Genomic DNA, 48,472 nt, shown 5'->3' on the forward strand with positions numbered 1-48,472 from the left:
TGGCAGAGAGGTCACACCCGTTCCCATACCGAACACGGAAGTTAAGCTCTCTAGCGCCGATGGTAGTTGGGACCTTGTCCCTGTGAGAGTAGGACGTCGCCAAGCAACTAAAAACACAAGTCAAAAGACTTGTGTTTTTTTGTGTTTTCAAACAGTATGCAAAAAGAAGTAATGGTAATACAAACACGTTGCCCAAGGATGAATCATATTATATAAGAGATTGATGTATATTTTTCTGTAAATTGTTAAGGAATAGAAGTATAAAATATGTCCATTTAAATAGGGAGGGAAAGATATGAAATCACAAAACGAAGTTTGTATTGTTTGTGAGACAGAAAGAAAAGAAGGGATATATGTTTATAATAATTTAATATGTTATGAATGTGAAAAGGACATGGTGAATACGGAAACAAATGATCCGAAGTATATATATTATTTAAAACAGCTTCGGAAATTAGAAGTATCATATTTTTAAATAGGCATATGCCTATTATTTTTTTTGTTCTGTATAATAGATAAAGAATGAAATAATAAGGAAGAGATATAGATGAATCAAAATCGCATACCTTTATATGAAGCATTAATAGAGTTTAAAGAAAGAAGGCCGTTATCCTTTCATGTCCCAGGTCATAAAAATGGTTTAAACTTCCCTCAGGAGGCGGTAGGAGAGTTTAAAGATATACTATCTATCGATGTAACTGAGTTGTCAGGATTAGATGATTTACATAGTCCGTTTGAATGTATAGATGAGGCACAACAATTATTAGCTGATGTATATGGAGTGAACAAAAGTTATTTTTTAATTAATGGCTCAACAGTCGGGAATCTAGCAATGATTTTGTCTTGTTGTGGGGAACATGATATTGTTCTTGTACAAAGAAATTGTCATAAATCCATTATTAATGGTTTAAAGTTAGCGGGAGCAAATCCTATTTTTTTAGATCCATGGATTGATGAGGCTTATAACGTACCAGTGGGAATTCATGATGAGATTATTAAGGAAGCAATTGAAAAATATCCGAATGCGAAAGCACTCATTTTAACGCATCCTAATTATTATGGTATGGGTATGGATTTAGAGGCAAGCATCGCTTATGCACATGCACATAAAATTCCTGTGTTAGTAGATGAAGCACATGGAGCTCATTTTTGTTTAGGCGGGGCATTTCCAAAGTCAGCGTTAGCATATGGTGCAGACATTGTAGTTCATTCTGCGCATAAAACATTACCCGCAATGACGATGGGATCCTATTTACATATAAATAGTCGCTTAGTGAAAGAAGAAAAAGTTTCTACTTATTTAAGTATGCTACAATCTAGTAGTCCATCGTATCCAATTATGACTTCTCTTGATATTGCACGCTTTACGATAGCGCGTATAAAAGAAAAGGGACATGATGAAATTGTCGAGTTTTTACGGGAATTTAAAGAAGAATTGAGTGCTATTCCACAAATAGCTATTTTACAATATCCATTACAAGACGAGCTAAAAGTTACCGTACAGACGCGTTGTCAATTATCAGGATACGAATTACAGTCTTTATTTGAAAAGGTTGGTATATATACAGAAATGGCAGATCCATATAATGTCTTATTTATTTTGCCTTTGCAAGTAAATAAGACATATATGAAGGCTATAGAGATGATCCGAGTGGCATTGCAATATTATGAGGTGAAAGACAAGACGGAATCTATTCGTTATACTTATAAAGGGGAAATTTCTCCTTTACCGTATACATATAAACAATTGGAAGAATACGAAACAAAAGTAGTATCTGTAGAAGAAGCAGTTGGGATGGTAGCAGCAGAAATGGTAATTCCGTATCCACCTGGTATTCCATTGATTATGTATGGGGAAAGAATTACTTCAGAACATAAAGAGCAAATTATGCATTTAGAGAAAGCTGGCGCTCGTTTTCAAGGCAGCACGAAATATATGAAAGTGTATGATATAGAAAGTAGGTTTTAGAATGAAGGGATTATTTGTAACAATTGAAGGTCCAGAAGGTTCGGGTAAAACAACGCTAATTCAAGGTTTATTGCCATACTTTGAACAAAAGGAACAAAAGGTAATGGCGACGAGAGAACCAGGTGGTATTGCAATTTCTGAGGATATTAGAACGATTTTGCATAAACAAGAATATACGATGATGGAAGCACGTACAGAGGCGTTGTTATATGCTGCTGCACGTAGACAGCATTTAGTAGAAAAAGTTATGCCGGCACTTAATGAGGATTACCTTGTATTATGTGATCGTTTTATAGATAGCTCTTTAGCATATCAAGGATATGCAAGAGGATTAGGTATGGATAAAGTATTTGAAATAAATCGTTTCGCAACAGAGGACTGTATGCCTAGTTTAACAATTTACTTAGATATTGAGCCAGAGGTTGGCTTAGCTCGAATTGCAAAAGATGCAGGACGTGAAGTGAATCGGTTAGATATGGAAGATATCTCTTTCCATAAACGTGTGCGTGAAGGGTATTTACAAGTTGTAGAACGTTTCTCGGATCGTATTGTATTGGTAAATGCTGATCAACCAATGGAAAAACTTATAGAAGAAGTTATTCAGGTTATAGAAGATAAATTGTTATAATAGAAGGAAAGAATGAAATAAGTGAGGTATGCATTATGATGAAGACGTGGGAGCAGCTTTCTGCTATACAACCCATCGGTGTAAAAATGTTGATGAATAGCATCGCAAAAGAGCGTATATCCCACGCTTACTTGTTAGAGGGAGGGAAAGGGACGGGAAAGTTTGCGACAGCAATTCAAATGGCAAAGAGTTTCCTCTGTTCTCAGCGGAATGGGGTAGAACCTTGTCATGTATGTACAAATTGTAAGCGAATTGATTCAGGTAACCACCCAAACTTACATATTGTAAAACCAGACGGATTATCTATTAAGAAGCAGCAAATTCATGATTTACAAGAAGAGTTTTCCAAAACAGGATTAGAAGCAAATAAAAAAGTATATGTTATTGAGCACGCAGACCGTATGACGGCAAACGCAGCGAATACACTGTTGAAATTTTTAGAAGAACCAAGTAGTGATACAACAGCTATTCTACTTACTGAACAAAGTCATCAAATTTTAAATACGATTTTATCTCGCTGTCAAGTTGTTACATTTAGACCGTTACCTACGGAATCTTTAATTAGAAGATTACAGGATGAAGGTATTACGGCATCTTTATCAACACTTGCTGCACAACTTACGAATAGTTTTGATGAAGCTTTAGCTTTATGTAGTGATGAATGGTTTGCACAAGCACGAGCTTTAGTGATAAAATTATGTGAAGCGCTCGAAAAAGATAAAGCCTCTATTTTTTTTGTACAAGAAAAATGGGGAAAACACTTTAGAGAGAAAGAGCAATTACAGCAAGGTTTAGATATGTTACTCCTTATTTATAAGGATTTATTATATGTTCAACTTGGAGAAGAAGATCGTCTTGTTTTTCATGAGCAGAAAGAGATGTTTGAATCTTTCTCCTACGCTCAGAAGCGCATTGTATCAGCTCTCTTTAATATATTAGAGGCAAAAAATAGAATCAACGCTAATGTAAATGCGCAGCTTGTGTTCGAACAGTTAGTGTTGCGGTTGCAGGAGGGATGACCGTTTTGTATGATGTAGTAGGTGTTCGCTTTAAGAAGGCCGGAAAGGTGTATTACTTTGATCCGAATCAGTTCGATATCTCTGAAAATGAGTTTGTAATTGTAGAAACGGTAAGAGGTATTGAATACGGAAAAGTAGTTATTACCAAAAAGCAAGTTGATGAAAACGACGTTGTATTACCACTAAAAAAGGTTATTCGCATTGCAAATGAAAACGATCGTACCATTGTTGAAGAGAACAAACATGCTGCAAAAGAAGCATATCAAGTTTGTCAGCAAAAGGTAGTAGAACATAATCTTGATATGAAACTTGTAGATGTAGAGTATACGTTCGATCGCAATAAAATTATTTTCTACTTTACTGCGGATGGTCGGATTGATTTTCGCGAACTAGTGAAGGACTTAGCAGCAATTTTTAGGACAAGAATTGAACTAAGACAAATCGGTGTTCGTGATGAAGCGAAAATGCTTGGTGGTATTGGTCCATGTGGTCGTATGCTTTGTTGTTCTACTTTTTTAGGGGATTTTGAACCTGTATCCATTAAGATGGCAAAGGATCAAAATTTATCATTAAATCCTGCAAAAATCTCTGGTTTATGTGGTCGCTTAATGTGTTGCTTAAAATATGAGAACGATGAATATGAGGCAGCAAAGGAACAACTTCCTGATTTAGATCAACGTATACAAACCCCGCATGGTACTGGCCGTGTTATCGGATTAAATATTTTAGAAAGATTAATTCAAGTGGAACTAGTAGACAAGGAACGGATAGTAGAATATACGTTAGATGAGTTAGTGAATAAAGGGGTCGTTTCGAGTCAAACCACAGATTAATGAGGTGGGTGCTTGTGGAGAAAAAAGATATTTTTGCATCGGTTTCTAGTATGGAAGAGCAAATTGGACATTTATACAAACAGTTGGGAGAATTAAAACAACATCTTGCAGAGTTACTGGAAGAAAACCAACATATAAAAATGGAAAATGAAAATTTGCGACACCGCTTTGAAGAAGTACAGATTAAAGAAAAACAAAAAACTCAAAAACGTAAAGAAGTGAAGCCGAAGACAGATATTGGTGAAGGCTACGATAATTTAGCAAGACTATATCAAGAAGGTTTTCATATTTGTAATCTGCATTATGGAAGTGTACGTAAAGAGGGAGATTGTTTATTCTGCCTGTCATTTTTAAATAAAAAGTGAAATTACCTTTCCAATAATAATTGGAAAGGTAATTTTTTATACATGAGAGTAGAATCGAATATGTTTTTTATTAGTAGAAGATGAAATAGGGTAGGTTAAGTGTAAGAAAAGGAGCAACATATGAATTTATATGAAGATGAACGTTTAGATTACTTATTAGCACAAGATTTGAAGATTATACAAAGCCCATCAGTATTTAATTTCTCGTTAGATGCTGTTTTACTTGCAGACTTTGCTTGGGTGCCAATTCAAAAAGGTAATTTACTTGATTTGTGTACAGGTAATGCAGTTGTGCCCCTTCTATTAAGTACAAGGACGAAAGGGAATATTACTGGTGTAGAAATTCAAGAACGCTTATATGATATGGGAATAAGAAGTGTCCAATACAATAAGTTGGAAGAAAGAATTCACTTAATACACGGGGATTTGAAAGATATGCCGGAGAAACTTGGGCGTCATCAATATGATGTTGTCACATGTAATCCGCCTTATTTCCAAACACCTGCAACTTCTGAAAAAAATATGAATGAACATTTAGCGATAGCTCGTCATGAAATTATGTGTACACTAGAGGATGTTGTATCTGCAAGTAGTCAGCTAGTAAAGCAAGGCGGGAAAGTAGCATTTGTACATCGTCCAGGTCGTTTATTAGATATTGTTACATTAATGCGTAAATACAAAATTGAACCGAAGCGTGTACGATTTGTTTATCCTAAGGCAGGGAAAGAAGCGAATACATTGTTAATTGAAGGAATTAAGGACGGAAACGCAGATTTGAAAATATTGCCACCTCTTTTTGTATATGAAGAAAATAATGAATATACAAAGGAGATTCGCTCGATTTTATATGGAGAAGAATAAGCATTGTTTTTATGTAGTGGAGTGCTCTGATGGAAGTTACTATGCTGGATATACAAATCATATAGAGAAGCGGATTGAGACCCATAATAGCGGAAAAGGGGCTAAGTATACGCGTGCTAGACTTCCTGTTGCTTTAAAATACGTAGAATTTCATGAAGATAAGCGTACAGCTATGCAAGCAGAGTATTATTTTAAGCAATTAAATAGAAAACAAAAAGAAGAATATATGCAAAAAGGAGAACGCTATGTGGCAACAAAAAAGCTTTCAACAAAGTGAAAAGGGAGTTTTATATTTAGTACCAACTCCTATTGGAAATTTAGAAGATATGACATTTCGTGCAATCCGAATTTTAAAAGAAGCGGATTTAATTGCTGCTGAAGATACGAGACAAACGAAAAAACTTTGTAATTATTTTGAAATTGAAACGCCTGTTATGAGTTACCACGAGCATAATAAAGAAGTAAGTGGAAAGAAAATATTAGAGAAGTTAGATGAAGGAAAGACTATAGCACTTGTTAGTGACGCTGGTATGCCGTGTATTTCCGATCCAGGCTATGATATTGTTGTCGAGGCAGTAGCTGAGCAATATCATGTAATCCCGCTTCCTGGGGCAAATGCAGCCCTTACAGCATTAATTGCATCAGGACTTGAAACAAAACAGTTTTATTTCTATGGGTTTTTACAAAGAAATAAAAAAGAAAGAAAAATGGAGTTAGAGAAGCTTCGTTACATACAAACTACAATGATGTTTTATGAAGCGCCTCACCGCCTGGATGATACTTTAATCTCGATGCAAGAAGTATTGGGAAATAGAGAAATCGTATTATGCCGAGAGTTAACGAAAAAATTCGAGGAATTTATTCGAGGAACAGTTGAAGAAGCAATTGAGTGGACGAAACAAAATGAAGTTCGTGGTGAGTTTTGTATTTTAGTAGCTGGTTCAACGGAAGAACCTGCTCCAGAAGAACAATGGTGGGAATCTATTTCAGTATATAATCATATTGAACATTATATAAACGAAAAAGGTATGAATTCAAAAGAGGCGATAAAAACAGTCGCTAAAGATCGAGATTTGTCGAAACGCGATGTATATCAAATCTATCATGTCGATAAAAAATAAGCTTCTCATAATTGAGAAGCTTATTTTGCTGTTTCGATATAATCTTGAAGCTCGTTTAAGATTTGCTCAGCGCCTTCTTTGCTTAAGATAATTTTACCTTCAGCTAAAGATAGGTTACCATCAGATACTTCACCAGTTACTTGGCAAGTCATGTTTGGCTTATATTTTTTTAAGATGATTTTCTCGTCATCAACATAGATTTCAAGAGCATCCTTTTCTGCAATACCTAAAGTACGGCGTAATTCGATCGGAATTACTACACGACCTAATTCATCAACTTTACGAACGATACCAGTAGATTTCATAATTCTTTTCCTCCTAAAGAAATAGTTTATAAGTTTCGAGTCTATTTTTAGATTCGTCATTTTTCGACAAAATACCCTATGGACATATGATACCAATCATTTACATTTCCGTCAATTCTTTAATTCTATATTTTTTAAAAAGATTTATAGATTTCTTACTTCTTATATATAATAGAGTTTGAGTAATTTCTACTATTATTTCACTTTATTTTCGGAAAAATCAAGAAATTATAGGTAATGACTGTATATTTTCTTGAAATATGAGTAATAGATGATAAATATAAAAATATGAACTTGTTTTTATCCTGCATTAACGAGTAGTAAGATTCTAAATTTTAAATTCGGCTGGGCCAAAGAAGTTAAGTGGAAGTCGGATTGCTCGTAAAAGTCCGATTGGTGTGGGTTGATAATCCGTGGGAATGAACAAGACCCTCACAGATTAAAGTTTCACTTTATATATAAGTTTTTGATATACTATTTATAAATACATATGAGGTTATCCGGGAGGTCCAAAACAATGACAAAGGAAAACAAATCCTTTTATATTACTACCCCAATTTATTATCCAAGTGGAAAATTACACATTGGACATGCTTATACAACAGTAGCAGGAGATGCGATGGCACGATATAAGCGTATGCAAGGATATAATGTTCATTATTTAACAGGAACTGATGAGCATGGACAGAAGATCCAAAAGAAAGCAGAAGAATTAAATGTTACACCACAAGCATATGTGGATAACATCGTTGCAGGAATTAAAGAACTTTGGGAGAAGATGGATATCTCCTATGATGACTTTATCCGTACAACGGAAGATCGTCATAAAGATGTTGTCGAAAAAATCTTCAAGCAACTAGTAGATCAAGGTGATATTTATCTTGATGAATATGAAGGTTGGTATTCTGTACAAGATGAGACATTCTATACAGAGCATCAATTAGTAGATCCAATTATGGAAGGTGACAAAGTAGTTGGGGGAAAAAGTCCGGACAGTGGTCATGATGTAGAACTTGTTCGTGAAGAATCATATTTCTTTAGAATGGGTAAATATGTTGACAGACTATTAAAGTTCTATGAAGAGAATCCACATTTCATTCAGCCAGAGTCTCGTAAGAATGAAATGATTAATAACTTTATTAAACCAGGATTGGAAGATTTAGCAGTTTCCCGTACTTCATTTGACTGGGGAGTTCGTGTTCCAGGTAATCCGAAACACGTTATTTACGTATGGGTTGACGCATTATCTAACTACATTACAGCATTAGGTTATGGAACAGAAAATGAAGAGATGTATAAGAAGTTCTGGCCAGCAGATGTGCATTTAGTTGGAAAAGAAATCGTTCGTTTCCATACGATTTATTGGCCAATCATTTTAATGGCATTAGATTTACCTCTTCCGAAAAAAGTCTTTGCTCACGGTTGGATTTTAATGAAGGATGGAAAGATGAGTAAGTCAAAAGGAAATGTAGTAGATCCAGTTACATTAATTGATCGTTACGGATTAGATGCATTACGTTATTACTTACTTCGTGAAGTTCCATTTGGATCTGATGGCGTATTCACACCAGAAGGATTTGTGGAGCGTATTAATTTCGATTTAGCAAATGACTTAGGTAACTTATTAAATCGTACAGTAGCTATGATTGATAAGTACTTTAACGGAGAAATCCCTGCATTTAAAGAAAATGTAACGGAATTTGATGAAACGTTAGTAACATTTGCGAAAGATACATTGAAAAAAGTTGAAGAAGCAATGGAGAATATGGAATTCTCTGTAGCTCTAAGCTCAATTTGGCAATTGGTTAGCCGTACGAATAAATATATTGACGAAACACAACCGTGGGTATTAGCGAAAGATGAGAATGATCGCGAAAAGTTAGCCTCTGTAATGGCTCACTTAGCAGAAGTACTTCGTCAAACGGGTATTATGCTTATGCCATTCTTAACAGTAGCACCAAGCAAAATGTTTGCTCAGCTTGGCCTTACTGATGAAGCACATATATCTTGGGGAAGCCTATCTACAATCGGCTGTATTCCAGCTGGAACAAAAGTAGAAAAAGGACAACCAATTTTCCCTCGTTTAGAAATGGACGTGGAAGTGGCGTACATTAAAGAACAAATGAAAGCCTCTGCTCCTAAAGTAGAAGAGAAAAAAGAAGAAGAACCGAAGGCAGAAGAAATTACAATTGATGATTTCTTTAAAGTAGAATTGCGTGTAGCTGAAGTTCTATCTGCGGAACCTGTGAAAAAAGCAGACAAGTTGTTAAAAATTCAACTAGACTTAGGTACAGAAAAGCGTCAAGTTGTTTCTGGAATTGCAAAATTCTATTCGCCAGAAGACCTAAAAGGTAAAAAGGTTATTTGTGTAACAAATTTAAAACCTGTAAAATTACGCGGTGAATTATCGCAAGGTATGATTTTAGCGGGTGAAGAGAATGGCGTATTGTCATTAGCATCTATTGACCAAAATCTACCAAATGGTACAAAAATTAAGTAATTAAGACAAGAAAAGAGATGTTTCACGTGTAACATGTGTGAAGCGTCTTTTTTCTTTTTACACTCTCAATTTTTGCATTAAGATTGTAGTATTGTTATCGTTAAGTTATAAAAGAGCTTATTTGCGTAGAATAAATTTGATTTCAATATAAAAGGAGTTATGTATTATGTTGTTTGATACACATTCACATTTGAATGCAGAGCAATTTGAAGAAGACTTACAAGAAGTTATTGCCCGAATGAAAGAAGCGGGGGTTACTTATACAGTTGTTGTTGGTTTTGATGAAGTAACGATAAAAAAGGCGATTGAATTAGCTGAAGCCTATGATTTTATTTATGCCGCGGTTGGATGGCATCCAGTTGATGCAATCGACATGACAGAAGAGCATTTAGCTTGGTTAGAAGAACTTGCTTCTCATCCTAAAGTCGTTGCACTTGGAGAAATGGGCTTAGATTATCACTGGGATAAGTCTCCAAAAGAAATACAGAAAGAAGTATTCCGTAAACAAATTGCATTAGCGAAAAAAGTAAAATTGCCGATTATTATACATAACCGCGATGCAACCCAAGATATTGTTGATATTCTAGAAGAAGAGAATGCAGCTGAAGTAGGAGGCATTATGCATTGCTTTAGCGGCAGCGTAGAGGTAGCAGAGCGATGTGTTGATATGAACTTTTTAATTTCGTTAGGTGGACCAGTTACATTTAAAAATGCTAAGAAGCCGAAAGAAGTTGCTACTGAGATTCCATTAGAAAAATTGTTAATAGAGACGGATTGTCCGTATTTAACACCACATCCATTTCGAGGAAAACGAAATGAACCAAGTTATGTAAAACTCGTAGCAGAAGAAATTGCAAACTTAAAAGGAATTTCTTATGAAGAGGTAGCGGAAGTAACAACTAAGAATGCAAAAGCTTTATTTGGTGTCGAATAAAAAGAATGGGGGAGCCCATTCTTTTTATTTTTTGAGAAACAGAATAGTAGAAGTGGTAGAGAAACCGAGGGTGAATGAGTAAGTGTTACAATAAGGAGAGAGAACAAAGTTTTGGACATTCTATTTTTTAAAATGTAACAATGGGGAAAATAATAATGGAAAAGTCGTCATTTTTTTGTTTTACTAAGTAGAGACGAAACGAGTGTGGAGGCAAGCATGAAAATTAAAGAGATTATCGTTGTAGAAGGTAAAGATGATACAGTTGCGATTAAGCGTGCTGTTGATGCGGATACAATTGAAACGAACGGTTCAGCAATCGGTGATCATGTTATTGAACAAGTAAAATTAGCGCTGCAAAAACGAGGCGTTATTATTTTCACAGATCCGGATTATCCTGGAGAGCGTATTCGAAAAATTATTTCTGATAAGGTGCCTGGATGTAAACATGCTTTTTTACCGAAGGAAGAAGCACTTGCTAAGAGGAAAAAAGGTGTCGGGATTGAACATGCTTCTAATGAATCAATTCGCCGTGCTTTAGAGAATATACATGAAGAAATGGAAGCTTACACAAGTGAAATTAGTTGGAGCGATTTAGTCGATGCAGGTTTAGTGGGCGGAGAAATGGCAAAGAGTCGCAGAGAAAGAATGGGTAAGCTATTAAAGATTGGTTATACAAACGCAAAACAGTTACATAAACGTTTACAAATGTTTCAAGTTTCAAAAGAATCATTTGCAGAAGCTTATAAGCAAGTCATACAGGAGGAAAGAAAATGAAGGATATCGCAACGCCAAATCGTACGAAAGATATTGTTGAAAAGTATGGATTTTCATTCAAAAAAAGTTTAGGACAAAATTTTTTAATTGATACGAATGTATTAAATCGTATCGTTGATCACGCTGAAATTGGTTCAGAAAGTGGTGCAATTGAAATTGGACCAGGTATCGGTGCATTAACAGAACAATTAGCGAAGCGTGCTAAAAAAGTAGTGGCTTTTGAAATTGATCAAAGGTTATTACCGATTTTAGATGAGACGTTAGCTCCATATGGCAACGTTACTGTTATCAATAAAGATGTACTAAAGGCAGATGTACATGAGGTGTTTAGTGAGCAATTTGAAGAAGGGCAAGATGTAATGGTAGTAGCTAACTTACCATACTATATTACGACGCCAATTTTATTTAAATTGCTGGAAGAGAAATTACCGGTTCGTGGATTCGTTGTTATGATGCAAAAAGAAGTTGGGGATCGTTTAGCAGCTAAGCCTGGAACGAAAGAGTATGGTTCTTTATCCATTGCTATTCAGTATTATACAGAGGTAGAAACAGTTATGACTGTACCGCGTACAGTGTTTGTGCCACAACCGAATGTTGATTCTGCAATTATTCGCCTCCTAAAGCGTCCTAAACCAGTGGTAGAGGTAACAGATGAGACATTCTTCTTTGAAGTAGTACGAGCAAGTTTTGCACAGCGTCGTAAAACTTTAATGAATAATTTATCAAATAATTTAAATGGTTTCCCGAAAGATAAAGAGCTGTTGGATCGGATTTTAACAGAAGTAGGAATTGATCCAAAACGAAGAGGCGAAACGCTATCTATCGAAGAGTTTGCGACATTAAGTAATGCATTAGTTCTTCATAAGTTATCATAAGGGTACAAAAGGGACAGTTCAATTTGAACTGTCCCTTTTGTCACCTTTCTCCTCCTAAATTCATACTTTAAAAACAGGTAAGATGGCCTAACGAGTTTGGAGGTAGGAGAATGGCTTTACATGTTGGAGAATTAGTGGAACGATATTCTCATAATAGGGATATCCTTTTTCGTATTATAGAAATAAAAGGTGAGATAGCTATATTGTTTGGAGAGGAAATTAGATTAGTGGCAGATGCGCCACTTGAAGATTTAATTAGTATAGATCAACGAGAACATAAAAAGAGAGCAAAGCGTGAGAAAGAAACAATGGAGCGGACGTATCGTTTGTTTCAACAAGATTACGTATTAATGAAACAAAGGCATGAACACACTTCAACTGGTGGATATACAAGTGAAGTGAATTATTTTCAAATGCCAGGGCGTGTCTTGCATATAGATGGAGACCCGTTATATTTGCGCAAGTGCCTAGATTTATATAATAAAATTGGTGTTCCTGTACAAGGTATTCATTGTAAAGAAACGGAGATGCATGAAAAGGTAGTAGATTTAATAGATCATTTTCGTCCGGACATTTTAGTTATTACAGGGCACGATGCGTATACAAAATCAAAAGGCGTAAAGGGAGATTTAGCAGCATATAGGCATTCAAGGCATTTTGTACAGGCTGTTCGAGAAGTGCGAAAAAAATATCCATCGTTGGATCAACTCGTTATTTTTGCTGGGGCATGTCAATCACACTTTGAAGCATTAATCCGAGCAGGTGCTAATTTTGCTAGTTCTCCATCTAGAATTAATATTCACGCACTAGATCCTGTATATGTGGTTGGCAAAATTAGTTTTACGTCATTTATGGAAAGGGTTAATGTATGGGATGTTGTACGTAATACGATTACTGGTGAAAAGGGGCTTGGCGGGATTGAGACGAGGGGGATTTTACGAACTGGATTACCTTTTCAACATTATGAAGAATAAGCAAGGTACATATGTATCTTGCTTTTTTATTTGGAGAGGATTTAAATCAGTTTGGATAAAAAGAGACAAGAACGCACAGACTACATAATGATACTTTTACAATATAGTATTTCTTCTATCTATTCGAACGCATGATGCTTTTATAATGATATTGTCTGTGAGTTGCGGTTAATAATTGGGATAGATATATCGTGTTTTAAGTGTTCAATCTAAATTACAGCGAGGTGTAACGAAGTATATGTCAAAACGTTTAGATGAAATTAAAAGCGAATTAGATCACCATCTTGGACAGAGACTGATGTTAAAGGCGAACAGTGGGAGAAGAAAAACTGTAGAACAATCGGGTGTACTTGCAGAAACGTACCGTTCTGTTTTTGTTGTACAACTGGATCAACAAGAAGATGCGTTACAACGTGTATCGTATAGTTATGCGGATGTTTTAACAGAGACAGTAGAGTTAACATTTTATGGTGAACCTCATAATGAAGTGATTTTATAATTCATGTATCGTTACATATATTCCCACAAATGAAAAGCTATATTATTTTGCATACTAATGATACCGTAGCAAAATAAGGAGGGACTCTGCATTGAGTAGACGAAGAGGTGTCATGTCGAATCAATTTAAAGAAGAGCTTGCAAAAGAGTTGGGCTTTTATGATGTTGTTCAGAAAGAAGGATGGGGCGGAATTCGTGCGAAAGATGCTGGTAACATGGTGAAACGTGCTATAGAAATTGCAGAACAGCAATTAATGAAACAAAACCAGTAGTTGTAAGATACTTTCTATGCTACGGTAGCCGAGGAGTGATTCCTCGGCTTTTTGTACTATAAAAGGTGCCATCATTTTACATAAGTAGTTTCATTCTGAATGCTTTTCGTTATAATTAGGGAAGTGTCATCGTCTTACTATAAATTTATGGTAAAATAAACGATAAAAGATTGAGTACATAGAGTGGGTGAATAGATTGAAGCTACTAGTGAAAGCACCAGCAAAGATTAATCTGTCGTTAGATGTACTGGGAAAAAGACAAGACGGATATCATGAAGTGAAAATGATTATGACAACAATTGATTTAGCGGATCGTTTAGAACTAATGGAATTAGCAGAAGACCGTATTGAAATTTTATCCCATAATCGGTATGTCCCAGACGACCAAAGAAATCTGGCTTATCAAGCAGCGAAATTATTAAAAGAGAAGTTTAATGTGAAAAAAGGTGTATCTATTACTATTGAAAAAACGATTCCAGTAGCAGCTGGATTAGCGGGTGGAAGTAGTGATGCAGCAGCGACATTACGTGGTCTTAATAAATTATGGAATTTAGGGCTTACAATTGATCAGTTAGCAGAGCTTGGCGCAGAAATTGGGTCAGACGTATCGTTTTGCGTATATGGTGGGACAGCAATTGCCACTGGAAGAGGGGAGCAGATTGAGCACATAAAAACTCCACCTTCTTGTTGGGTTATTTTAGCAAAACCCCATATTGGTGTATCTACTGCTGATGTGTATGGAAATTTAAAGTTAAATCGAGTTACACATCCAAATGTAGATAAAATGGTGGATGTCATAAATGCTGGAGACTACAAAGGGATTTGTGATACTGTCGGTAACGTTTTAGAAGATGTAACGTTTGCGATGCATCCTGAAGTTGCACGTATTAAGGCACAGATGAAGCGATTTGGAGCAGATGCCGTATTAATGAGTGGTAGTGGTCCAACTGTATTCGGTCTTGTGCACCATGATTCGCGAATGCATCGTATATATAACGGATTAAAAGGATTTTGTGAACAAGTATACGCAGTACGTTTATTAGGAGAGCGAGAAACGCTTGAATAAAGACGTATAATACGTTATGATTTGTTTAGAATATTCGTGATTTGAGGTGAGAGTATGAAAATTAGACGAAGTACAAGATTGGTCGATATGACTTATTATTTGTTACAAAACCCTCGTCAGCTAGTTTCTCTCACTTTTTTTGCTGAAAGGTATCAATCAGCTAAGTCTTCTATTAGTGAAGATTTAGTTATTATTAAGCAAACGTTTGAACAACAAGGGGTCGGCACATTGCAAACGATACCAGGAGCAGCAGGAGGAGTGAAATATATACCATATATAAGTGAAGAAGAGGCAGATCTAATTATTGGTGAGCTGTGTAGCTTATTTGAAAATCCAGATCGTATTTTGCCTGGTGGTTACTTATATATGACAGATCTTTTAAGTAATCCTCGTCATATTAATGGCGCAGGTCGTTTGTTTGCTTCTGTTTTTGCTAGGCAACCAATTGATGCAGTTATGACGGTGGCAACGAAGGGGATCCCACTTGCATATGCAGTGGCGAACTACTTAGATGTACCGGTAGTGATTGCAAGAAAAGATAATAAGGTAACAGAAGGCCCCACTGTTAGTATTAACTATGTATCAGGTTCTTCTAAGCGAATTCAAACAATGACGTTAGCGAAGCGTAGCCTTCCAGAAGGATCCAATGTTTTAATTATTGATGACTTCATGAAAGCTGGCGGAACCATTCAAGGTATGATGAGTATGTTAGAAGAGTTTAAAGCTAATGTTGTTGGTATTGGTGTATTAGTAGAGTCTACGGATATTGAAGAAAGACTAATTAATAATTTTGTATCATTAATTCGTCTATCGGAAGTTGATGTGAAAGAAAAAGCGATTCAAGTGGAAAAGGGAAATTATTCACTGGCACCATTTGATGAAGGGCTTGTAGAGGCTGAGTAAAAAGGTAAAGCAAATAGCTTTATCTTTTTTTATTCTATTTATAAGTTATAAAATAGATGGACAAACTGCTTTTCGTGCACTATTTTTAAAGAGTAAAAATAAATAATAAAAGGGTGAAAAGTATGAAAGTTGTTCAAACAAACAATGCACCACAAGCGATTGGACCATATTCACAAGGGATTATTGTAAATAATATGTTTTACAGTTCAGGACAAATTCCGTTGACTGCAAGTGGAGAGCTTGTAGCAGGAGACGTAACAGTACAAACAGAGCAAGTATTTCAAAATTTACAAGCAGTATTAGAAGAAGCAGGTGCTTCATTTGATACGGTAGTAAAAACAACAGTATTCTTAAAAGACATGGATGATTTTAATGCTGTTAATGAAGTATATGGATCTTATTTCTCTGCTCATAAGCCAGCTCGTTCTTGCGTACAAGTAGCAAAATTACCGAAAGATGTTTCAGTTGAAATTGAAGTAATTGCCCTAGTTAAGTAATTCTTTGTAAGCGATAACCTCCACTAATCTCTATATTCAATTACACTAAAAATTTTTATCTTAAAAATTTTTAAAAAATTAAAGGGAAAATAGAAATTTTGTGGAATTTATACAAATATATCGCTTATTTAGAAAAGGGTGGTGAACACAAGATGGAAGTGACTGACGTAAGATTACGCCGCGTAAACACAGAAGGCCGCATGAGAGCAATTGCCTCTATTACTCTAGACCATGAATTTGTTGTTCATGATATTCGTGTAATTGATGGTAATAATGGATTATTTGTAGCAATGCCAAGTAAACGTACTCCAGATGGAGAATTCCGTGACATTGCACATCCAATTAATTCTGGTACACGCTCTAAAATTCAAGATGCGGTTTTAACAGAGTATCATCGTTTAGGCGAGTTAGAAGAGGTTGAGTTTGAAGAAGCGGGCGCTTCGTAAAATTCGAATGAAAAGGGCTTTTTAAAGGAAGCCCTATAATTTTGCAACAAACTCCTGTAAGCATTTACAGGGGTTTGTTTTTTTGTGTTTATACATATATCTCGTTTAGAAAATTCCGAATTAAATAAAATAAAGAGGGGAACTTCTAATTTTTTCAAAATCATTTTAAATAGTATAGCTTATTTCTTAAAAAAGATACTAAAGAGTAAAACATCTTATAAGAATTATGGTAAAATTTAATAGTTAAAATGTGTTTCTTGAAATATATGATGATTTAGGATAATATCGTTAATGGATAAATAGGTTGCGATGGAGGGTCTATATGTCAAACAGATTTGCAGTGATTCTAGCGGCAGGTAAAGGCACACGTATGAAGTCTAAGCTATACAAGGTGCTTCATCCTGTATGTGGAAAACCTATGGTACAACATGTTGTCGATCAAGTATCTCAATTAGGATTGCAGAAACTTGTAACAGTCGTAGGACATGGTGCTGAAATGGTACAAGAACAGCTAGGAAACGTAAGTGAGTTTGCATTACAAGCAGAACAACTTGGTACAGCGCATGCTGTAGATCAAGCTGCAAGTGTACTTGCAAACGAAGAAGGAACAACTTTAGTTATTTGTGGTGATACACCGCTAATAACTGCTGAAACGATGGAAGCATTACTTCAGCAACATAAAGAAGCAGGGGCAATGGCAACGGTATTAACAGCTTACATAGAAGAACCTGCTGGATATGGTCGTATCGTTCGTAATGAGAATGGTCATGTTGAAAAGATTGTTGAGCATAAGGATGCAAATGAGAAAGAATTAGCTATTAAAGAAATCAATACAGGTACGTATTGTTTTGATAATAAAGCTTTATTCGCTTCACTTTCTAAAGTTTCAAATGATAACGTACAAGGTGAATATTACCTGCCAGATGTTATTGAAATTTTAAAAAATGAAGGTCATATTGTATCAGCTTATCAAACAGAGCACTTCGATGAAACGTTAGGTGTTAACGACAGAGTCGCTCTATCGCAAGCGGAAATTATTATGAAAAACCGTATCAACCGAAAGAACATGGTAAATGGTGTTACTATTATTGATCCAAGTAACACGTATATTTCTGCTGATGCAATTATCGGTAGTGATACAGTTCTTCATCCAGGAACAATTATTGAGGGGAACACTGTAATTGGTTCTGATTGTGAGATTGGACCGCATACAGTAATTCGCGATAGTGAAATTGGAGATCGTACGACAATTCGTCAATCTACTGTACATGATAGTAAGCTTGGTACAGAAGTATCGGTTGGCCCATTTGCACATATTCGCCCAGATTCAGTTATTGGAGATGAAGTACGCGTTGGAAACTTCGTGGAAATCAAAAAAACTGTTTTTGGTAATAGAAGTAAAGCTTCACACTTAAGTTATATCGGGGATGCACAAGTTGGAGAAGACGTGAATCTTGGTTGTGGTTCAATTACGGTGAACTATGACGGTAAGAATAAATTTAAAACTGTGATTGGTAACGGGGTATTTATTGGATGTAATTCAAACCTTGTTGCTCCTGTAACAGTTGAAGATGGTGCTTATGTGGCAGCAGGCTCTACAATTACAGAGAATGTTCCATCAAAAGCATTATCTGTAGCACGTGCACGTCAAGTTAACAAAGAAGACTATGTTGATCAATTGCTGAATAAGAAAAAATCATAATGTGGAGGGTTAATCTAGATGTCGACTCAATATCTAAATTCTAATTTGAAAGTATTCTCTTTAAACTCTAATAAGGAACTTGCTGAGCAAATTGCAAAGCACATTGGAGTAGGACTAGGAAAATGTTCTGTTGATCGTTTTAGTGATGGAGAAGTTCAAATTAACATTGAAGAAAGTATCCGTGGTTGCGATGTATTCATTATTCAATCTACAAGCTTCCCAGTAAACGAACATATCATGGAATTACTTATTATGATCGATGCATTAAAGCGTGCATCTGCAAAAACAATTAATATTGTTATTCCTTACTATGGTTATGCGCGTCAAGACCGTAAAGCGCGTTCTCGTGAACCAATTACATCGAAACTTGTAGCAAACTTGCTTGAAACAGCAGGTGCAACTCGTGTAATCACTCTAGATTTACATGCTCCACAAATTCAAGGGTTCTTTGATATCCCAATCGACCACCTAATGGGTGTACCGATTCTTTCAGATTACTTTGAAACAAAAGGTCTTAAAGATATCGTAATCGTGTCACCTGACCACGGTGGAGTAACTCGTGCTAGAAAAATGGCAGATCGCCTAAAAGCACCAATCGCTATTATTGATAAGCGTCGCCCTCGTCCGAACGTATCTGAGGTAATGAACATTATCGGTAATATTGAAGGTAAAACGGCAATTTTAATTGATGACATCATTGATACAGCTGGTACAATTACATTAGCAGCAAACGCTCTTGTTGAGAACGGTGCTTCTGAAGTATATGCTTGCTGTACACACCCAGTATTATCTGGTCCAGCAATTGAGCGTATCCAAAACTCAAATATTAAAGAGTTAGTTGTAACGAACTCTATCGTATTACCAGAAGAGAAGAAAATCGACAAAGTACATGAACTTTCAGTTGCTCCGCTAATCGGAGAAGCAATCATTCGTGTATACGAAGAAGAATCTGTAAGTGTATTATTCAATTAATTGGATAGAATGAGACGTAACCAAGATTGGTTACGTCTTTTCGTATCGAAAAAAGAAAGTAGTGGTACAAGAATGAAATTGATAGTAGGACTTGGGAACCCAGGTAGAGAATATGAATTAACAAGGCATAATATTGGATTTATGGCGATTGATGAACTTGCAAAGCGTTGGAATATTTCTTTGAACGAACAAAAGTTTAAAGGAGTATTTGGTGCAGGATTTGTTAATGGAGAAAAAGTAATCTTATTAAAGCCACTTACATATATGAATTTATCTGGGGAAAGTATTCGTCCGTTAATGGATTACTATAAAATTGATGTAGAGGACTTCGTTGTTCTGTACGATGATTTAGACATCCCTGTAGGTAAATTACGCCTTCGTATGAAAGGCAGTGCGGGTGGACATAATGGTGTGAAATCAACAATTTCACATTTAGGAACACAAGAGTTTCAACGTATCCGCATGGGAATCGATCGTCCGAAAAATGGAATGAAGGTAGTAGATTACGTATTAGGACGTTTTACATCAGAAGAGATTCCTGATGTAAATCATTCTATTGAAAAAGCAGCAGATGCATGTGAAGAATGGTTAAATAAACCTTTTCTTCAAATTATGAATACTTTCAATAGTTAAGAGTACGATTGGGAATATTTTATTTTATTTTTACCCATACTAGCAGTAATTGGATTTTTAGGAGGCTAGTATGGAAGGGTATTATTATTGCAGACATTGCGGGAGTAATGTAGGCTCCGTTACCGCAGAAAAAGTATATAGCGACGTTTTATTTCAACTAACAGAGCAAGAAGTAGTAGAAATGATTCATTTTCATGAGAATGGAAATATATATATAAAAACGATTTGTGAATTGTGTCAAGAAACGCTCGCATCTTATCCTGAGTATTATGAATATGAAAAATTTCTGCAATAAAATGTTGTCGCTTTGGCATGTCCAAAGCATTTTTCTGTTTTCTTTTTCCGAAATATTTGCATAAAATATAGTGGCTTGCTCTTTATGTTGAGAGGGGTTTTGAAAATGATAGGTTTATTAGAGCAATTTTATAAAAATGAAGAGATCCAATCGGTCATTAATGGATTAGAAGATGGTTTAAAAGAGCAACTTGTATCAGGTATGGCAACCTCTTCTCGTTCGTTATTAATGGCGGCCTTATATAAAAAAACAAAAAAATCACAACTTATTGTGACGCATAATTTATATCAAGCACAAAAAGTACATGAAGATTTAGTGGCGTTACTTGGTGAAAAAGATGTATGGCTATATCCAGTAAATGAATTGATAGCATCAGAACTTGGTGTTGCAAGCCCAGAATTGAAGGCGCAACGTATTGAAGTGTTAAATCGCTTAGCTGCAGGAGAGCATGGGATTATTGTAGCACCAGTTGCAGGACTACGCAGATTTTTACCAATGAAAGAGTTGTGGAAGCAAAGGCAAATCGAAATCAGTCTAGGGCAAGAGATTGATTTAGATACATTTTTGCATACCTTACATCATATTGGCTATGAGCGTAAGTCTATGGTAGAAGCTCCTGGAGAATTTAGTTTGCGTGGGGGAATATTAGATATATATCCACTAACTGAAGAGTTACCATTTCGTATTGAATTTTTCGATACAGAAGTCGATTCTATTCGATTATTTGATGTGGATGAACAGCGCTCTCAAGATAAAAAAGAAAGTGTTAGATTTGGTCCAGCAACAGAGTTTTTATTTTCGCAGGAAGAATTGAAATCAGGAATTAAACATCTTGAAGAAGGTCTGACTAAGACGATGCAAAAACTTTCTGATGATAAGTTGAAGACTACAGTGCTTGAGACGGTAAGTCATGAAATTGAGATGTTAAAAAACGGGCAAAGTATAGAACAGATGTTTAAATATTTATCTATTTTCTATAATGAACCTGCTAGTCTGATAGATTATTTACCAGAAGATGGTGTTGTGATTCTAGATGAGATTTCACGTATTCAAGAAACAGCATCACATCTTGAAACGGAAGAGGCGGAATGGTATATATCCCTTCTCGGTGAGGGAACAATCATTCAAGATTTATCTTTCTCTCATTCGTTTGAAGAATTTCTTCATCATAAAAAAAGAAGTTTTGTATATTTAACGTTATTCTTACGTCATATAGCACATACACATCCGCAAAACATTGTGAATGTGACATGTAAAACAATGCAAGATTTCCATGGGCAGATGCAGTTGTTGAAAACTGAAATTGATAGATGGAACGAAGGGCATTTTACGACTGTTGTGCTAGGTACAGATGATGAACGTGTGAAAAAACTACAACATATTTTAAGTGATTATGATATTGAGGCAGATATTGTAGAGGGCACAGATATATTGTTGCCTGGAAGGTTACAAATTGCTGTAGGTGATTTGCATGCAGGATTTGAAATGCCGATGCAAAAGCTTGTTGTCATTACTGAAAAAGAGCTTTTTCATAAGAAAGTTAAAAAATCACAACGTAAGCAAAAGTTATCGAATGCTGAACGTATTAAAAGTTATTCGGAATTAAAAGTTGGGGATTATGTAGTTCATGTAAATCATGGTATAGGTAAATTCTTAGGTATTGAGACATTAGAGATTAACGGTGTTCATAAAGATTATCTAAACATTAAATATCAAGGTAATGATAAGTTATACGTTCCAATTGAACAAATTGACCAAGTGCAAAAATATGTAGGATCTGAAGGTAAGGATCCGAAAGTTTATAAACTGGGTGGAAATGATTGGAAGAAGGTCAAAACGAAAGTTGAAAAATCTGTACAAGACATTGCGGATGACCTAATTAAACTATATGCTGAGCGCGAAGCTTCAAAGGGTTATGCATATACACCAGATACAGCAGAACAGCAAGAATTTGAGTCGTCTTTCCCGTATCAAGAGACAGAGGATCAATTGCGTTCTATTGAAGAGATTAAAAAGGATATGGAACGCGGACGTCCAATGGATAGGCTTCTTTGTGGTGATGTAGGATATGGAAAGACGGAAGTAGCTATTCGTGCGGCGTTTAAAGCAATTATGGATGAAAAACAAGTTGCAATTTTAGTGCCGACAACGATCCTTGCACAACAACACTATGAAACAATTCGAGAGCGTTTTCAAGATTATCCAATCAATATAGGGTTATTAAGTAGATTCCGTACGAGAAAGCAGCAAAATGAAACCATTAAAGGTTTAAAAGATGGCACGGTAGATATTGTAATCGGAACGCATCGTATTTTATCTAAAGATGTTACTTATAAAGATTTAGGTCTTCTCATTATTGATGAAGAACAAAGATTTGGCGTAACGCATAAAGAAAAAATTAAACAATTAAAAGCAAATGTTGACGTATTAACATTAACGGCAACTCCGATTCCGCGTACGCTCCATATGTCTATGCTTGGTGTGCGTGATTTATCCGTTATTGAGACGCCGCCGGAAAATCGTTTCCCGGTTCAAACATATGTAGTAGAGTATAATCCAGCATTAATGCGAGAAGCGATAGAACGGGAGCTTGCAAGAGGTGGTCAAGTTTACTTCCTATATAATCGTGTAGAGGATATCGAACGAAAAGCAGATGAAATTTCGATGTTAGTTCCAGATGCGCGTGTAACTTATGCACATGGGAAAATGAACGAGAGTGAATTAGAGTCTGTTATGCTATCGTTTTTAGAAGGACAGCATGATGTTCTTGTAAGTACAACGATTATTGAGACGGGTGTAGATATTCCAAATGTAAATACATTAATTGTATTTGATGCAGATCGTATGGGATTATCGCAGTTGTATCAGCTTCGTGGGCGTGTTGGACGTTCTAATCGTGTTGCATATGCTTACTTTGCATACAAACGGGATAAAGTGTTATCGGAAGTTGCGGAGAAGCGCCTGCAAGCCATTAAGGAGTTCACAGAGCTTGGATCTGGTTTCAAAATTGCGATGCGAGATTTATCAATTCGTGGTGCTGGTAACTTGTTAGGAGCCGAACAACATGGATTTATTGATTCTGTCGGATTTGATTTATATTCTCAAATGTTAAAAGATGCAATTGAACAGCGTAGAGGAACAGACGGAGTTGAAAATACAGTTAATGTTGAAATTGATTTAGAAGTAGATGCATATTTACCGGATGCTTATATTTCTGATAGTAAACAAAAAATTATGATGTATAAACAGTTTAGAGGTGTTTCTGCAATTGAGGATATTGAAGAGTTGCAGGAAGAGATGATAGATAGATTTGGTGATTACCCGCAAGAAGTTGGTTACTTATTGCAAATCGCAAATATTAAAGTATTAGCAATGAAAGAACAAATTGAATTAATTAAGCAAAATAAATTTGAAGTAACAATTCTGTTCTCAGAACAAGCGAGTCAAAACATTGATGGCGGAAAATTATTCATGCTTGGAAATAGTTTTGGACGAATGATCGGTCTAGGAATGGAAGGATCACAATTGAAAATCGTCATGAAAACAAATGGCTTAGAGACATCGAAGTGGTTAACAATTGCTGAAAATTTATTAAAAGGCTTGCCAGATGTAAAAAAAGAAGTCATAAATGCCTAATATTAGATAAAAAAATGCAATTCGACGTGCATAGAAGAACTAATGTGTAAAATACTATGTCTAACAGTTGGTGATTTTTACATGAACAGGTAAATTCACCACTTTCATCATCAGTAGAAAGTGAGGCAGCATTAGAATGAAAGCAACTGGAATCGTACGTCGAATTGATGATTTAGGTAGGGTAGTAATCCCGAAGGAAATTCGTAGAACTTTACGTATTCGAGAAGGGGACCCACTAGAAATATTTGTAGATCGCGATGGAGAAGTAATTTTAAAGAAATATTCTCCAATTAGCGAGCTAGGTGATTTTGCAAAAGAATATGCAGATGCTTTATATGATAGCTTAGGACATAATGTGCTTGTATGTGATCGAGATTCTATTATCGCAGTATCAGGTGTATCAAAAAAAGAATACTTAAATAAAAGCGTTGGCGATCTAATTGAAAAAACGATGGAAGAAAGAAAGTCTGTTATTATGACGGACGAAAGTGATATTTCCATTATTGATGGTGTAACAGAAAAGGTTCATTCTTATACAGTTGGGCCGATTGTTGCAAATGGAGACCCAATTGGGGCTGTCATTATTTTTTCAAAAGAAGCGATTATAAGCGAAATAGAGCACAAGGCGGTCAATACTGCTGCCAGTTTCTTAGCGAAACAAATGGAACAGTAAAGGTGTATGATTTTAGAAGTAGCAATCTTTCCTAATTATGATATTTCTTCTTGAGAAATCAATTATTTGGAGATATATGTATATTGAATGAAGGTAGCGCTTTGCTACCTTTTTTCATTGAATATTTCTAACGTTGCACGAACGTATTCTTACTTGTGTAGGTAAGGAAGCTTGTCCTTTTCTTTATGATATAATACGAGGGGTGAGAATAGAAAAAGGAGTTTTCTTGCATGGAATCGAAGAAGTATCAAGCCTTTTGGCGTGGGGCTATTATATTAACAATCGCAAGTTTTGTTACAAAGGTATTAAGCGCCTTTTACCGTATTCCATATCAAAATATAGCGGGTGACGTTGGTTTTTATATTTACCAACAAATTTATCCATTTTATGGATTTTGTTTAATTTTAGCTACTTATGGGTTCCCTATTATAATTTCAAAAATGGTTGCGGAACGATTAGAGCGAGGGAAAAAACAAGAAGCAGAGGAAATTATTTGTGTATCTTTTTGGTTTTTATTAGGGATTGGTTTCATAGGATTTTTTACATTGTTCTTTGGTGCCGAAGCAATTGCGATAGCTATGGGCGATATACACTTAGATAAGCTATTACGCGTTATTTCCTTTTCATTCATATTGATGCCGTTTTTATCTGTAGCAAGAGGATATTTCCAGGGATTCAATAATATGATGCCAACAGCTGTTTCGCAAGTGATAGAACAAACGATTCGTGTTTCTATTATTGTATTTTTATCTCTATTCCTAATTGCTCACGAATTTGATTTATATACAGTTGGTGCAGGTGCTATGCTCGGTTCAATCGCAGGTGGATTGATTGGGATTATCGTACTTATACTTTATATGCGTCATGACTTTCGTTCTATATTCTTCAAAAGTGTAAAGAGGATTAAAGGGAAAAAGAAGATTATAAAAATCCTGTTTTGGCAGGGGTTAGCGATTTGTGTTAGTAACTTAGTGCTTATTTTTATACAAATGGCTGATTCTATTTCTTTCTATTCTCTACTTATTGGAGCGGGAGAGCCAGTTGAAAGTGCAAAGGTGTTAAAAGGTGTTTATGACAGAAGTATCCCGCTTATGCAATTGGGTACTGTCGTGACAACTTCCTTCTCGTTGTCGCTTATTCCAATTATTACAGCAGCGAAGGAAAGAGGGGATCTTACCTTTATTCGAGAAAAGGTAAGGTTAGCGATGAAAATAACATTTGTTATCGGATTTGCAGCAGCCATTGGATTAACTTGTATTATCCAACCTACGAATATTATGTTGTTTGAAAATAGTGATGGGTCAGATGTTTTATCTATTTTATCTTTATCTATTTTATTTAGTTCATTGTCGATTACAACTGCTTCTATTTTGCAAGGGTTAGGACAAACATTAAAACCAGCAATATTCGTTATATTTGGCGGTTGTTTAAAGTTAGCTTTAAATTATATATTAATGCCATATTTTAGTGTGAAGGGAGCTGCAATTGCGACGCTAGTTGCGTTAATTGTAATTTCTATACTAAATAGTGTATTACTTATGCGAGCTGTATCCGAATCGCTTATCGACAAACGGAATATGTTAGGTATAGTTATTAGTGGTATCGGTATGGGATTTGTACTAATAATGTTTATGCGTGTATTGCAAATGTCTGGATTAGTAATGGATACAAGTCATAGAGGTGTTGCAACACTTGAGGCGTTGTTAGGTGTAGCCATCGGCGGATTGGCATATATGTTTTTCATTTTAAAATTACGTGTATTTACAAAAACAGAAATAGGAACTGTTATGAAAAAAGAGAAAAAAGAAGGTTCATTGAAGAAGAGTGGATAGAGGTGACAGGTTGTGAGTGGAATCATTACTATTTTAGGATTAGGTGCTGGTGAATTAGATCAGTTAACGATGGGTGTATATAGAAAAATAAAAGAAGCAGATCACATGTTTGTTAGAACGAAGGAACATCCCGTTATAGAAGAGTTAGAGAAAGAAGGTATACGATATACTGCTTTTGACAATGTATATGAAGCACATGATACATTTGAAATTGTATATGAAACAATTGCGAATACATTGCTAAAACAAGCTGAAGGTGCAGAAATCATCTATGCTGTTCCAGGGCATCCACTTGTAGCGGAAAGAACGGTTCAGCTACTATTGGAAAAAAGTGAAGTAGCGAATATTGAAGTGCGAATTGAAGGTGGGCAAAGTTTCCTTGATCCTATGTTTGCAAGTCTTAAGATTGATCCGATTGAAGGATTCCAATTAATTGACGCTACATCATTTGAAAGAGGACAATTAGAATTACGTCAACACTTAATCTTTTGCCAGGTATATGACGCATTCGTTGCATCAGATGTGAAATTAACATTAATGGAGATGCTGCCAGATGATTATGAAGTGTATATCGTAACAGCTGCAGGGACTTCATTTGAGCAAGTGAAAAAGGTGCCGTTGTACATGTTAGATCATGAAACGGAGTTGAATAATTTAACGAGTGTGTACATACCACCAGTTCAGGAACGTGCATCCTTGTATCAACAGTTTGATGTGCTTAGAGAAATTATTGCAGATCTTCGTGGCCCGAATGGCTGTCCATGGGATAAAAAGCAAACACATCAATCTTTAAAGAAATATTTAATTGAGGAAGCTTATGAAGTATTAGAAGCAATTGATGAAGAGGATGATGATCACTTAGTAGAAGAACTGGGTGATGTATTATTACAAGTTATGCTTCATGCCCAAATCGGAGAGGACGAAGGTTGGTTCTCTATAGATGATATTATTCGAACTTTATCTGAGAAAATGGTTCGTCGTCATCCGCATGTATTTGGGAATACGGATGTAAATAATGCCGATGAAGTAATTGCCAATTGGGAAGAAATTAAAAAACAAGAAAAAGGGTTTGTAAAAGAATCTGTTTTAAATGGGGTTCCAAAAAGTTTGCCGCAGTTACTACGCGCTTATGAAATCCAGAAAAAAGCTGGTAAGGTTGGTTTCGATTGGGTTGATGTACAGCCGATGATAGAGAAAGCCTTAGAAGAATGGCAAGAGTTCCAACAAGAAGTTACAAACATGGATGAGGCGAAGATGTTAAGTGAATTTGGCGATTTACTATTTGCGTTTGTTAATATAGCTCGTCATTATAAAATAGATCCAGAAGAAGCGTTACGTTCAACAAATGAGAAATTCGTCAGTCGTTTTTTATACATGGAAGCAAAGGTAGCTGAAATGAAGAAAGAGATGCAAGATTTATCATTAGAGCAGTTAGATATTTTCTGGGAAGAGGCAAAACAAACAGAGCGTTAATAGGGGGATTTAATATGCGTCTAGATAAGTTTTTAAAAGTATCACGTTTAATTAAAAGAAGAACATTGGCGAAAGAAGTAGCTGATCAAGGAAGAATATCCATTAATGGTCAAGTGGCAAAAGCAAGTTCAGATGTAAAAGTAGCTGATGAATTAACAATTCGTTTTGGTCAAAAAATAGTAACTGTAAAAATAAATGAATTGAAAGAAACGACTAAAAAAGAAGATGCAGCAAATATGTATAGCTTAGTTCGTGAAGAAAAAGTAAAGGCCGAAGAAGGCTTGTTCTAAAATTGATTATCCCTTCATACATTACTATTAGCTAGTATAAATGTATGGGGGGATTTACGTGAATAATGGTTACTCACCTATGTCTTCTAATCAACAAAATGTTTCTGTAGAGCATGATATTATTATGCGTGGCAGACGTGTAATTGATATTACCGGTGTAAAGCAGGTAGAGAGTTTTGATAGCGAAGAGTTTTTACTTGAGACCGTAATGGGCTTTTTAACAATTCGCGGTCAAAATTTGCAAATGAAAAATTTAGATGTAGAAAAAGGTGTTGTATCGATTAAAGGGAAAGTTCATGAGATGCTGTATATTGATGAGAATCAAGGGGAGAAAACTAAAGGCTTCTTTAGTAAGTTGTTTAAATGAGTCTAACAATTCAGTTGTATACGATGCTCTCAATGATCGGAATGGGTGCTTGGATTGGAGCGTCTTTAGATACATACCAACGATTTTTAAAACGTCAAGAACGTAAGCGTTGGATTGTATTTATACATGATATACTATTTTGGATTGTCCAAGCATTATTCGTTTTTTACGTATTACTTCTTGTAAATGAAGCTGAACTACGTATATATGTATTTTTAGCATTATTATGTGGTTTTGCGGCATATCAAAGCATGTTGAAAGCAATATACATGAGACTGTTAAATTTTCTCATCTATATTTTTGTGCAAACAACACACTTTTTTGTTCAAATTATACAGCTACTCATGATAAAACCTGTTATTATTATAGCGCAGCTATTTATTGCATTTATATTATTCTTATTTCGTATACTGCTTTCAATTGGACATGTGTTATGGAAAATGGTGATTTGGATATTACTTTTCATATGGAAAGTTTTTTTCTGGCCTGTTCGATTTATTGCTTTGCTCATATGGAAACTTCTCCCTAATCGTGTTAAACTTTTTATAATGAAGCATGTAGGGTTCCTGCAATATATAGCAAAATTGAAGGGACATATCTTCCAATTATGGGAGCGTATAAAAAAGAAGTTAGGGGGACCTCGGAAATGAGGGAACTGAGACAAAGAACAATCGAAAAACAGAGTCCAAATCCTGTTAAAGAGCATATAATACAAACGGATGAGAACAGGAAGCGACTTTATCGCCGTTTAGCGGTTTTTCTTGTCTTTGCTTTTACAATTATTGCGAGTATTAGTGTAACGTTTTATCAACAAAACAGTTCCATTAAAGCAAAAGAAGCAAAAGTTAAGGACATGAAAAAAGAACTGGATTCATTAACGAACAAAGAAAAGAGTCTAAAAGACGAAGTTCAAAAGTTAAATGATGAAGAGTACGTATTAAAGATTGCTAGAAGGGATTATTTCTTCTCTGGAAAAGGGGAGATAATTTTTCCTGTTTCTAAGTAGAGTATGTCTTATTGACACTATATTTTAGGATTATATATAATAAAGTAAAATTTGACTTTTTAACCACTAAGGAGGAGCATTTTTTTTATGTCAATCGAGGTAGGCAGCAAGTTACAGGGTAAAGTAACAGGTATTACAAATTTTGGGGCTTTTGTGGAGCTGCCAGAAGGCTTAACGGGTCTTGTTCATATTAGTGAAGTTGCTGATAATTATGTGAAAGATATTAACGATCACTTAAAAGTGGGCGACCAAGTAGAAGTAAAAGTTATTAACGTTGAAAAAGATGGTAAGATTGGTCTATCTATTAAAAAAGCGAAAGAGCGTGAAAAAACAGAAGGAGATCGTCCACGTGGTGAATACCAACGCGGTGGTGATCAACAACGTTCTGGACGTCCACAACGTAATCGTTCTTTCAACAGAGATAACCGTGGTGGCGGTAACGACCGTGCTCCAAAAGAAACATTCGAGCAAAAGATGGCACGTTTCTTAAAGGATAGCGAAGATCGTTTAACTTCTTTAAAGCGTAACACTGAATCTAAACGTGGTGGCCGTGGCGCACGTCGCGGATAATAAGAACGTTTAATTCTTAGAATATAGAGAGGTGCCCAGGGCGATTGCTCAGGGTGCTTTTTTATATGTGAAAATATATTTTTAAAAAAGTTTTCAAGATGTGTTGACTTTAAATTATATCTGAGGTAAGATACTAATTGTCCGTTAAATAAGACGACATGGCGGTGTAGCTCAGCTGGCTAGAGCGTACGGTTCATACCCGTGAGGTCGGGGGTTCGATCCCCTCCGCCGCTATATTTAATTTAACGGCCCGTTGGTCAAGTGGTTAAGACACCGCCCTTTCACGGCGGTAACACGGGTTCGAATCCCGTACGGGTCATCTAAAAAGATCATGCAAATGCGCATGATCTTTTTTTGTTAAATAAATTAAGACATACAACACTTCTACAAAATCACCCTATATTTTCTGAATGTTCGATTAAAATGTTAAAAATAAAATACATACTGTGTATATATGTAGAGTTATTTCGAATAAAAAGTCGAACGATTATAAAAGTGAAAACTGTTGTTTTGACAAAAATCCCAATAATCATCTTTTATAATGACAGTAATTAAACTATGCAGGTGGTGTTAAAAATATGCCTAAAGCAGGAAGGAATACTATGAATACAAGTGCATTGGCAATGAATGAAGGTCAGCTTGGAGGAGTAAAGTGGACGAGTAAGTTGCGAATGAAGTTTGAGCAAGTTTTCTTTAGATGGGGATTCATTATTGTTGTTATTGGTTTTCTTTTGGGACGAGCATATATATTAACAAACATTTTACCGTTTGCACTACCGTTTTTTGCTGCTGTTTATGTTATGAAGCGGGATAAAATGCCGCTCGCATTCTTGGCCCTAATGGGGGGCGCACTTTCAGTTTCGATAGATAATTTATTCTTTACCTTTGCATCTATTTTTACTTTCTTCATTTATAATATCTTCTTTAGTCGGTTTACACGTAAAACTGTTGGACTTGTACCATTCCAAGTATTTATCTCCGCATTAACTGCACATTTAGTTGTCGTATATTTTGCACAACAAACTATTACCATGTACGATTTACTCGTTAGTACGATTGAGGCAGGGCTTAGCTTCGTATTAACTATGATATTTTTACAAAGTGTCCCGCTTTTAGTAGAAAGAAAAGGGAAACAACAAGCGTTAGAGACAGAAGAAATTGTTTGTTTAATTATATTACTAGCATCTGTTTTAACTGGTACAACAGATTGGTTCATATATGACGCTTCTATTCAACATATTTTTACTAGGTATTTAGTGCTTGTGTTTGCGTTTATCGCAGGAGCGGCTACAGGATCTACAGTAGGGGTCGTCACTGGGTTAATATTAAGCTTAGCAAATGTCTCTAGTTTGTCCCAACTTAGTCTGCTTGCTTTTTCTGGATTGCTTGGTGGTTTGTTAAAAGAAGGGAAACGCTTAGGTGTTAGTTTAGGTTTATTAATTGGGACAAGCTTGATTACGCTATATGTAGACAAGCAAACAAACATTGTGACAACTTTAATTGAATCTGGTGTGGCGATTGCTTTCTTTTTATTAACACCGAAACTTGTTATGGATCGTATTGCTAAATTTATGCCAGGCACACAGGAGCATTCGCAAGATCAACAACAGTATTTAAGAAGAATGCGTGATGTTACAGCGAATAAAATCAATCAATTTGCCAATGTATTTGCTGCTTTATCTAATAGCTTTTCTGTATATGGATATGTGGAGGAGGAAGATAAAGAGACAGAGGCAGATTTGTTCTTAAGTACAATTACTGCAAAAACATGTCAAACATGCTTTAAAAAGGACCAATGCTGGGTAGTTAATTTCGATAAAACGTATGATTATATGAAACAAATAATGAGTGAAACGGAAGAAGGAACTCTGCAGCATAATCGGAAGTTAGTTCGTGAATGGGACAAGCATTGCGTAAGAGGCAAGAAAGTGACGGATTTAGTAGCGGGTGAATTAGATCACTTCTATGAGGGACAAAAATTACGAAAACAAATGAAAGAAAATCGTAGAATAGTAGCGGAGCAATTGTTAGGTGTATCAAAAGTTATGGAGGATTTTGCTAAGGAGATACAAAGAGAAAGGGAAAATCATCAAGTACAGGAAGAACAGATTCTGCAAGCGTTTCGTGATTTTGGTGTAGAAATAGAGCATGTTGATATTTATTGTTTAGATAGAGGAAGTATTGATATTGAAATGTTGATTCCAGTTGCATCTAATGAACATGGAGAGTGTGAAAAATTAGTTGCACCAATGCTTTCTGATATCCTGAAGGAAAACATAGTTGTGAAACATGAAGAAAAATCTTCTTATCCGAATGGGCACAGTTTAATATCATTTGGTTCAGCAAAAACGTATTCCCTTGATACCGGCTTGGCCACAGCCGCGAAAGGCGGTGGGTTTGTTTCGGGTGATTCTTATGCGATGATGGATTTAAGTGTTGGGAAATATGCCCTTGCAATTAGTGATGGTATGGGAAATGGGCAAAGAGCTCATATGGAGAGTAAAGAAACGGTGAAATTATTACAAAAAATACTTCAATCAGGTATTGATGAAGAAATAGCGATTAAGTCTATTAACTCTATTCTTTCTTTAAGAACAACAGAAGAGATGTTTACGACGTTAGATTTAGCTATGGTAGATTTACGGGATGCGAGTGCGAAGTTTTTAAAGATTGGATCGACGCCGAGTTTTGTTAAACGCGCAAATAATATTTTGAAAATTGAAGCAAGTAATTTACCAATGGGAATTATCGAGGATGTTGAAGTTGATGTAGTGGGTGAGCAATTAAAAACAGGTGATATTCTTATTATGATGAGTGATGGGATTTTTGAGGGCGCGCAGCATGTGGAGAATCACGAGTTATGGATGAAGCGGAAAATTAAAGAGTTACAAACTGAAGATCCGCAAGAAATTGCTGATATCATTATGGAAGAGGTGATTCGATCTGGCGATGGTTATATAAATGATGATATGACTATTGTAGTAGCGAAAGTGAAGAAAAATATGCCGAAGTGGGCTACCATTCCAATTGTAGGAATGCAAGCGCAATAAAGTGAAACTTGAAGTGTAATGTTTCTTTCTAAAAACCTAGGTGAATACCTAGGTTTTTTTGCTTTAAAAGATAATGTTATTATTTTTGTGAATATATACGGATGATGTAAGATAAAAATGTAATTTTTGTATATCTTTTTTTTGCACAATGTTTGTAAAAGTTGTACCATTATAAACAAGGTAACTAACGTTGCTGTTCTTGTTTAATGAAAGGTGATTACGAAGTTGAAAGATACATTTGTTGAAAAGGTAGATGACTTTGTAAAGCAGCATGATGTATTAAAGGAACGCTCAACAATTGTTGTAGGGGTTTCTGGTGGTCCTGACTCTTTGGCTCTTCTATATTATTTGTTAGAAAAAAGAGCGGCAAAACAGTTTGAAATTGTAGTGGCGCATGTGGATCACATGTTTAGAGGTGATGAATCTCATGAGGACCTACAGTTTGTGCAGGACCTTTGTAAAGGACTGGGAGTTATTTGCGAAACGATAAGAATTAATGTGTCGCAATATCAACAGCAATACGGGATGAATGCACAGGTTGCTGCTAGAGAATGCAGATATGCATTTTTGGAAAGAATAATGAAGAAATATGATGCGAGATATGTAGCCATTGGACATCATGGTGATGACCAAGTAGAGACGATTTTAATGCGTCTTGTACGAGGGAGTACTCCGAAAGGATATGCAGGAATTGCAGTGAAGCGTCCTTTTCATAATGGATATTTAATTAGGCCGTTACTTGGAGTAACAAAGGAAGAAATTGTTGATTACTGTAATAAGCTGAAAATAATTCCTCGTATAGATCCAAGTAATAAAAAGGAAGTATATACAAGGAATCGATTACGTAAATATGTTCTTCCTCATTTGAAAGAAGAAAACCCACAAGTGCATGAGAAATTCCAAAAATTTAGCATGCAGATGCAAGAGGATGAGGCGTATTTGCAGGAATTAGCTTTTGAGAAAATGAATAAAGTAATTACAAAAAAAAGTGATAAACAAATTAGCTTATCAATTCCTGCCTTTGAATCCATGTCTATGCCTTTACAAAGAAGAGGGATTCAACTAATATTAAACTATCTTTATGAATATAAGATTCCATCTTCTCTTTCCTCTATACATATTGACAAAGTGATTGAGTTTTTTAAGCGGACACAACCTTCGGGTTCACTTGATTTCCCAGGTGATTTGAAAATTGTTCGCGCATACGAGGAGTGTAGCTTTGGATTTAAACAAGAAATTGTTTCTCCTTTCTTACAAGATTTATCAGTGCCCGGGACAATTACGCTATCGAACGGGGATAAACTTGTAACAGAGGTGAGCGAAGATATACCAAGTGACATGAATGAAACAGTATTTGTTGCTAAGTATAATGATATATCATATCCACTTCGTATTCGGTCTAGAAAAAATGGAGATCGCATGTCAATACAAGGTATGAATGGCACCAAAAAGATAAAAGCTATTTTTATCGAAGCAAAAGTACCGAGAGAAAAAAGAGAAGAATGGCCGGTCGTTTGTGATGCAAGTGGGAATGTTATTTGGTTACCCTTGTTGAAGCGATCTGCATTTGCTATCTCGAAAGAGGCAGCAAAGAAGGATAAATATATGATTATTCACTACAAAAGCAAGGAGTCTTCCGGGAGGATAATGAAATGATGAATCAAGATATCGAAAAAGTATTAATTTCTGAAGAGCAAATACAAGAAAAGGTGCTCGAATTAGGCGCAATTATTGCAGAGGACTATAAAAACACAGTACCTCTTGCGATTGGTGTACTAAAGGGTGCAATGCCATTTATGGCAGATTTATTAAAGAGAACAGATACATATCTTGAAATGGATTTTATGGCTGTATCTAGTTACGGTCACTCAACTGTTTCAACAGGCGAAGTGAAAATTTTAAAAGACCTTGATACTTCTGTAGAAGGTCGCGATATTTTAATCGTTGAAGATATTATTGATAGCGGTCTTACACTAAGTTACTTAGTAGACCTATTTAAATATCGTAAAGCGAAGTCTGTAAAAATCGTTACGTTATTAGATAAACCAACAGGCCGTAAGGTAGATTTGAAAGCGGATTATGTTGGGTTTACTGTACCGCATGAATTTGTTGTAGGATATGGATTAGATTATAAAGAGCAATACCGTAATCTTCCTTATGTAGGAGTATTAAAACCAAGCGTTTACTCAAATTAATTAAATACAGGCGTCACAATTGTATAGGAAAGTTTTTCTATGTTACGATTTACTATAGTGTTTATGCCGTGAGAGGAGGTTAGGAATGAATCGTATCTTCCGTAATACCATCTTTTATTTACTGATATTCCTAGTAGTAATTGGAATCGTGAGCTATTTTAATGGTTCGACACAAAAAACGACATCAGTTAGCTACGATAAATTCATTACTAAACTAGAAAAAGGTGAAGTGCGTAATGTGCAGCTTCAACCGAAAAATGGTGTGTTTGAAGTAAAAGGACAATTTAATAACTCTAGCCAGGGAGAACAATTTGTTACTTATGCACCAAATACTGAGGAATTACAAAAGAAAATTAATGATAAAGCGCAAGGTGCTGAAGTTAAGTATCAACCAGCAGAAGAAACAAGTGCTTGGGTAACCTTCTTTACTTCTATCATCCCGTTTGTCATTATCTTCATTTTATTCTTCTTCTTATTAAACCAAGCTCAGGGCGGCGGTAGCCGTGTTATGAACTTCGGGAAAAGTAAGGCGAAGTTATATAATGACGAAAAGAAAAAAGTTCGTTTCAGAGATGTTGCTGGAGCAGATGAAGAGAAACAAGAGCTTGTTGAGGTAGTTGAATTCTTGAAAGATCCTCGTAAGTTTGCTGAAGTTGGTGCCCGTATTCCGAAGGGTGTTCTATTAGTGGGACCTCCAGGTACAGGTAAAACTTTACTAGCACGTGCCGTTGCGGGTGAGGCAGGCGTTCCGTTCTTCTCTATCAGTGGTTCTGATTTCGTAGAGATGTTCGTCGGTGTCGGTGCATCACGTGTACGTGATTTATTCGAAAACGCAAAGAAAAATGCTCCTTGCATCATTTTCATTGATGAAATTGATGCGGTAGGACGTCAACGTGGCGCTGGTCTTGGTGGTGGCCATGATGAGCGTGAACAAACGTTAAACCAATTGCTTGTTGAAATGGATGGATTCGGTGCCAACGAAGGTATTATTATCATCGCTGCGACAAACCGTCCTGATATTCTTGACCCAGCATTATTACGTCCAGGTCGTTTTGACCGTCAAATTACAGTAGATCGTCCAGATGTAAATGGCCGTGAAGCTGTACTGAAAGTGCATGCTCGTAATAAACCGCTTGATGAGAATATCAACTTAAGAGCAATTGCAACTCGTACACCAGGATTCTCTGGTGCCGATCTTGAAAACTTATTAAACGAAGCTGCTTTAGTAGCTGCGCGTCAAGATAAGAAGAAAATTGATATGAGTGACATTGATGAAGCGACGGATCGTGTTATTGCAGGTCCGGCTAAGAAAAGTCGTGTTATCTCTGAAAAAGAACGTAATATCGTTGCTTTCCATGAAGCGGGCCACACTGTAATTGGTGTTGTCCTTGATGAAGCTGATGTCGTTCATAAAGTAACAATTGTCCCTCGTGGTCAAGCTGGTGGATATGCAGTAATGCTTCCAAAAGAAGATCGTTACTTCATGACAAAACCAGAGTTACTTGATAAAATCACTGGTTTACTTGGTGGTCGAGTAGCTGAAGAGATTGTATTTGGTGAAGTAAGTACAGGTGCTCATAATGACTTCCAACGTGCGACTGGTATTGCAAGACGTATGGTAACGGAATTTGGTATGAGTGATAAGCTTGGACCAATGCAATTTGGTAGCTCACAAGGTGGTCAAGTGTTCTTAGGAAGAGACTTCCATTCAGAACAAAACTATAGTGATGCGATTGCACACGAAATCGATATGGAAATGCAAACGATTATGAAAGAATGTTATGCTCGTGCAAAACAAATTCTTACTGACAATCGTGATAAACTAGATCTTATTGCGAAAACGTTACTTGAAGTAGAAACGTTAGATGCAGAGCAAATCAATCATTTATGTGACTATGGCAGATTGCCAGAACGTTCAACATCTTCAGCTGATGTGAAAGTAAACATCAACATGAAGAAGGACGATGAAGAATCAGAAGATAAGTAAGAAGAGATGAAGGAGTGACGATAGTCACTCCTTTTTTATTTGTAGAAGGGAACTAAGTAGAAAAAGAATTTAAATAAATCTGGTACTAAAAATTGAAATAGGGAGTAATCTTTTTGTAAAATGATGAGGATAGAAAAGCTGATTATATAAGTATGTGTGATATGATGTTTTTATAAGTTTTATACATACTGCACAAATATAGATTAAATAAGATAAGTGGTGAGAATATGATTTTTGTATTGGATGTAGGGAACACAAATGCTGTACTGGGCGTGTTTGAAGAGGGGGAACTTCGTCAACATTGGCGCATGGAAACGGATCGTCATAAGACAGAAGATGAATATGGAATGCTTGTAAAACAGTTGCTTGAGCATGAGGGTCTTTCGTTTGAAGATGTGAAAGGTATTATCGTGTCTTCAGTCGTACCACCAATTATGTTTGCTTTAGAGCGCATGTGTGAAAAGTATTTTAAAATTAAGCCGCTTGTAGTAGGTCCTGGAATAAAAACGGGGCTAAATATTAAATATGAAAATCCACGAGAAGTAGGTGCGGATCGAATCGTAAATGCAGTAGCAGGAATCCACTTATATGGAAGTCCGCTTATTATTGTCGATTTTGGTACGGCTACTACATATTGTTATATTAACGAAGAAAAGCATTATATGGGTGGAGTTATTACACCAGGAATTATGATTTCAGCAGAGGCTTTATATAGTAGAGCGGCAAAACTTCCTCGTATTGAAATTACAAAACCAAGCAGTGTAGTTGGGAAGAATACGGTAAGTGCGATGCAATCCGGTATTCTTTATGGTTATGTTGGACAAGTGGAAGGTATTGTTAAGCGCATGAAAGAGGAAGCTAAACAAGAACCAAAAGTTATTGCAACAGGTGGATTAGCGAAATTAATTTCAGAAGAATCGAATGTAATTGATGTTGTAGATCCATTCTTAACATTAAAAGGTTTGTATATGTTATACGAGCGTAATGCAAATTTACAGCATGAGAAAGGTGAATAAATAAGTATGAAAGATTATTTAGTAAAAGCGTTAGCATTTGATGGGGAAGTGCGTGCGTATAGTGTACGTACTACAAACACGGTAAGCGAGGCGCAAAGACGTCATGATACATGGAGAACAGCTTCAGCGGCACTTGGTCGTTCTTTAACTGCAGGTACAATGATGGGGGCAATGTTAAAAGGTGACCAAAAGCTAACAATTAAGGTAGAAGGAAATGGTCCGATTGGTCCTATCTTAGTAGATGCTCATGCAAATGGAGATGTACGTGGTTATGTAACGAATCCACATGTTGACTTTGAAGGAACAGAACAAGGGAAATTACGTGTATATCAAGCGGTAGGTACTGAAGGATTTGTAACGGTAATTAAAGATATTGGTATGCGTGAGCCGTTTATTGGTCAATCTCCAATTGTTTCAGGAGAATTAGGAGAAGACTTCACGTATTATTTTGCAGTTTCTGAGCAGACGCCTTCTTCTGTAGGTGTTGGTGTCCTTGTAAATGGAGACGATAGCATATTAGCGGCAGGTGGATTTATCCTTCAAATTATGCCGGGTGCACAGGAAGAGACAATTTCATTCATTGAAGAGCGTTTGCAGAAGATTCCTCCTGTATCAACATTGATCGAACAAGGGCTTTCTCCAGAAGAGTTACTGTATGCAGTCCTTGGAGAAGATAAGGTAAAAGTATTAGAAACGATGGATGTTCAATTTAATTGCACATGCTCACGCGAACGTATCGAGAGTGTGTTAATTAGTTTAGGTAAAACGGAGTTAGAGCAAGTTCGTGAAGAAGAAGAAGAAACAGAAGTTCATTGTCATTTCTGTAATGAGCGATACAAGTTCTCTAAAGAAGATATTACAAATTTAATTGAGAATTTGTAATAAGGGAATTTACCCTCTATATACATTGACAAACAGGGAATTTTCTGACAAAATCTAAATATAGACAAAACCAATAAAAATACTCGGTGTTAGGAGTGACAGGAATGCGAGTGGCACAATCAGTTTCAGAATTAATCGGGAAAACGCCGATCGTTAAGTTGAACCGCATCGTAGAATCAGACAGCGCAGATATATACTTAAAATTAGAATTTATGAATCCGGGGAGCAGCGTTAAAGATCGTATCGCATTAGCTATGATTGAAGATGCTGAGAAAAAAGGATTATTAAAAGAAGGCGATACAATCATTGAGCCGACAAGTGGTAACACAGGAATTGGTTTAGCGATGGTAGCAGCTGCTAAAGGATATAAGGCAATTTTAGTAATGCCAGAAACAATGAGCGTTGAGCGTCGCAATTTATTACGTGCTTATGGCGCTGAATTAGTATTGACTCCAGGGCCTGAAGGAATGGGCGGAGCAATTCGTCAAGCGACTGAATTAGCAAAAGAACATGGCTACTTTATACCGCAACAGTTCAAAAATCAATCAAATCCAGAAATTCATCGTTTAACAACAGGTCCAGAAATTGTTGAGCAAATGGGTGATCAATTAGATGCATTTATTGCAGGTATTGGTACAGGTGGAACGATTACTGGTGCTGGTGAAGTGCTGAAGGAAGCATATAAAGATATTAAAATTTATGCAGTAGAACCTGCGGATTCACCAGTATTATCTGGTGGAAAACCAGGTCCACATAAAATCCAAGGAATTGGGGCTGGATTTGTTCCAGAAACATTGGATGTAGAAGTATATGATGAAATCATTCAAGTGAAAACAGAGCAAGCGTTCGAATACGCAAGAAGAGTGGCTAAAGAGGAAGGTATTTTAGTTGGGATTTCTTCAGGAGCAGTTATTTATGCAGCGACAGAAGTTGCGAAAAAGTTAGGTAAAGGGAAAAAGGTACTTGTTATTATCCCAAGTAATGGTGAACGTTATTTAAGTACACCACTTTATCAATTTGAGTCTTAATTACATGTGATTGAAAAAGCATCCTTGAAAAAGGATGCTTTTTCTTTTTGGATTGGAAATAGGAAAAGAGTGAATGACTAGAAAACTTCATGTAAAATAAGAGGTAGTATCATTAATTTATTTTCACTAGCCTTCGAATATAACCGTTCTATATACATAACGAATGTAGCTTGAAGTGGTTAATATAAGAGGGTGGGATAAAAGAAGACGGGGTGTTGATATGCAACGAAGAAAATCTTTAGCGCTTTCTATTCCATATCAGTTAGATTTCTTTAAGCAATATAAATTTCTTTCTAAGGATAAACCGCAACATATTTTGTTAGAGAGTGGACGTGGCGGTCGTTATAACATCGTGGGATTAAACCCAGTAGCGGTAATCCGAGGGAAGGGTGAAACGTTACATATAAGTGAAAGTGGTAAGGAAACAATAAAGCAAGGAAACCCATTAGATTTAATGCAGGAATATATGGAGCGATGGAAAACGGATTATAATCCGGAATACCCGCCTTTTCAAGGTGGTGCAATTGGTTACTTTAGTTATGATTGCATCCGTTATATTGAAAAACTTCCTTCTCTTGCGGAAGATGATATTAATATACCTGATATATTCTTTTTATTATTTGATGATGTGTTTGTGTATGATCAAAAAGAAAAAGTATTATGGATTATTACACATTATGTAGATAAGCACGAAGAGGCAAAAGAGCGATTAAATGAATGGAAGATTCTTTGGGCAACAGAAGCGCCGGAAGTGACTATACCGTTTGCGTGCCCTGAAAAGAAAAATGAAGCAGTTGCTTTTACTGAAGAAAGCTTTATGAAGGCGGTTGAATGTATTCAAGAATATATTGGGGCTGGTGATGTGTTCCAAGTAAACTTGTCGACAAGACAAGAAAGAACGTTACAAACACACCCACTAGAAATATATACAAGTCTTCGTGAAATTAATCCATCTCCATATATGGGTTACTTGGAGCTCGGGGATTTTCAAATTGTAAGTGGATCGCCAGAGTTGCTAATTAAGAAACAGGGAACTGAAGTAAGTACAAGACCAATTGCTGGAACGAGATCTAGAGGGGCAAATGAGCAAGAGGATGAAGAATTGGCAAGGGAATTAATTGAGAATGAAAAAGAAAGAGCGGAGCACGTCATGCTTGTAGATTTAGAGCGAAATGATTTAGGACGTGTTTGTAAATATGGCACTGTAGAAGTAGACGAGTTTATGGTAATTGAGAAATACTCACATGTTATGCATATTGTTTCTAATGTGCGTGGTGAGGTGGAAGAAGATAAAGATGCTTTCGATTTAGTGAAGGCTGTATTCCCTGGAGGAACAATTACGGGTGCTCCGAAAATACGTACGATGGAAATTATTGAAGAATTAGAACCTGTTCGCCGAGGGATTTATACAGGTTCAATCGGTTGGATCAGTTATTCTGGAGATACAGAATTGAATATTGTAATTAGGACACTTCTTGCTAAAGACGGAAAAGCGCATGTACAAGCTGGGGCGGGAATTGTAATTGATTCAAATCCGGAAAATGAATATAAAGAGTCGTTAAAAAAGGCGATTGCTTTATGGCGTGCAAAAGAACGTAGTGAAGAAACGGTTAGGTGAGAGAAATGATATTAATGATTGATAATTATGATTCTTTTACATTTAATTTAGTGCAGTTTCTTGGAGAACTTGGACAAGATCTTGTTGTTAAACGTAACGATGAAGTGACTATTTCAGATATTGAGAATATGAAACCAGACTTTTTAATGATTTCGCCAGGTCCATGTAGTCCGAATGAGGCAGGAATTAGTATGGAGGTTATTCGATACTTTGCTGGAAAGATTCCGATTTTTGGGGTTTGTCTTGGGCATCAATCTATTGCGCAAGTGTTTGGTGGAGAGGTTGTTCGTGCAGAGCGATTAATGCATGGGAAAACATCGCTTATGCATCATGATGAGAAGACGATTTTTTCGGATATCCCTAATCCGTTTACCGCGACACGCTATCATTCCCTTATTGTTAAGAAAGAGACGTTACCTGATTGTTTAGAGGTAACGTCTTGGACAGAAGAAGGGGAAATTATGGCGCTCCGCCATACAACATTACCAATTGAAGGGGTGCAGTTCCACCCGGAATCTATTATGACTTCTCACGGGAAAGAGTTGTTGCAGAATTTCATTCGTAAATATAGTCCAAGTGTGACATCATGTTAATTTACGTAAATGGTCAGTATGTAGAATCGAGTGAAGCGAGAATTTCTCCTTATGATCATGGTTATTTATATGGTCTTGGAGTTTTTGAGACTTTTCGTATTTATAATGGTCATCCTTTCTTATTGGATGATCATTATGACCGTTTAATAGATGCGCTGGATACATTGCAAATAAAATGGACAATGACGAAAGATGAAGTAATGCTTATTTTGAAGAATTTAATCGTTAAGAATAAATTAGAGCATGCGTATGTCCGTTTTAATGTATCGGCGGGTATAGATGAAATTGGATTGCAAACAGAAATGTATGAAGAGCCGTCTATTATTGTTTTTATAAAACCTTTAGCGGCCCCGGGAGATGTAGTGGAAAAAGAAGGGGTTATCTTAAATCAAGTGAGAAATACCCCAGAGGGTGCATCTCGCTTGAAGTCTCACCATTATTTAAATAACATTTTAGGGAAACGTGAAATTGGAAATGGTGTGAATAAGGAAGGGATTTTCCTGACTGAAGTAGGTTATGTTGCAGAGGGTATTGTTTCGAATCTCTTTTTTGTGAAAGGTGATATTTTATATACACCTTCGCTTGAAACAGGGATTTTAAATGGTATCACTCGTGCGTTTATTATAAAGGTTGCTGAAGAGATTGGTATAGAAGTAAAAGAAGGTTTCTTTACAAAAGATGAATTACTTTCAGCCGATGAAGTCTTCGTAACAAACTCGATTCAAGAAATTGTTCCGCTTAATCGTATAGAGGGACGAGATTTCCCGGGTAAAGTAGGTATGGTTACAAAAAGATTTATGAACCTTTATGAAATGCAGAGAGAGAAATTGTGGAGCAGAAATGAATTACGAAGAGGAGATGTGTAGTTTGAAGTGGGATTATGATTTGCGCTGCGGCGAATATACATTGAACTTAAATGAAAAAACGTTAATTATGGGGATTTTAAATGTAACACCAGATTCGTTTTCTGATGGTGGGAGTTACAACGAGGTAGATGCTGCAGTGCGCCATGCGAAAGAAATGCGAGATGAAGGTGCTCATATTATTGATATTGGTGGCGAATCTACTCGTCCGGGCTTTGCTAAAGTGTCAGTGGAAGAAGAAATAAAACGAGTTGTTCCAATGATTCAGGCTGTTTCAAAAGAGGTGAAATTGCCTATTTCTATCGACACATATAAAGCGGAAGTTGCAAAACAAGCAATCGAAGCTGGTGCTCATATTATTAATGATGTTTGGGGAGCGAAGGCGGAACCGAAAATCGCTGAAGTTGCGGCTCATTACGATGTACCTATTATCTTAATGCATAATCGCGATAACATGAATTATCGTAATTTAATGGCTGATATGGTTGCTGATTTATATGACAGTATTAAAATTGCTAAAGATGCTGGTGTACGAGATGAGAATATCATTTTAGACCCGGGCATCGGTTTTGCTAAAACACCTGAACAAAATTTAGAAGCGATGCGTAATTTAGAACAGTTAAACGTACTAGGTTATCCAGTTCTCTTAGGTACTTCAAGAAAGTCCTTTATTGGGCATGTGCTAGATTTACCGGTAGAAGAACGTCTTGAGGGGACGGGAGCTACCGTTTGTCTTGGTATTGAAAAGGGTTGTGAGTTTGTTCGTGTTCATGATGTGAAGGAAATGGCACGTATGGCTAAGATGATGGATGCGATGATTGGTAAGGGGGTAAAGTAATTGGATAAAATTTATATTCATGATATGGAGTTTTACGGTTATCATGGTGTATTCCCAGAGGAAAATAAATTGGGCCAGAGATTTAAAGTGGACTTAACGGTGGAATTGGATTTGAAACAAGCAGGAGAAAGTGATGACTTAGAGCATTCTGTTAATTATGGAGAGCTTTTCGAATTATGTAGGAAAGTTGTAGAAGATAGAACATATAAGCTTGTAGAGAGTATTGCTGAAAATATTGCTACAGATATATTGAAACAATATGAGAGTATTTCAAGATGTACGATAAAGGTAATTAAACCAGATCCGCCGATACCAGGACATTATCGTGCTGTAGCGGTAGAAATTACGAGAGAACGTCCATGAATAATATAGCTTACATTGCATTAGGTTCAAATATTGGAGAACGTTATACGTATTTAACTGAAGCGATTCAGTTTCTGAATAAAAATCCTTATATCAAAGTTGAGGATGTTTCGTCTGTATATGAGACGGAACCGGTTGGCTATACTGACCAAAGTTGCTTTTTAAATTTAGTTATAAAAATTTCTACCAATTTATCACCGCAAGAATTATTGAAAGTAACGCAAAAAGTAGAAAATGATCTAGGAAGAAAAAGGGAAATTAGGTGGGGACCTAGGACTATCGACCTTGACATTTTACTATATAATCAAGAAAATATTGAAGCAGAGAATCTTATTGTTCCGCATCCGCGGATGTTCGAAAGAGCTTTTGTTATCGTTCCGTTGTTAGAGATTAATCAAGATATAAAACAAAACATTTCACGTTCACAAGTAGAAGAAATGAAAAGGCGAGAGGGAGTAACGGTATGGAAGCAGAAAAATGGGGAAGACGCATTCGTGCTTTTCGAAAACTAAAAGGTTATACGCAAGAAGGTTTTGCAAAAGAATTAGGGGTATCTGTATCTGTTTTAGGTGAAGTTGAGCGAGGAAATCGATCGCCTTCCCAAGACTTTGTAGTGGAAGTTGCTAAAGCATTAAAGGTCTCGATAGATGAGCTAATGCCAAAGTGACCATGAAGGAAGGAGTAAATCGAGTGTTAAAAATCGCAAATATTGAGATGAAAAATCCGGTTGTATTAGCACCGATGGCGGGAGTGTGTAACTCTGCATTCCGTTTGACAGTAAAAGAATTCGGTGCAGGCCTAGTTTGTGCTGAAATGGTAAGTGATAAGGCGATACTACTGAACAATAAAAGAACATTAGATATGTTATATATTGATGAGAGAGAAAAGCCATTAAGTTTACAAATTTTTGGTGGCGAGAAAGAAACTCTTGTAGATGCTGCGAAATACGTAGATCAATATACGACAGCAGACATCATTGATATTAATATGGGGTGCCCAGTACCAAAAATCGTTAAGTGTGATGCAGGAGCAAAGTGGCTTTTAGACCCAAATAAAATATATGAAATGGTAGCGGCAGTTGTAGATGCTGTAAAAAAACCAGTTACAGTAAAAATGCGTATTGGTTGGGATGAGGATCATATTTTCGCAATCGAGAATGCGAAAGCTGTTGAGCGTGCTGGTGGACAAGCGGTAGCAGTTCATGGGCGCACACGAGTACAAATGTATGAAGGAAAAGCGGATTGGGATATTATTAAACAAGTAAAGCAAGCTGTAAATATCCCGGTTATCGGAAATGGTGATGTCGCAACGCCGCAAGATGCAAAGCGTATGCTTGATGAAATTGGTGTAGATGGTGTTATGATTGGCCGCGCTGCCCTTGGAGATCCATGGATGATTTATCGTACGGTAAAGTATTTAGAGACTGGTGAATTAATGCCGGAACCGACAGTACGTGAGAAAATTGACGTATGTATGTTGCATCTAGATCGTCTGATCGATTTAAAGAATGAAAATGTCGCTGTAAGAGAGATGAGAAAGCACGCAGCTTGGTATTTAAAAGGCATTCGTGGTAATGCAACTGTACGTAATGGTATCAATGCTTGTAATACGCGTGAAGACCTTGCAAATGTATTAGGTACATTTGTAGAAGAAGTAGAAGCGAAACAACAAACAATTCACGTTGGTTAATAATAGGAAGGGAAGATTGACATTCTTCTATACACTTCCTATAATTACGTGAAAGAAAGAAGAACTGCCAGTTAGTTGCTGGCAGTTTTTCTAGTTGAGTAGAAAATGCTATACTGTATATATTGTAAAAATTAATAGAGCTGGAGTGATATCAATACCATGGATAACATGAACCACGAAGAATTAAACGACCAATTGCTTGTTCGTCGTGAAAAGCTACATAACTTACGTGAGCAAGGGATCGATCCGTTCGGTAAACGTTTTGAACGTACAAATGCAACAAATGAATTATTAAGCCTATATGGAGAGTTCTCTAAAGAAGAATTAGAGGAGAAAGAAATCTCTGTTTCTATCGCTGGTCGTATTATGACAAAACGCGGTAAAGGAAAAGCTGGATTTGCACATATTCAAGATTTACATGGACAAGTTCAAATTTACGTTCGTAAAGATGCTGTTGGAGATGAAGAGTACGAATTATTTAAAACAGCAGATTTAGGTGACTTAGTAGGTATTGAAGGTAAAATTTTCAAAACGAACGTTGGAGAACTTTCAGTGAAAGCAACGGGATTTACGCTATTAACGAAATCTCTTCGTCCATTACCGGATAAATATCATGGATTAAAAGATGTTGAACAACGCTACCGTCAACGTTACTTAGACTTAATTACAAGTATGGAAAGCCGTGAAACATTCGTTACTCGCAGTAAGATCATTCGTGAAATGAGAAGATACTTAGATGACAACGGTTATCTTGAAGTGGAAACACCTATGATGCATGCAATTGCAGGTGGAGCTTCTGCGCGTCCTTTCATCACGCACCATAATGCGTTAGATATGGAATTATATATGCGTATCGCAATTGAACTTCATTTAAAACGCCTTATTGTGGGTGGATTAGAAAAAGTTTATGAAATCGGCCGTGTATTCCGTAACGAGGGTGTATCAACTCGTCATAACCCTGAGTTTACGATGATTGAATTATATGAAGCGTATGCTGATTATAAAGATATTATGAAACTAACAGAAAATATGGTTGCTCATATCGCGAAGCAAGTACTAGGTACAACAACAATCCAATATGGTGATTATGAAATTAATCTAGAACCAGAATGGACACGTCTTCATATGGTAGATGCAATTAAAGAACATTCTGGAGCAGATTTCTGGAATCCGATGAGTGTAGAAGAAGCGCGTGAACTTGCAAAAGAACATAATGTAGAAATTAAGGATACAATGGAAGTTGGTCATATTATTAATGAATTCTTCGAGCAAAAAGTAGAAGATAAATTAATCCAACCAACATTTATTTACGGTCATCCAGTAGAAATTTCGCCACTTGCGAAAAAGAATGACGAAGATCCACGATTCACAGATCGTTTCGAATTATTTATCGTTGCACGTGAACATGCAAATGCATTCACTGAATTAAATGATCCAATTGATCAGAAAGAACGTTTTGAAGCGCAATTAAAAGAACGCGAACAAGGTAATGATGAAGCTCACATGATGGATGATGATTATATCGAAGCTCTTGAGTATGGTATGCCTCCTACGGGTGGACTAGGAATTGGTATTGATCGTCTTGTTATGTTATTAACGAATGCACCATCTATTCGTGACGTACTATTATTCCCTGCTATGCGTCATAAACAAGACTAAGCTTTGGAGATTTCTCCAAAGCTTTTTTTATTTGAGTATGAGCGTCGGGCGTTAGATGTCGATGGTGGGGGAAATTATATTTATATAGAAGAAAAGTGCTGTTTTTATACTTTTTTACTAAGTTAAAAATTTTATTAGAAAAACTATTGCATTTTAATAATCAAACTGGTATATTTATATTCGTTGCCACGAAAGGTAACAAGCAAAACAAACGAAAAACAACTTTTTGAAAAAAGTTGTTGACGAAAATATAACGAAATGTTATATTAATAAAGTCGCTTCTGAGCGACGAAGTAGTTCTTTGAAAACTGAACGAAACAAACAACGTGAAACGTCAATTTTTATTTTATGATGCTAGACAAACTAACTTTATTGGAGAGTTTGATCCTGGCTCAGGATGAA

At 36.2% G+C, this 48,472-nt stretch carries 50 protein-coding genes, 2 tRNA genes and 1 rRNA gene; 52 read left to right on the forward strand and 1 reads right to left on the reverse strand.

Translation table 11 applies throughout. The annotated features are described in order from the left end of the window. The 10 genes from rrf to rsmI form a co-directional block, all read left to right on the forward strand. Nucleotides 1-105 (forward strand): 5S ribosomal RNA (rrf, locus tag PDQ40_RS26810); the annotation flags it as partial. A gap of 190 nt (nt 106-295) precedes the next feature. Next, nucleotides 296-475 carry a sigma factor G inhibitor Gin gene (locus PDQ40_RS26815; protein WP_000842028.1) on the forward strand — a complete coding sequence of 60 codons (180 nt, stop codon included), beginning with the start codon at nt 296-298 and terminating at the stop codon, nt 473-475. 72 nt (nt 476-547) lie between these two features. Beyond that, entirely contained in the window at nt 548-1,969 is a 1,422-nt protein-coding gene (locus tag PDQ40_RS26820; RefSeq protein ID WP_001075268.1) for an aminotransferase class I/II-fold pyridoxal phosphate-dependent enzyme, read from the forward strand. A gap of 1 nt (nt 1,970) precedes the next feature. Then, a complete protein-coding gene (tmk, locus tag PDQ40_RS26825) occupies nt 1,971-2,597 on the forward strand; it encodes a dTMP kinase (protein WP_000677229.1) in 627 nt (208 codons plus the stop codon). 35 nt (nt 2,598-2,632) lie between these two features. After that, the gene (gene holB, locus PDQ40_RS26830; protein ID WP_000978582.1) at nt 2,633-3,616 is read left to right on the forward strand and encodes a DNA polymerase III subunit delta'; all 984 of its coding nucleotides are present in this window, start codon (nt 2,633-2,635) and stop codon (nt 3,614-3,616) included. 5 nt (nt 3,617-3,621) lie between these two features. Then, nucleotides 3,622-4,449 (forward strand): PSP1 domain-containing protein, encoded by an 828-nt coding sequence (locus PDQ40_RS26835; protein ID WP_000272429.1) that lies wholly within the window; start codon nt 3,622-3,624, stop codon nt 4,447-4,449. Between the two features lie 14 nt (nt 4,450-4,463). Next, nucleotides 4,464-4,814 carry a DNA replication initiation control protein YabA gene (gene yabA, locus PDQ40_RS26840; protein ID WP_000412056.1) on the forward strand — a complete coding sequence of 117 codons (351 nt, stop codon included), beginning with the start codon at nt 4,464-4,466 and terminating at the stop codon, nt 4,812-4,814. A gap of 120 nt (nt 4,815-4,934) precedes the next feature. Continuing rightward, entirely contained in the window at nt 4,935-5,675 is a 741-nt protein-coding gene (locus PDQ40_RS26845) for a tRNA1(Val) (adenine(37)-N6)-methyltransferase (RefSeq protein WP_001055351.1), read from the forward strand. Then, a complete protein-coding gene (locus PDQ40_RS26850) occupies nt 5,662-5,952 on the forward strand; it encodes a GIY-YIG nuclease family protein (RefSeq protein WP_000414340.1) in 291 nt (96 codons plus the stop codon). The genes PDQ40_RS26845 and PDQ40_RS26850 overlap by 14 nt, the downstream gene beginning before the upstream one ends. Then, entirely contained in the window at nt 5,921-6,796 is an 876-nt protein-coding gene (rsmI, locus tag PDQ40_RS26855) for a 16S rRNA (cytidine(1402)-2'-O)-methyltransferase (RefSeq protein ID WP_000267828.1), read from the forward strand. The genes PDQ40_RS26850 and rsmI overlap by 32 nt, the downstream gene beginning before the upstream one ends. Nucleotides 6,797-6,816: 20 nt before the next feature. Here rsmI and PDQ40_RS26860 read toward each other — a convergent pair whose 3' ends face one another. Continuing rightward, a complete protein-coding gene (locus tag PDQ40_RS26860; protein WP_000843036.1) occupies nt 6,817-7,101 on the reverse strand; it encodes an AbrB/MazE/SpoVT family DNA-binding domain-containing protein in 285 nt (94 codons plus the stop codon). Nucleotides 7,102-7,618: 517 nt separating this feature from the next. Between PDQ40_RS26860 and metG the strand changes: the two genes are divergently transcribed. The 42 genes from metG to lysS all read left to right on the forward strand — a co-directional run bounded on the left by metG (nt 7,619) and on the right by lysS (nt 48,070). Next, on the forward strand, nt 7,619-9,601 hold the full coding sequence (gene metG, locus PDQ40_RS26865; protein ID WP_000159679.1) for a methionine--tRNA ligase: 1,983 nt from the start codon (nt 7,619-7,621) through the stop codon (nt 9,599-9,601). Between the two features lie 166 nt (nt 9,602-9,767). After that, a complete protein-coding gene (locus tag PDQ40_RS26870) occupies nt 9,768-10,535 on the forward strand; it encodes a TatD family hydrolase (RefSeq protein WP_000895831.1) in 768 nt (255 codons plus the stop codon). A gap of 216 nt (nt 10,536-10,751) precedes the next feature. Continuing rightward, nucleotides 10,752-11,309, forward strand: coding sequence for a ribonuclease M5 (gene rnmV / locus PDQ40_RS26875; protein ID WP_000692830.1), 558 nt, complete (start codon nt 10,752-10,754; stop codon nt 11,307-11,309). Continuing rightward, nucleotides 11,306-12,184 (forward strand): 16S rRNA (adenine(1518)-N(6)/adenine(1519)-N(6))-dimethyltransferase RsmA, encoded by an 879-nt coding sequence (gene rsmA, locus PDQ40_RS26880; protein ID WP_000651552.1) that lies wholly within the window; start codon nt 11,306-11,308, stop codon nt 12,182-12,184. Before rnmV ends, rsmA begins: the two co-directional genes overlap by 4 nt. A gap of 110 nt (nt 12,185-12,294) precedes the next feature. After that, complete coding sequence (gene yabG / locus PDQ40_RS26885) at nt 12,295-13,158, forward strand: sporulation peptidase YabG (RefSeq protein ID WP_001173738.1); 864 nt, start codon at nt 12,295-12,297, stop codon at nt 13,156-13,158. A gap of 238 nt (nt 13,159-13,396) precedes the next feature. Next, nucleotides 13,397-13,657: a biofilm formation stimulator Veg gene (gene veg, locus PDQ40_RS26890; protein ID WP_000044349.1), complete on the forward strand. Its 261-nt coding sequence runs from the start codon at nt 13,397-13,399 to the stop codon at nt 13,655-13,657. Nucleotides 13,658-13,748: 91 nt separating this feature from the next. Further along, nucleotides 13,749-13,928: an acid-soluble spore protein SspF gene (gene sspF / locus PDQ40_RS26895; RefSeq protein ID WP_001985066.1), complete on the forward strand. Its 180-nt coding sequence runs from the start codon at nt 13,749-13,751 to the stop codon at nt 13,926-13,928. 196 nt (nt 13,929-14,124) lie between these two features. Next, a complete protein-coding gene (gene ispE, locus PDQ40_RS26900) occupies nt 14,125-14,994 on the forward strand; it encodes a 4-(cytidine 5'-diphospho)-2-C-methyl-D-erythritol kinase (RefSeq protein WP_000772094.1) in 870 nt (289 codons plus the stop codon). 54 nt (nt 14,995-15,048) lie between these two features. Next, the gene (gene purR, locus PDQ40_RS26905) at nt 15,049-15,897 is read left to right on the forward strand and encodes a pur operon repressor (protein WP_000702473.1); all 849 of its coding nucleotides are present in this window, start codon (nt 15,049-15,051) and stop codon (nt 15,895-15,897) included. Between the two features lie 122 nt (nt 15,898-16,019). Beyond that, nucleotides 16,020-16,394, forward strand: coding sequence for a RidA family protein (locus PDQ40_RS26910; RefSeq protein ID WP_000869808.1), 375 nt, complete (start codon nt 16,020-16,022; stop codon nt 16,392-16,394). Nucleotides 16,395-16,546: 152 nt separating this feature from the next. Next, a complete protein-coding gene (gene spoVG / locus PDQ40_RS26915) occupies nt 16,547-16,840 on the forward strand; it encodes a septation regulator SpoVG (protein ID WP_000454041.1) in 294 nt (97 codons plus the stop codon). A 322-nt stretch (nt 16,841-17,162) separates the two neighbouring features. Continuing rightward, nucleotides 17,163-18,542: a bifunctional UDP-N-acetylglucosamine diphosphorylase/glucosamine-1-phosphate N-acetyltransferase GlmU gene (gene glmU / locus PDQ40_RS26920; protein WP_000071036.1), complete on the forward strand. Its 1,380-nt coding sequence runs from the start codon at nt 17,163-17,165 to the stop codon at nt 18,540-18,542. A gap of 18 nt (nt 18,543-18,560) precedes the next feature. Further along, nucleotides 18,561-19,514, forward strand: coding sequence for a ribose-phosphate diphosphokinase (locus PDQ40_RS26925; protein WP_000107420.1), 954 nt, complete (start codon nt 18,561-18,563; stop codon nt 19,512-19,514). Nucleotides 19,515-19,586: 72 nt separating this feature from the next. Continuing rightward, on the forward strand, nt 19,587-20,147 hold the full coding sequence (gene pth, locus PDQ40_RS26930; RefSeq protein WP_001979768.1) for an aminoacyl-tRNA hydrolase: 561 nt from the start codon (nt 19,587-19,589) through the stop codon (nt 20,145-20,147). A gap of 70 nt (nt 20,148-20,217) precedes the next feature. Further along, on the forward strand, nt 20,218-20,442 hold the full coding sequence (locus PDQ40_RS26935) for an anti-sigma-F factor Fin (protein ID WP_000399440.1): 225 nt from the start codon (nt 20,218-20,220) through the stop codon (nt 20,440-20,442). 105 nt (nt 20,443-20,547) lie between these two features. After that, nucleotides 20,548-24,078, forward strand: coding sequence for a transcription-repair coupling factor (gene mfd, locus PDQ40_RS26940; protein ID WP_000579716.1), 3,531 nt, complete (start codon nt 20,548-20,550; stop codon nt 24,076-24,078). Nucleotides 24,079-24,214: 136 nt separating this feature from the next. Beyond that, the gene (spoVT, locus tag PDQ40_RS26945) at nt 24,215-24,751 is read left to right on the forward strand and encodes a stage V sporulation protein T (protein WP_000648302.1); all 537 of its coding nucleotides are present in this window, start codon (nt 24,215-24,217) and stop codon (nt 24,749-24,751) included. A gap of 230 nt (nt 24,752-24,981) precedes the next feature. Next, the gene (locus PDQ40_RS26950; RefSeq protein WP_000444157.1) at nt 24,982-26,583 is read left to right on the forward strand and encodes a putative polysaccharide biosynthesis protein; all 1,602 of its coding nucleotides are present in this window, start codon (nt 24,982-24,984) and stop codon (nt 26,581-26,583) included. Between the two features lie 12 nt (nt 26,584-26,595). After that, entirely contained in the window at nt 26,596-28,056 is a 1,461-nt protein-coding gene (mazG, locus tag PDQ40_RS26955; RefSeq protein ID WP_000014266.1) for a nucleoside triphosphate pyrophosphohydrolase, read from the forward strand. A gap of 14 nt (nt 28,057-28,070) precedes the next feature. After that, nucleotides 28,071-28,346 carry an RNA-binding S4 domain-containing protein gene (locus tag PDQ40_RS26960; RefSeq protein WP_001234876.1) on the forward strand — a complete coding sequence of 92 codons (276 nt, stop codon included), beginning with the start codon at nt 28,071-28,073 and terminating at the stop codon, nt 28,344-28,346. 58 nt (nt 28,347-28,404) lie between these two features. Next, nucleotides 28,405-28,713, forward strand: a complete 309-nt coding sequence (gene yabP / locus PDQ40_RS26965; protein ID WP_001059101.1) for a sporulation protein YabP — start codon at nt 28,405-28,407, stop codon at nt 28,711-28,713. Then, a complete protein-coding gene (yabQ, locus tag PDQ40_RS26970; protein WP_270691748.1) occupies nt 28,710-29,363 on the forward strand; it encodes a spore cortex biosynthesis protein YabQ in 654 nt (217 codons plus the stop codon). The genes yabP and yabQ overlap by 4 nt, the downstream gene beginning before the upstream one ends. Beyond that, nucleotides 29,360-29,719 carry a cell division protein DivIC gene (divIC, locus tag PDQ40_RS26975; protein ID WP_001208736.1) on the forward strand — a complete coding sequence of 120 codons (360 nt, stop codon included), beginning with the start codon at nt 29,360-29,362 and terminating at the stop codon, nt 29,717-29,719. Before yabQ ends, divIC begins: the two co-directional genes overlap by 4 nt. A gap of 87 nt (nt 29,720-29,806) precedes the next feature. After that, nucleotides 29,807-30,289 carry a S1 domain-containing RNA-binding protein gene (locus tag PDQ40_RS26980; protein WP_000021452.1) on the forward strand — a complete coding sequence of 161 codons (483 nt, stop codon included), beginning with the start codon at nt 29,807-29,809 and terminating at the stop codon, nt 30,287-30,289. Nucleotides 30,290-30,449: 160 nt separating this feature from the next. After that, a tRNA-Met gene (locus tag PDQ40_RS26985) sits at nt 30,450-30,523 on the forward strand. A 13-nt stretch (nt 30,524-30,536) separates the two neighbouring features. Then, nucleotides 30,537-30,608 (forward strand) — tRNA-Glu (locus PDQ40_RS26990). Between the two features lie 259 nt (nt 30,609-30,867). Then, nucleotides 30,868-33,339, forward strand: coding sequence for a stage II sporulation protein E (gene spoIIE, locus PDQ40_RS26995; RefSeq protein WP_270691749.1), 2,472 nt, complete (start codon nt 30,868-30,870; stop codon nt 33,337-33,339). A 225-nt stretch (nt 33,340-33,564) separates the two neighbouring features. Next, nucleotides 33,565-34,995 carry a tRNA lysidine(34) synthetase TilS gene (tilS, locus tag PDQ40_RS27000; protein WP_270691750.1) on the forward strand — a complete coding sequence of 477 codons (1,431 nt, stop codon included), beginning with the start codon at nt 33,565-33,567 and terminating at the stop codon, nt 34,993-34,995. After that, nucleotides 34,992-35,534 carry a hypoxanthine phosphoribosyltransferase gene (gene hpt, locus PDQ40_RS27005; protein WP_000981838.1) on the forward strand — a complete coding sequence of 181 codons (543 nt, stop codon included), beginning with the start codon at nt 34,992-34,994 and terminating at the stop codon, nt 35,532-35,534. Before tilS ends, hpt begins: the two co-directional genes overlap by 4 nt. A gap of 85 nt (nt 35,535-35,619) precedes the next feature. Further along, on the forward strand, nt 35,620-37,521 hold the full coding sequence (gene ftsH / locus PDQ40_RS27010) for an ATP-dependent zinc metalloprotease FtsH (RefSeq protein WP_001079660.1): 1,902 nt from the start codon (nt 35,620-35,622) through the stop codon (nt 37,519-37,521). 227 nt (nt 37,522-37,748) lie between these two features. Further along, nucleotides 37,749-38,537: a type III pantothenate kinase gene (locus PDQ40_RS27015; RefSeq protein WP_000578367.1), complete on the forward strand. Its 789-nt coding sequence runs from the start codon at nt 37,749-37,751 to the stop codon at nt 38,535-38,537. Between the two features lie 6 nt (nt 38,538-38,543). Next, nucleotides 38,544-39,419: a redox-regulated molecular chaperone HslO gene (gene hslO / locus PDQ40_RS27020; RefSeq protein WP_000656366.1), complete on the forward strand. Its 876-nt coding sequence runs from the start codon at nt 38,544-38,546 to the stop codon at nt 39,417-39,419. Between the two features lie 104 nt (nt 39,420-39,523). Further along, nucleotides 39,524-40,447, forward strand: a complete 924-nt coding sequence (gene cysK, locus PDQ40_RS27025) for a cysteine synthase A (protein WP_001261709.1) — start codon at nt 39,524-39,526, stop codon at nt 40,445-40,447. A gap of 220 nt (nt 40,448-40,667) precedes the next feature. Then, the gene (gene pabB, locus PDQ40_RS27030; protein WP_001189692.1) at nt 40,668-42,065 is read left to right on the forward strand and encodes an aminodeoxychorismate synthase component I; all 1,398 of its coding nucleotides are present in this window, start codon (nt 40,668-40,670) and stop codon (nt 42,063-42,065) included. 5 nt (nt 42,066-42,070) lie between these two features. Next, entirely contained in the window at nt 42,071-42,658 is a 588-nt protein-coding gene (gene pabA / locus PDQ40_RS27035) for an aminodeoxychorismate/anthranilate synthase component II (protein WP_000602276.1), read from the forward strand. Continuing rightward, nucleotides 42,652-43,524 carry an aminodeoxychorismate lyase gene (pabC, locus tag PDQ40_RS27040; protein ID WP_000909889.1) on the forward strand — a complete coding sequence of 291 codons (873 nt, stop codon included), beginning with the start codon at nt 42,652-42,654 and terminating at the stop codon, nt 43,522-43,524. The genes pabA and pabC overlap by 7 nt, the downstream gene beginning before the upstream one ends. Next, entirely contained in the window at nt 43,499-44,359 is an 861-nt protein-coding gene (gene folP / locus PDQ40_RS27045) for a dihydropteroate synthase (protein WP_002081846.1), read from the forward strand. Before pabC ends, folP begins: the two co-directional genes overlap by 26 nt. Continuing rightward, nucleotides 44,360-44,722 (forward strand): dihydroneopterin aldolase, encoded by a 363-nt coding sequence (gene folB / locus PDQ40_RS27050; RefSeq protein WP_000358059.1) that lies wholly within the window; start codon nt 44,360-44,362, stop codon nt 44,720-44,722. Then, the gene (gene folK, locus PDQ40_RS27055) at nt 44,719-45,234 is read left to right on the forward strand and encodes a 2-amino-4-hydroxy-6-hydroxymethyldihydropteridine diphosphokinase (RefSeq protein ID WP_001059445.1); all 516 of its coding nucleotides are present in this window, start codon (nt 44,719-44,721) and stop codon (nt 45,232-45,234) included. The genes folB and folK overlap by 4 nt, the downstream gene beginning before the upstream one ends. Further along, on the forward strand, nt 45,186-45,389 hold the full coding sequence (locus tag PDQ40_RS27060; RefSeq protein WP_000387027.1) for a helix-turn-helix domain-containing protein: 204 nt from the start codon (nt 45,186-45,188) through the stop codon (nt 45,387-45,389). The genes folK and PDQ40_RS27060 overlap by 49 nt, the downstream gene beginning before the upstream one ends. A gap of 23 nt (nt 45,390-45,412) precedes the next feature. Then, nucleotides 45,413-46,411, forward strand: a complete 999-nt coding sequence (dusB, locus tag PDQ40_RS27065) for a tRNA dihydrouridine synthase DusB (RefSeq protein ID WP_000912268.1) — start codon at nt 45,413-45,415, stop codon at nt 46,409-46,411. A 159-nt stretch (nt 46,412-46,570) separates the two neighbouring features. After that, on the forward strand, nt 46,571-48,070 hold the full coding sequence (lysS, locus tag PDQ40_RS27070) for a lysine--tRNA ligase (protein WP_000369677.1): 1,500 nt from the start codon (nt 46,571-46,573) through the stop codon (nt 48,068-48,070). Nucleotides 48,071-48,472: the final 402 nt, after the last annotated feature.

The organism is Bacillus cereus group sp. Bc061 (genome assembly GCF_027715825.1).
Taxonomy (GTDB): Bacteria; Bacillota; Bacilli; order Bacillales; family Bacillaceae_G; genus Bacillus_A; species Bacillus_A paranthracis.

Bases quoted from the DNA above. Each gene is read 5' to 3' on its own strand.
- PDQ40_RS26870 (WP_000895831.1), top strand. From the start codon at position 9,768: ATGTTGTTTGATACACATTCACATTTGAATGCAGAGCAATTTGAAGAA.
- pth (WP_001979768.1), top strand. From the start codon at position 19,587: ATGAAATTGATAGTAGGACTTGGGAACCCAGGTAGAGAATATGAATTA.
- folP (WP_002081846.1), top strand. From the start codon at position 43,499: ATGAATTACGAAGAGGAGATGTGTAGTTTGAAGTGGGATTATGATTTG.
- yabG (WP_001173738.1), top strand. From the start codon at position 12,295: ATGGCTTTACATGTTGGAGAATTAGTGGAACGATATTCTCATAATAGG.
- yabQ (WP_270691748.1), top strand. From the start codon at position 28,710: ATGAGTCTAACAATTCAGTTGTATACGATGCTCTCAATGATCGGAATG.
- PDQ40_RS26850 (WP_000414340.1), top strand. From the start codon at position 5,662: ATGGAGAAGAATAAGCATTGTTTTTATGTAGTGGAGTGCTCTGATGGA.
- PDQ40_RS26910 (WP_000869808.1), top strand. From the start codon at position 16,020: ATGAAAGTTGTTCAAACAAACAATGCACCACAAGCGATTGGACCATAT.
- holB (WP_000978582.1), top strand. From the start codon at position 2,633: ATGATGAAGACGTGGGAGCAGCTTTCTGCTATACAACCCATCGGTGTA.
- pabC (WP_000909889.1), top strand. From the start codon at position 42,652: ATGTTAATTTACGTAAATGGTCAGTATGTAGAATCGAGTGAAGCGAGA.
- rsmA (WP_000651552.1), top strand. From the start codon at position 11,306: ATGAAGGATATCGCAACGCCAAATCGTACGAAAGATATTGTTGAAAAG.
- PDQ40_RS27015 (WP_000578367.1), top strand. From the start codon at position 37,749: ATGATTTTTGTATTGGATGTAGGGAACACAAATGCTGTACTGGGCGTG.
- spoVT (WP_000648302.1), top strand. From the start codon at position 24,215: ATGAAAGCAACTGGAATCGTACGTCGAATTGATGATTTAGGTAGGGTA.
- purR (WP_000702473.1), top strand. From the start codon at position 15,049: ATGAAAATTAGACGAAGTACAAGATTGGTCGATATGACTTATTATTTG.
- glmU (WP_000071036.1), top strand. From the start codon at position 17,163: ATGTCAAACAGATTTGCAGTGATTCTAGCGGCAGGTAAAGGCACACGT.
- veg (WP_000044349.1), top strand. From the start codon at position 13,397: ATGTCAAAACGTTTAGATGAAATTAAAAGCGAATTAGATCACCATCTT.
- spoVG (WP_000454041.1), top strand. From the start codon at position 16,547: ATGGAAGTGACTGACGTAAGATTACGCCGCGTAAACACAGAAGGCCGC.
- pabA (WP_000602276.1), top strand. From the start codon at position 42,071: ATGATATTAATGATTGATAATTATGATTCTTTTACATTTAATTTAGTG.
- pabB (WP_001189692.1), top strand. From the start codon at position 40,668: ATGCAACGAAGAAAATCTTTAGCGCTTTCTATTCCATATCAGTTAGAT.
- PDQ40_RS26950 (WP_000444157.1), top strand. From the start codon at position 24,982: ATGGAATCGAAGAAGTATCAAGCCTTTTGGCGTGGGGCTATTATATTA.
- ftsH (WP_001079660.1), top strand. From the start codon at position 35,620: ATGAATCGTATCTTCCGTAATACCATCTTTTATTTACTGATATTCCTA.
- hslO (WP_000656366.1), top strand. From the start codon at position 38,544: ATGAAAGATTATTTAGTAAAAGCGTTAGCATTTGATGGGGAAGTGCGT.
- mfd (WP_000579716.1), top strand. From the start codon at position 20,548: ATGATAGGTTTATTAGAGCAATTTTATAAAAATGAAGAGATCCAATCG.
- spoIIE (WP_270691749.1), top strand. From the start codon at position 30,868: ATGCCTAAAGCAGGAAGGAATACTATGAATACAAGTGCATTGGCAATG.
- PDQ40_RS26820 (WP_001075268.1), top strand. From the start codon at position 548: ATGAATCAAAATCGCATACCTTTATATGAAGCATTAATAGAGTTTAAA.
- PDQ40_RS26815 (WP_000842028.1), top strand. From the start codon at position 296: ATGAAATCACAAAACGAAGTTTGTATTGTTTGTGAGACAGAAAGAAAA.
- PDQ40_RS26845 (WP_001055351.1), top strand. From the start codon at position 4,935: ATGAATTTATATGAAGATGAACGTTTAGATTACTTATTAGCACAAGAT.
- cysK (WP_001261709.1), top strand. From the start codon at position 39,524: ATGCGAGTGGCACAATCAGTTTCAGAATTAATCGGGAAAACGCCGATC.
- lysS (WP_000369677.1), top strand. From the start codon at position 46,571: ATGGATAACATGAACCACGAAGAATTAAACGACCAATTGCTTGTTCGT.
- divIC (WP_001208736.1), top strand. From the start codon at position 29,360: ATGAGGGAACTGAGACAAAGAACAATCGAAAAACAGAGTCCAAATCCT.
- tmk (WP_000677229.1), top strand. From the start codon at position 1,971: ATGAAGGGATTATTTGTAACAATTGAAGGTCCAGAAGGTTCGGGTAAA.
- hpt (WP_000981838.1), top strand. From the start codon at position 34,992: ATGATGAATCAAGATATCGAAAAAGTATTAATTTCTGAAGAGCAAATA.
- rsmI (WP_000267828.1), top strand. From the start codon at position 5,921: ATGTGGCAACAAAAAAGCTTTCAACAAAGTGAAAAGGGAGTTTTATAT.
- metG (WP_000159679.1), top strand. From the start codon at position 7,619: ATGACAAAGGAAAACAAATCCTTTTATATTACTACCCCAATTTATTAT.
- rnmV (WP_000692830.1), top strand. From the start codon at position 10,752: ATGAAAATTAAAGAGATTATCGTTGTAGAAGGTAAAGATGATACAGTT.
- folK (WP_001059445.1), top strand. From the start codon at position 44,719: ATGAATAATATAGCTTACATTGCATTAGGTTCAAATATTGGAGAACGT.
- PDQ40_RS26935 (WP_000399440.1), top strand. From the start codon at position 20,218: ATGGAAGGGTATTATTATTGCAGACATTGCGGGAGTAATGTAGGCTCC.
- PDQ40_RS26980 (WP_000021452.1), top strand. From the start codon at position 29,807: ATGTCAATCGAGGTAGGCAGCAAGTTACAGGGTAAAGTAACAGGTATT.
- PDQ40_RS26860 (WP_000843036.1), bottom strand. From the start codon at position 7,101: ATGAAATCTACTGGTATCGTTCGTAAAGTTGATGAATTAGGTCGTGTA.
- PDQ40_RS26925 (WP_000107420.1), top strand. From the start codon at position 18,561: ATGTCGACTCAATATCTAAATTCTAATTTGAAAGTATTCTCTTTAAAC.
- PDQ40_RS26960 (WP_001234876.1), top strand. From the start codon at position 28,071: ATGCGTCTAGATAAGTTTTTAAAAGTATCACGTTTAATTAAAAGAAGA.
- PDQ40_RS27060 (WP_000387027.1), top strand. From the start codon at position 45,186: ATGGAAGCAGAAAAATGGGGAAGACGCATTCGTGCTTTTCGAAAACTA.